This window comes from Bacillus sp. FSL W7-1582, from assembly GCF_038593325.1.
In the GTDB taxonomy this organism is placed as follows: domain Bacteria; phylum Bacillota; class Bacilli; order Bacillales; family Bacillaceae; genus Bacillus; species Bacillus altitudinis.
Window position 1 is genome coordinate 819,967 of the sequence record NZ_CP151987.1, and the last position, 55,720, is coordinate 875,686.

Here is a 55,720-nt window from a genome sequence, read left to right on the forward strand (position 1 = left end):
TAGGTCAAAAAGACTTGATTCAAGTGGAGGCAATCAATCAGCTCAAGAAAGGTTCTGTAGAACTAACTAAAATAGGGGAAGAAAAAGAAAGATTGAAAGGCGCAGAATTTACCCTTTTCAATGACAATGGTAAAGAATTGCTGTCAGGTTTAACAACCAACGAAAAAGGCATCATCACTGTCAACGATTTGAAACCAGGCGCTTACCAATTGGTTGAAACGAAGGCTCCTTTTGGACATAAACTAGATGCAGAACCAGTAGACTTTCAGATTGATTTCAACCCAAATCAACTGGTGAAAGTGACAAAAGAAAATATTCGCACGACAAGTGCTGTGAAGCTTCAGAAAAAAGGGGAGGATGGTCAGTTGCTCGCTGGCGTGACCTTTGACCTGATTGATGCGCATGATCAGCGTGTGAAGAAAGACTTGAAGACAGACAAAAACGGTCAACTGACAGTCGATCAACTGAAGCCAGGAACCTACCAATTTGTCGAAACAGCAAGCATTGCCGGCTATGAATTGGATCAGACACCTGTCTCATTTACGATTCGTTTAGGTCAAGACAAACCAGCAAAAGTAGAAATGATCAACAAACTGACGCCGGGAGCAGTGGAACTGACCAAAGTGGATGCTGAAGGACACACGTTGGAAAACGCAGAGTTTGCTCTTCAGAGTAAAGACGGGAAAACGTTGAAGAAATCACTTGTAACGGATCAAAAAGGAAAGCTTCACATCAACGATCTAAAACCGGGAGAATATCAATTCGTTGAAACGAAAGCGCCTCACGGCTATGAATTAGATGATCAGCCGATCCGGTTTACGATTGAGAAAAATCAGCAGAAGCCTCTTCAAGTAACAGCGAAGAATCACTTGATTTTAGGAAGTCTGCGTATCATAAAGGTAGACCAGCAGACTGATAGAACCTTAAAAGGTGCAGCCTTTGACATTCGTACAAAAGCCGGGAAAATCATCAAATCTGTGACAACAGGAAAAGACGGAGAAGCCATTGTCAAAGGGCTTAAACCTGGTGAATATACACTCACAGAGACGAAAGCTCCAAATGGTTATGTAGCATTAAAAAAACCACTCGCTTTTACAATTCAAATGGGCGAAGTGGAGATCAAGACATTGATTGTGAAAAATGCTCCAATGAAGAATGAAGAGGACCACACGAATCCTCCAGCCTCAGATCAAGGGGATCAACATCCACCTCATGGCTCAAACTCAAACGGGGAGCTGCCAAAGACTGGGGAAGAATGGCTACGTTATTTGATGTATGCAGGGATTTTACTAGTAGTGTCTGGAACTGTTCTTCTTGTAGTCAGAAGAAGGACCATTCAGTAAAAGGAAGGAACGAGTGTATTGATGAAAAAAAGAACCTTATTAGGCAGCTTTTTGGTGGTCGCAGGACTAATGCTTATCTCCGTTCCTTTTCTATATGAGTGGCGAACGTCTCAAGAGGCAGCAGCCATGGAAGAGGCATTGAAAATGATTGAAGAAAATGACAGTGATGCCCTTTCTTCTATTCCACATTTAACTGTGTCAGAAGAAGACCTGCGAGATACGATGGAGCTTGAGATCCCGTCAATTGATTTAAATGAAAAAGTGCTACCTGTTACATCAAAAGAAAATTTAAGTATTGCACTGACTCAAATCAAATCTCATCAAATGCCAGGTGAAGGAAATTTCACGATTGCAGGCCATAGAGGGTATAGAGGCGACCGGCTTTTCCGACAGCTGCCAGAGGTGCCTAAAGGGGAAAAAGTCGTCTTACATCATCAAGCAGAAACATACGAATACAAAATTGTCAGCTCAGCTACGATAGAACCGACGGATGTTGATGTACTAAAGGATCGTGGGAAAAATGAACTGACATTGATCACTTGTACTCTTGATGGCCAGAAACGATTTGTCTTAAAAGGAATACGAATCAATGCTTCAAAGGATAAGCAACCGTCGGATGTATAACACCAACATAATAGATGATGAGTTTGATGGAAAAGCAACGCTCACGACCGACATGTTACACCAACTGTTAGTAGAGCATTATCCCACTTTAAAAAACGAACGTTGGGATGTGGATATAGATACAATTCGGACTTCGCCTATTCTTCATCCTTTATTAAGAAGAAAGATTCCGATAGGTATTGAAAAATTCACATGTGTTTTGTTCACGCAGCAGACAGGGTCCTTTGGAGAGCCTTTGATTGTGTACTTTTTATTGGATGAAAAAGGCGAATCGATTTACGCAATGGATTTCTTGCTTGAGCAGCATAATCCACATTAAACGAGAAATAAAAAAGCAAGATCTTTAATGAACGGGTTCGGTTTTAAGGTGGGAAAATTGTATTAGTCATATAATGAGGACTCTAATTCGTATATGAATTGGAGTTCTTTTATTTGTTTATATGAAAGAGTACAAGCTATCGTCAAGACCTGTGCAGAATATATGGAGTATAGTGAAAGCGAAGTCGTTGATATGTTGTTGCTCCATATTTTAGATGATAAAGATTTTATAAAATGAATTGAAAACAGACGTAATCATCGGCGGATTGTGGTTAAACGGACCAAAGAAGACCATCTAGATTTTATCCCTTTCCCTGTTTCTTCGGAAAAACTCTGATAAAATTCATTTAGATATCCATCATTTGTAGGTGTGGAGGTAAAAGAATGTTAAAAGAAGACCCTGAATATATTTTTCGTCATGATGCACGACCAGAAGCTGTTCATGATTTAGCCGATGTAGATGAAAATGCCACTGAGTTAGTAATCACAGGTAAAATTAAAAATATTGAAAGGTTGAACTCTTTTTCTAACCTGACGAAATTGTGGATTTACAAAGTGAGCCAAAAGGAATTCAATACGATCTTGAGCTTAGTTAATCCCAAAATGCTCTATATGCGTGAACTGAGAGTAGAAGATTTATCAATCATCAGTTCTCTTCAAGATGTTGAGGTATTGGCACTTGAATGGAATACAAAGGCACAAAGTTTATGGGATCTATCAAAAAACACTTTTTTAAAATCTTTATCCTTAACAGATTTTTCAAAGTTGAATGACATAGCTCCTTTGCAAAAAAACACTGGTTTAGAATGGTTGCAATTGTCAGGTGGGATTTGGAACACATTAAATTTAAATACGCTTCAACCTTTAAGATACCTTAAGAATTTAAAATATCTGTGCTTATCAAATATAAAAGTGAAGGACGAGTCTTTAGAGCCAATATCGGCATTAGAGGGACTCAAGGAACTTGACATTTCAAACCAATTCCCGACAGAAGAATACGCTAGATTATCCGTCACCCTTCCAAATACGAAGTGTGATCGTTTTGCACCATACATCTTTTTATCAAGTCCTATTGTAGATAAAGATGTAATGGTAATTGGAAAGCGAAAACCGAAATTAAATTCAAAAGTCGATGGAGAAAAGTTGAAAAAATACGAAAAACAATTTAAAGCGTACCAAGAAAAGTATAAAAATTAACTGGAAAAGCAATGGATAATCTATTCCATTGCTTTTTCTATTACGCAAATAACTTCAGCCCAACGACGCCAATCACAATCAGCAGCAAGCTGAGGATACGAATCATGTTTTTCGGCTCTTTAAATAGAATCATATTAAACAAGACAGAACCCGCTGTTCCAAGTCCAATCCAGACCGTATAGGCAATGGACACTTGGACGGAAGAGAACGAGGCGTACAAAAACAAAAAGGATAAGGCAAATCCGCCGACAAATAACATGCCTGTCGTGAGTTGCTTTTTCTTACTAAACATATTGAGGCCAATGGTTCCGCCAATTTCGCAGGCAGAGGCCAACAGTACAAAAAACCAGCCCATTTATACCGCTTCTCCTTTCTGCTCATGTGCATCTCCATCAGACACCTTCAGTCCAATAATTCCGAGAATTAAAATGCCCATAAATAAGAGCTTTTCTAATGAAAACGAACCGCCGAACAGCGCATAATCCATTAAAGACGTACCAATCGTTCCAACTCCGGCAAACACGGCGTACACAGTCCCTGTCGGCAGCTTCTCGCAAGCTTTCATTAAAAAATAAAAATCAACCGGGATCAGGCAGATAATGATCGCCCACTCCCACACAGCATCTGCTTTATTTAAACCAAACACCCAAAGTAATTCAAATAAACATGTGAGTGCGACATACATCCAGCTTTTTTTCATCGTATTTCCTCCTAAACCTTAAAACTGACGATTCGTCATTTTGAAGCCAAAAAAGAGCGTACAGCAAGTGCTGTACTAAGTTAAGGTGTCTCTATACCGAGTGCGTAAAGGAGAAATTGCTTCACCTCTCGCTTTTGAATCAGAACCTCTTCTGTATCTGTTTCTGTAAATAAGTACATTTGCTCAGCTGATGATTCAAGTAAACCGATAATGAATTTCGCAGCATATTGACAGTTCAAGTTCGCACGTACTCTTTTGTCCTGCTTTGCCTTTTCTAAAAAAGAAGCGACCCATTTGTAAATCGGTTCATAAATATCTTCCCATTCCTTTAAATGCTCGGTGGCAGCTAAACCTGAATACGTCAGGGCAAGAACATCACGGTATTGCCTTGTAAAAGCGAAAATGAATTCAACAAGCGCATCTGCTTGATCGAGGACATCTGCATGCTGAGTTAATTCCTTTTCGATCGCAGGCACCATCTGTGCGATCAGATGTTCAGCGATGGCAGGCATGACAGACAGCTTTGAAGGAAAATATAAATAAAAAGTTCCTTGCGCTACTCCTGCTGTTTTCACAATATCCGATATAGTCGTCTTTTCAATTCCCTTCTCTTTAAAGGCATCTATCGCAGCAAGCATAATTTTTTCTCGTTTTGACACAGGATCACCGACCTTAAAATGACTGAATGTCAGTCAGTTTAGCGGAAAAATGACGATTTGTCAATATCGCATGAATTGTGAGAATAAGTGATGAATAGATACAGGAAAGCTTGAATAACCTGTAATATGGTCAAGCATGGTGTAAGAAAGGGGCAGCTATTTGTATGACATCCAGTGCTATGTTTTCAATGGCTTATTTTCTTCTGCTCGTCCCGTTCTATCTAAATATGAGATATAGGCTGGCAAAAAAACAGCAACGTTTTATCTATTTACGAACAGAAATGGTCCTTGCTTTTCTATTTGTATATACGAATGTTCTCTTTTATTTAACGGTCTTTCCGAATCGCTTTTCAGCACCAAAAGATCAAGTGAGCGTCAATCTGATTCCCTTCCACTCCATTCAACAAAACCTACACGCCTTTCGGCATGGCTATCCAAACCTTGTCTTGTTAAATTTGGCAGGGAACATTCTCTTATTTGTGCCGCTCGGTTTTTTTCTATATCAAGCCTTTCGGACATGTCGCTTTCAAAAGGCGGTGCTGGCTGGGTTGATCTTGTCAGCGATCATCGAAATCCTTCAATGGATATTCTCACAATCTGGTATGATTACAAGAAGCAGCGATATAGATGATATTCTCTTAAATACACTTGGCACAGCGCTAGGTTGTATGTTGTATCGGATGTATCAACGAAGGAAGGAGAAAATCAAGTGAAGCGAGTTTGTATCATTCCATGTGGGGCGAAGAAAATATGGGACGTCCATCCAGAGGCAGGGAGCCAGCCGGCGAACCTCGTTTATTTAAGTCCGCTGCATCAGCGTACGAAAAGCTATGCCCGAACGTTCTTTTCAGACTACCTAATCATTTCAGCGAAGCATGGATTCTTAAAGGCAGATGATATTATTCATGAAAATTATGATGTGGCTTTTGGTACACCGCATACTGATCAGATAACAAGAGAAGCACTAAGTCAGCAATTTCATGAAAAACATCTCACTGCATATGATGAATTAGTGATACTAGGTGGAAAGAAATATCGAAAGGTGATCGATCCGTTATTACTTCCTCATCAGACAGCGATTTATCCGCTGGCTTCATATAAAGGAATTGGCTATATACTTCAGGCGTTGAAGCAAGCCGTTGAGACAAAAGTAGAACTTCCGCCGCATATTTAACGTATTCACATCTACCGGTAAGCAGGGTTTTGATCATTAAAAAGAGAATGAATGAAGTAGCGATGCTGATTGTTTCATATCTTTTCAGCAGCCACTTGGATGTCCGCATCGCTTATTAGAGTGGCTATATGAAAAAGGAGGCGTATGAACATGACAACCATCTATTTAGCTGGTGATTCAACCGTTTCATCTTACCCAGATCGTCCTGTTCAAGGAGGGTGGGGAGAGTTTTTACATCGCTACACAGCGCAGGGTGTGAGCGTCGACAACCGCGCAATCGGTGGAAGAAGCTCAAAAACATTCATTGAAGAAGGACGGCTTGATAAAATATTGGCTGACATTCAGCCTGGGGACTGGCTTTTCACACAAATGGGGCACAATGATGCTTCAACGGAGAAGCCCGAACGGCATACAGATCCTTTCACAACGTATAAAAGCTATTTGTCTCAATATATTCACGGAGCAAGAGCGAAAGGAGCTACACCGCTTTTATTAACGCCAGTCGGCCGCTTTCATGAAAAAGACGGAGAATATATCAATGATTTCCCTGATTACTGTGCCGCTATGAAAGAACTTGCCGATGAAGAAGAAGTTCTTCTCGTTGATTTAAATACAGTTAGTCTCCAGTTTTATCAAATTTCCGGCATAGAGAAAACGACTTCTTACTTTATGCTGTCAACAGGTATAGAGGATCGCACGCACTTTACAAAAGAAGGGGCAGATGCGATTGCAAGACTTGTTTCGCTGGAATTAAAGGACCTTGGATTAACGATTGTGTGATGGATGACAGGACGAGAAAGCGCTCGTCCTGTTCTTTTTTTGCAGAAAGCTATTGATTCCCTTCACCAGAGTAGACTACAATAGGTACATATGATAATGAGAATCAATATCACTTATAAATAGATCAATCGATGAAAAACTGGAGGGACTCAAATGACAGAACAACTTGAATTGTTTGACGTCACCATTATTGGCGGCGGTCCAGCAGGAATGTACACCGCCTTTTATAGTGGGATGCGGGATTTAAAGACGAAGGTACTGGAGTATAACGAAAGCCTTGGCGGGAAAATCCTACTGTATCCTGAAAAGGTCATTTGGGATGTGGGCGGTTTGCCGCCAACAAGAGGTGAACAGCTGATTCAGCAGCTAGAAACGCAGGCGAAAACATTTGAACCAGAGATTGCGTTGAATCAAAAAATCACGCAATTCGAGCGGGATGAGAATGGTCATATCCTGCTGACGGCTGAAAATGGCGATCGTCATTTGACAAAGACCCTCATCTTAGCCATGGGTCACGGAATTCCAGTTCAGCGAAAACTTGAAATCGAGCATGCAGACCGTTATGAAGTAACAAACCTTTATTACACCGTGCAGGAGCTAAAGACGTTTGCAGGAAAGCGGGTGGTCATCTCTGGAGGCGGAGATTCAGCTGTTGATTGGGCCAATGCCCTCGTTCCAATTGCTGAAAGTGTGACCGTTGTGCATCGTCGTGATATGTTTGGTGGACATGAAAAAAACGTCGCCAACATGAAAGCATCTAGTGCTCGCATTCTCACACCGCATGAACTCACAGAGCTTCATGGTCAAGGTGACAAAATTGAAGCCGTCACCATTCAGCACTTAGAAACAGGCGACATCGAACGAATCGAAACCGATGCTGTCATCGTCAATCATGGCATGAAAGGTGATTTAAGCGTTCTATCAGAATGGGGACTCAAGCAAGGTGAGTGGGGACTCATCGAGGTCAATGAAAAGATGGAAACCAATTTACCTGGCGTCTATGCAGTTGGCGACTTATGCACACATAAAAGTAAAGTGCGTTTAATTGCCGGTACGTTTGTTGATGGAGTCAATGCACTCAATAGCGCAAAGCTATACATCGAACCAGAAGCAGAAAAAGTAGCGTACGTGTCTTCACATAATGAACGCTTTAAAGAGAAAAACAAAGAATTACAAACGGCTGGAGCGCGATAATCACCATTCAGTCAGACATTGAAGTGCTAAAATGGTTTATTTTAGCACTTTTTTATATGGAAGGAGAAAGAGAAAATGACCGCCTATACTCATACAATTCTTCGCATGAAAGAAAGCAGTAAACGATCTCTTTCTGTGAAACAAACGGACTCATGGCAAACATCTTCACTGATGTTCTTGACTACGGACGGTGCGGTGAGACTTGACATGGAAGGAATTCGATATGAGCTAAATGCCAAAGACAGTGTGTTGATCCGCTCAGGAATAGATGTCATGGTTGAATCTTTATCCAGCGAGCAAGTAGTGATCTATACTGTCACATTTGACCAATTCACTCTGGCACATGATGCACAAAATGAATTGGTCTATAAGGTGAATCACGATCATCTCCCTGATAACGGGGAAGTGGTGAAAGGCTCTGCCGTCCTTTTTTCTTACATCAAACAAATACAGGCGAGCCAAATCATACAAGAACAGGCGAAATGGCTGGAAGAAATCATGTTCATTTTCCGCAAACAATCCAAGCCATACAACGAAAAAGTGCATTATTCGATTAACATGATCTTGCAGTATATGGCTGAGCATTATGATCAAAAACTAACAAGAAAAGACTTAGCTCATAAGATGGGGTTTCATGAGAGTTACTTTTCTACCTTTTTCAAACAAAGTATGGGGATGAGTGTGACAGAATACATTGCACAAATTCGAATAGACGAAGCCAAAAAACGTCTTCTGCAAACAGACGATCAAATTCAAATCATAGCACGGCAAGTCGGGTATGCAGACAGTTTATATTTCAGCAGGAAGTTCCGTCAAAAAACAGGGAGAACGCCCAGTCAGTTTCGAATGAACCGAAGACCAGAGCGGATTGCTGCTTTTCAATTTGTCGGGTTATTGGTTGCAATAGGCATTGAGCCTGTTTGTATTGACGAAGAAACCTATCTCCATTCAGATATACTGAAAGAACAACTGGCCGGTTCGCTCGTCATAAATGAACATACGCCTGATGACGTTTTTAAATCACTTCAATTAGATGTCATCATCGTCCCTAACTATTATTATTCAAAACCTGCATTGATCAAGCGGTTGGAGCAAATCGCACCAGTTCTTGTTCTGCCATACGTCGGTCATCATGCTGTACCAGAGGTACTGTCTATAGGACGCCTTTTAGGAAGAGAAAATGAGGCAAACGATTGGGTGAAGCGATTTGAACAGCATAGTCAACAGGCAAGAAACACCCTGTCTTCCTTTAGAGAAAAAGGCGAGACCGTTGCAATCTATGAAATGAGAGGACATGACAAAGTGTATATGTGGTCCTATGAGGCAAGAGGGGCCTTCTATCTTTACGAAACGCTTGGCTTAAAACCTCCAAAAGCCATTTTAGAAGAAGTTCTTCTTCCTAATCAACATACAGTCATTCCTTTAGAGAGACTTGGAGAATACGAGGCGGATCATATGTTTTTTATTGTCTCTGACCAATATGGGTGGTATAAGCAAATGGACAAGCGAATGGAAGAAAGTGATGTTCTTCGTCAATTATCGGCTGTGAAAAATGGTACCTTTTATCCAGTAAAACTGGAGGAGTTTCGATTTGATGAAGGAGAGCGTGCACTTCTTTTGATGGACCGGTTTGTCTCTCAATTGACACAGCCAGCCTATCCAACAATTGTCCATATGTAAGTTGCGAGAATCCTCCATAGACCACGACAGATGAGGTTGATAGAATACATGAGACTAGTAATTGATAACTATTCTCATTTGAAGTGGCGAAAATGAAGGAGGAATATGGAGATGAAAAAGACGTATTGGATATGTGCTGTCATTCTTCTAATGATATTGACGGCTTGTGGCAATAAAGAACAAGCCAAAACAGCAGAATCAAAGCAAGAAACGAAAACGGTTGAAACAGTGAAAGGAAAGATAGAGATTCCAGCTGAACCTAAACGAATTCTCGTAGATGGATATTTAGGGAGTGTGATTGCACTTGACGTTCAGCCTGTGGGATCGACCACGCAGGATTTAAAGAACGTACACTTAAAGGACAAGATAAAAGGAATAGAGGACATCAGTGACGAGCGTTCAGCTGAAAAAGCACTTAGCTTAAAGCCTGATCTGATTATCACAGCCGTACAGGATGAAAAAGTCTATGATGTGTACAAAAAAATAGCGCCTACCATCGTGTATCCTTACGGTTCTTTCAAAGATGCACATGAAGAATTAACGACGCTGGCAAAAATTTTAAATAAAGAAGAGGAAGGAAAAGCATTCCTCACCGCCTTCGATCAACGAATCGAGGCTGCTAGGAAAAAAGTGAAGTCTGCTTTAAAAGAGAATGAAACGGTCTCGATCATGGGCGCTTTTAAAAATGATGTCTATGTATATGGTAACGGAATTTATCGAGGCGGGCAGGCATTATATCAGCAATTACAGGTAAACCCACCAAAACAGGTCAGAGATACAATTTTAAAAAGTAAGACAGGGTATGAAGTCATTTCTTATGAAACCCTTCCTGAATATGCAGGAGATTACATTTTCATTGATGAAAGCAACGGCGGAACATTTGATAAAAACAATTCTATTTGGAAGAGTCTAGAATCTGTCAAAAAAGAGCAGACCTATCAAATGGATACAGAGTTCTTCTGGCCTTACGATCCGATTGCAGTAGCCAATCAAGCGGAAGAGTTTGCTGACATATTGACAGAAATGTCTGATCGGTAGGAGGTCTGTCAATTGTTAAAGCGTTTCTTCTCATACTACAAACCATATATGGGGCTGTTTATATTAGATTTTTCCTGTGCGGTACTGGCAGCCTTACTCGAATTATCCTTTCCCCTTGCCATCAGTAAAGTGATGGACGATTTGCTGCCAAATGGTGATTGGGATGCCATTTGGTTTTGGGGCATTCTGCTCCTCAGTTTATACGTGATCAGCTCTACGATGCATTATGTCGTGACCTATTTTGGGCACAAATTAGGCATTAATATAGAAACGGATATGAGGAATCAGCTATTTTCTCATGTACAAAGAATGTCCTTTCGCTTCTTTGACAAAAAGAAAACGGGAAAACTCGTGTCCCGTATGACAAATGATTTAATGGATATTGGTGAAATTGCGCATCATGGCCCGGAGGATTTATTTATCGCGATCATGACACTCACGGGTGCCTTTGGCTTGATGCTGTCGATTAATTGGCAGCTGGCAGTTCTCACATTTATTGTCGTTCCATTCTTGATCGGATTATCCGTCTACTTTACGAAAAAAATGTCTGCTGCTTTTGATAAAATGTTCTCGAGTATTGGTCAATTCCATTCACGTGTGGAAAACAATATTAGTGGCATACGGGTTGTGAAAGCATTCGGAAATGAATCACATGAAATGGACCGATTTATTGAACATAACGAGCAATTTAGAAAGACAAAGCTAACCACATATCAAATGATGGCTGTGCATACCGCTGTCAGTCATTTTCTTATTAAGAGTGTGACAGTGTTTGGCCTTGTATGCGGCGCATGGTTTGTGCTGCAAAAAAATATGACGTATGGGGAATTTGTGTCATTTGTACTTTTAACAGGCATCTTCTTAGGACCCATTCAACAAATCAATGCAGTCATTGAAATGTATCCAAAAGGTGCAGCGGGCTTTAAACGATTTGCATCACTCATCGATCAATCGCCAGATGAAAAGGATGCGGATGATGCCATTGAAGTTGATCAGTTAAAAGGGGATATCGTTTTTGAGCATGTGTCTTTTCAATATGAATCAGATAAACCGGTTCTTCATGACATCAATCTTGAGGTAAAACAAGGAGAGACCATTGCGGTCGTAGGTCCCTCTGGTGCTGGGAAATCGACGCTTTGCAGTTTGCTGCCACGTTTTTACGAATGGCAGGAGGGTACCATTACAATTGATGGCATAGAGACAAGAAAGATGACACTGCCTTCGCTGCGTAGACAAATTGGTGTCGTCCAGCAAGATATTTATTTATTCCATGGGACCATTCGAGAAAACATTTTATACGGAAAACTCGATGCATCTGATGAAGAAGTGTGGCAGGCAGTGGAGAAAGCCCAACTGAAGGATCTTGTAAATAGCTTGCCAAATGGGCTTGATACGATCATCGGTGAACGCGGAATGATGTTATCTGGCGGACAAAAACAGCGTATCTCCATTGCACGTATTTTCCTTAAAAATCCGCCAATTTTTATTTTAGATGAAGCCACATCTTCTCTGGATACGGAGACAGAATCCTTTATTCAGGGCTCACTTGAAGAACTATCTGAAGGACGAACCACGTTTATTATTGCGCATCGCCTAGCGACCATCCAGCATGCTGACCGGATTGTGGTTTTGACAAAAGAGGGCATAAAAGAGCAAGGCAGGCATGAAGACCTTCTGGAAATGGACGGGATGTACCGGCGTTTGTATGAAACACAGTTTAGAATGTAAAAGAGGAAAAGCCGGCATATTGCCGGCTCAGCGTGTAGACAAACCCTCGCATTCGGTGTCAGTCCTGCGCTTCGGTGCTCACGAATGTCAAATTCGCTCCGCGCCGATGCTCGTCCTTCCTAGGGCTGCAAAGGTTTTCTATCACGCTGAAAAGAAGACAAAGGGCTAAAATAAAGTTTATTTTAGCCCTTTGTCAACAATCTGAAGCCGGCATATTGCCGGCTTTTTAGCGTGTGATCATCATCCGACCTTTAACTGCGGGGGGCAAATAACATCACACTGACACCAGCTAAACAGATCAAAGCACCCATCCAGTCATAGAAATCAGGGGTTTTGCGATCGACCCACCAGCCCCAAAACACAGCGAGAACGACAAAAACACCGCCATAGGCCGCATAAACCCGCCCAAAGGTCGGGAACTGCTGGAATGTAGGGATGACGCCGTAAGCGACCAAGATGAGGCTACCTGCGATTCCATAGCTGACGGGTTTTGCTTCACGCAGCCACAGCCAGACAAGATAACCGCCACCTATTTCAGCCAGACCAGCTAATAAAAAAAGAACAATCGTTACAATCATTGACGGACACTCCAGTTCTCCTGTTTCGTTCTATTATGACATGTTGAAAGGGTGCGTTCTACCTGATGTAAATTGAGAGACGAATGAGAGTTTGCTAAAATCAACTGAACAGTGAATGAAACACATGGATTCTTGACTTTCAATGAGGCGGGTGATCCAAATGGTCAATCCATCCGTTGAGTATGTACATTCTCATGAGGAACACATTTCCTTTTTCAGCGCCCTTTTTTTCTTCTTGAAAAAAGAGTAAAGTACAAAGGAGGCTGATCTCAGCAATTTGAGTGATGAGCCATACGTGAAGATTTCATGATGAATGCATAATGCTCTTTCTCATGAAAAAGGAAGGAGATGACCATGGACACACTGAAGGATTTTGAGCTGTATCACAAGATCAAACATGATCGACATAAGCCCTCGCTTGAATTATTGTACGATCGCTATGAACGTGTGTTATATTCGTTTATTTATAAAATGACTGGAAACCGTGAGCTGGCGGAGGAAGTGCTTCAAGAAGTCTTTATCAAGCTCTGGCGCGGCATAGGAGAATACAATACAGATAAAGGGAAATTTTCCTCATGGTTATTTATGATGTCACGAAACACGGCAATCGATCTATTAAGGAAACACCGAAATGAAACAGCTCTTGAAGATGAGCATATTGAATACTTGGCAGATCATCAAGAAGATGTGTCAAAAGAAGTAGAATGGAACGAAGAAAAACAAATCATACGTGAAGCAGTATCAACATTGTCGAAAGAACAGCAAACCATCATCGAAGATGTCTATTTTAAAGGAATGACACAAAAGAGCATTGCGGAAAAACTAGGCATCCCTATTGGAACGGTGAAGGGAAGAGTTCGGTTGTCATTGAAGCATTTACGAACGAAACTGTCTCGCGGAGGAAAGGAGGAAGAGGCATGACTCAGTGTAAACATCAAGTCATTGATTACTTTAACGGGCATTTACAAGGAGAAGAAAAGACGCAGTTTGAAGAACACATCAAACATTGCTCGGATTGCAAAGAAGAGCTTGAAGAACTGACATCGCTCATGTCTGATATTCCGTTTCTAGCAGAGGACGAAACGCCTCCGGCAGGGATGAAAGGCCGCATTTTATCAAGAGTATTTGAAGAAGAGATATCAGAGACAACAATCGCTGCAACATCGAACCCGCCTCAAGATCTCAAAATAGTGCGTGATGCAAATGAGACGAAACCGCCAATGAAGAAGAAAAATCAATGGCTTTTGCCTCTCGTTGCCGCACTACTTCTCATTTCTGCAGCTGGGAACGTGTATTTCTTAACAAATGGAACAGATCAAGCAGAACAACCTGTCAAAGTTGTTGCGACAAAATCACTGGCATCTGCCGAATCGGCAAAAACAACGGGTGCTTTTTCAGTGATTGAGCATCACGGCAAAAAAGAGCTTGTCGTGAGTGCCGACGGATTAAAAGGCCAGCTTGATTCATCAGCTGTTTATCAAGTATGGCTCATTAAAGGAGATCAGCCCGTTCCGGCCGGTGCCTTTAAAACAGATAGCAAAGGGGAGGGCACCGTCACCTATGCGTTATCTGAGAAAGAAGCAAACGAATCATGGGATACGGTGGCTGTCACCCTTGAACCAAAAAAGGATAACAAGCTTCCGCAAGGTCCTGTCGTACTGAGTGCTGCATTTTAAGCTTGATTCATGAAGGATGCCTTTTTCAGGGCATCCTTTTTTGATAGGCAGAAGGAACCTTATGACAAATGAGACGTACTACATATAGAGGTGAGACACATGCAGCGATACATAGAAAAACAACTATTTCTCTTATCAGCTAGACATGCATTTACCGCATTTTATTTTTTGGTGATCCCATTCATTATAAAAGGCCTTTTTAAATCAACTCCTTTATTGATGGTCATGATCGCTCTTTTTATCATTCATCATCTAGTGACAAGTATCGTATGGTTTTATAAATCGAGAAACATTCGAAAGCGCCAATCAGGTGACCTAACCAAACGGGGACATCTCGTTGTCCAGATCGTGCAGAGGCTCGAACAGCTCATGATGCTCGGTTTTGTGATGTTATTGATCAGTGGATGGATGCAGGGAGACATTGTAACGCTATCATTCACAATTTTTCTGTTCATCGTCGTTTTCTTGCAGCACATTCAGTTTTATTATGTTCAGTACTTTTTTAAATCGAGCGGCTGGTTCACCTATGTCCTCTCTTTACAAAAGGCTCGTCCTTCTTACATCGTGAGGGAACGAAGGGCTTTGAAGAAATCCTAAATGTGCAATCACTTGCTGACTGGTCCATCAGCATCAGAAATGTATGATAAAATGTGGAAAAGAAGCATGGAGAAAGGGAGTGCGAGCGAGTGAAAGCAGTTGGACTATTTGAGTATTTGCCAATTGAGCATGAACAAAGCTTGATCGATCAGGAGGTGGCAAAGCCCAAAGCAGCTGGCAGGGATATTTTGGTGAAAGTAGAGGCTGTGTCGGTGAATCCAGTGGATACAAAGGTGAGGTCACCGAAGAATCAGAAAGAAGAAGAACTGAAAATTCTTGGCTACGATGCAAGCGGTACGGTGGTGGAAGTGGGCGAAGCGTGTACGTTGTTTCAGCCGGGTGACCACGTCTATTACGCAGGAGATATCACGCGACAAGGCTCAAATAGTGAATACCAGCTTGTGGATGAGAGAATTGTGGCGAAAAAGCCTGCAAATCTCTCTTTTGCCGAAGCAGCTGCCATGCCTCTTACAACAATTACGGCATATGAAGCGCTATTCGACAGAATGCATATGAAGCGGAATGCAGAAGGCTCGACCCTGCTGATCATCGGTGGAGCAGGCGGAGTGGGCTCTATCGCCATTCAACTCGCCAAATTAGCAAAGGCGACTGTGATCGCCACTGCATCAAGACCTGAAACAAATGAATGGTGTCTCTCATTAGGGGCTGATCATATCATTGACCATCACCAGCCGCTCTTAGCGCAGCTTCAGGAAAAAGGGATTGGCGAAGTGGATTACATTTTATGCTTAAATGATACAGATGGCCATTTCAAAGGGATGGCAGAAGCGATTAAACCTCAAGGGACGATCTGTACCATTGTTGAAAATCAGCAGCATTTAGACATTCAATTACTCAAAAATAAAAGTGCTGCATTTGTATGGGAATTCATGTTCACACGGCCGATGTACAAAACCTCGGATATGATGAAGCAGCACGAGCTTTTAAAAGAAGCGAGTACATTATTTGAAGAGAAGAAGTTAAAACATACATTAACAAAGGTGCTCAGCCCCATCAATGCCGCCAATTTGAAGCAGGCACATCAAACACTTGAGCAAGGGAAGATGATAGGTAAATTTGTTCTAGAAGGATTTTAAGGAGGGGCAGTAGATGACATCATTACAGTATCCGATTGGCTTATATGAACCGGTGGACCAACAAACGAAAAAGCAGCTGGAGGCATGGATTGATGAGCTGGCACTCATTCCTCAAAAGTATGAAGAGGCAGTTGTCCCATTGACAAATGATCAGCTGGATACCCCATATCGGCCAGGAGGATGGACCGTTCGTCAGCTCATTCACCATGTAGCGGACAGCCATCTGAACGCCTACTTGCGATTTAAACTTGCGCTGACAGAAGAAACACCGCACATACGTCCATATGATCAGGAGGCATTTGCTTCACTTCCTGACAGTAAGGCGTCTATCAGCCTATCGCTGCCGTTAATCAGCAGTCTACATCGCCGGTGGGTCACATTACTTCGCGAGATGACAGAGGAAGATTTCAACGCTGCATATTACCATCCAGCCGATCAACAAACGGTGTCCTTATATGATGCAACAGGAATGTACGTCTGGCATTCACAGCATCATCTCGCCCATATCACGGAATTAATCAAAAGAAATCAGTGGAAGTAAAGGAGTCAACACATGTCTAGTAGAAGAATTGTCGGCGCTATGTTTATCTGCACGGCGGCATTGTTTTATATAGCAAAATTCGTTTTGTTTGAGATTCGTTATGGTGGAAATGTAGGCGCAGAAAGAACAATCGAGGAACTGGAAGATATACTCCCAGGCGGTACGTGGATCAGCATCATTTTTCTCATTATCGGTTTAGGTTATCTTTTGTGGGATGACCGGGAAGTCATTCGTCAATATCTTTTCACCCCAGATAAACAAGAAAAAGAAGAAATAAAAAAGACGGACTTCAAGTGACCGTCTTTTTTCCTTTTTTAGCCACGTTCAGGACGAAGTGCTTTTTCTAAAATAGCTAGACCTTCATTGACTTTTTCTTTTTCTTCATCATTGAGCCGTTGCAGGGAATTTTTAATTTTTTCATGCCCTTTTTGATAAATACTTCTGAAAATATTTTTCGCTTCCTCTGTCAATTCTACGACAATAATTCGACGATCACGCTCAGAATGCTTTCGTTCCACAAAGTTCGATTGTTCTAACCGATCAAGCAGCCCTGTCATATTGGACAAAGAAGCCCCCATTTTTTCAGCAATTTCGGACACCTTAAGAGAGCCATGGTTATTGAGCAGCATGAGCACTTTCATTTGAGGCATACTCATATCCAGCTTCATCCATTCAGAAACATCTCCAAGTCCTGCAGCAGTGAGCACTTTCATATACAGCACCCATGTCTTTTTTTCCTCAGGAGATAGGATTTCCTCTTTTAGTACGGTGGTGTCATGAATATTATATTCCACGCTTGTTCACTTCCTTTAAGCGGCTCTTTTCTTTATATTACTGATTTTTACTTCTAATTGAAAGTATCATGAAGCTTTTGAATGTTAAACTGCATGAATTAAGTGGTATTTGTTGTATAATAATGGTCAGTTGAAATTAATGAAGCAACTTAGAAAGTTGGGAAAAACATGTGGAACAAAAAAACGGGTATGACGATCTTAAAAATGCTTTTTCCGATCGTGATCATCCTTGTCTTAATTTTTGTCGCCAAGCAGGAGCTGAGCGGCCTTTCCATTAAAAAGACGTTTTATATTATTGACAGCTTGAATCGAATGGACTTGTTTATTCTTGTCTTTCTTGGACTTGTCGCTGTTTTGTCCATGTCCTTATATGATTTTATTTTAAGAAAAAGCCTTAATATGCCCATCAGCGGCTGGAAAACGATCCGTATTTCTTGGATCGCCAACTCCTTTAACAGTGTACTTGGATTCGGTGGTTTATCAGGAGCAGGGCTTAGAACGCTTCTATACAAGGAATACATAACAGATACGAAAAAACTGCTGAAAGGCATTGCGCTTTTAACATCCTCTGTTCTGCTAGGCTTATCTATTTTCAGTGATTTGATTTTAGTTAGGGTCCTGCCTGTTGAAAGTATTATTAGTCAGGAGCCGTGGTTATGGGCATTTGTCATTATTTTTGCTTGTATTGTGCCCATTTACATCATCATGGCGTCCATTCGAAAAAGCTCGATTGAGAGCGGTGAAAACGGACTGAAGCACCCGATCTATGCTTATATTGGTGCATCGTTTTTAGAGTGGCTGGCAGCTGGTCTTGTCATGTACATGGCTGTTGTCTCTATGGGGATGAACGTTGATGTCCGTATTGTATTAGGCGTCTTTGCGATTGCGTCAATCGGCGGTTTAATCAGTATGGTTCCGGGCGGATTCGGTTCGTTTGATCTGATCTTTTTACTCAGTATGCAATACATTGGGTTTGATAAAGAGATGGTACTGACAGCGCTTGTCTTGTACCGCTTCGTTTACTCCATTTTCCCGTTTATTCTTGGACTTTGTCTAGCGGCATACGATTTAACTGGAACAACACTCAGGCGTCTTGAAGGCAATCCGAGAATGGCGCCTGCTATTGAAACAACAAACGTCTTAATTGTGTTGCACCGTGCTCTGCTTATCCGTTTATTGTACGGATCTTTGTCCATTTTAACGTTTGGAAGCGGTTTGCTCATTATGGCTTCCGTTGTGCTTCCTGTTGATCGTTTAGGTGTGATTACAACCATTCCACGCTTTTTGTTATCAGGATTTAATGGTCTTTCTTTAATGTTCGGGATCATTTTAATGATTTTGTCCATTGAAGTGTATAAAAGAACAAAACGGTCTTATCTATTGACAATGATTGCCCTAGCAGGCGGCTTTGTGTTTACTTTACTAAAAGGGTTTAACCTGAGTTTGATCTTTATATTGCCGGTCATCATGGTGGTATTTTTCTCGCTTCGAAATCAATTTGTGAAGCAGCAGGCGCCTTATTCTTTGAATCAGTTTGTGGCCGCCGCCGCCGGATATTTACTCGTGTTGTTTAACTATAATGTCATTGGGAACTTCATTTGGATGAAAATTGGTCATTTCTTAAGCAAGGACTATTTGGTTCATAATGAACGGCATATCACGATGACCAGTATGATTGCTTTAATTGGCGTCCCTCTTTTCTTTTTCATTAGCAAATTGATTTTTAATAAAAAAGCAGTTCCAATCGGCGAAGAAGCAGATGAAGAAAAGTTAAAAACATTTCTCGAAGAAAAGGGAGGAAATGCTCTTAGTCATCTAGGTTTTTTGGGAGACAAAAAACTGTTTTTCTCAAGTGATGGAGAGGCGATGCTTCAGTTTGGCCGGATTGGCCGCTGCGTTATTGTGCTTGGAGATCCTTCTGGGCGTAGAGCCTCTTATCCGCTTGTACTGGAAGAATTTTTGGAGCAGACAGAAAAAGCAGGCTATCGTGTCGCTTTTTATCAAGTAGAACGTGAAGGAATGGCGCTTTATCATGACCTAGGTTTTCACTTCTTTAAGCTTGGGGAAGAAGCCATGGTCGATTTAGAAACGTTCTCTTTGTCAGGAAAGAAAAAATCAAACTTACGGGCTGTCGCAAATAAATTTGAACGAGAAGGCTATACGTTTGAAATGCTGGAGCCGCCCTTTTCAGAGGAATTGATCTCAACCTTAAAACAAATCTCTGACAGCTGGCTGGGCAAGAAAAAAGAAAAAGGATTTTCATTAGGCTATTTCCATGAAGACTACATTCAAAAAGCACCGATTGCGATTTTAAAGGATGAACAAGGACAGATCATATCTTTTGTGTCCTTAATGCCGATGTATCAAAAAGGAGAGATATCCATCGACCTCATGCGTCATATGCATGATGCACCGAACGGGATGATGGATGCACTCTTTATCCACCTTTTTCAATGGGCGAAAGAAAAAGGCTACACATCCTTTAACATGGGAATGGCGCCATTATCGAATGTAGGCACGTTCCACCAGTCCTTTCTGACAGAACGTTTGGCGAGTGTCATCTTCAATAACGTCAGATATATGTATAGTTTCAGCGGCTTACGGTCGTTTAAACAGAAATATAAACCAGAATGGCGCGGAAAATATTTAGCGTATAAAAAGAATACATCACTGCCTGTCACAATGGTGCTCGTCACTAAGCTGATAGGAATGGACCCAAATCGAAAACGGCGTCCATAAGTCCAAAGAACCTTTACCTTTCACTAGGTGAAGGTTTTTTTAGACAAAAGAATAGCAAAAGTGGTAAAGTTGAAGGGTAAGGGGGATGTTCACATGACACTAAATGAATGGTTTACAAAGGGATTAGCTGAACGTACATATGTACACAACATGGAGAAAAACCGTGAAAACTTACTCACGGTGTACAACCAGTACGCAATTCATCAAAAGGAAAAAGAGCTGCTTCAAAAACTTCAAAAGAAAAAGCTCAGAGCGCTTGTGATCACGGCAGATTGGTGCGGTGATGCGATGGTCAATGTACCTATTTTCATGCGTATTGCAAATGAAGCACTGATTGATGCGCGCTATTTCATTCGGGACGAGCACCTAGACCTGATGGATCAGTATTTAACGAACGGGACCGCAAGATCGATTCCGATTATCGTCATTATTGATCAGGACGGGAAAGAAGTGGGGAAATGGGGACCTCGCTCAGCAGAAGCTCAGTGCTTTGTCGACGAGAAAAAGCCGGATAAAGATGCACCTGATTTTGAGGAAGCATTTAAAGTGTTTGCGAAAGAAGCCGCACATCACTATACGACAGATCGTTACTTATGGAAAGATATTGAGAAAGAAATAGTAGAAGTTTTGGCAAAAATATAAACCAAAAGACTACTTCGCCGCAATGGGAAGTAGTCTTTTTTTATCTTGTTTTTGCGTTTCACCTACAAAACACCGCATAAAGATGTAGAAAAACCGCAGAATTCTATCAAATACCGCAGAAAACCGCAAAGCATCACGATTTTCCCAACCACTTTTAGTTGAAAAACCTCATATATGCCATGAAATCAGCTATTTTGCCCTTATCTAAAGGCTCATATAACGCACGTCGGATGGCTTTTTCCCAATACAAGAGGCCCAGCAACTATAGTAATCTAGTTGTAATCTCCTTTGAACGAACTAAAAAAAATAAATGAAGGAAAAGGGCTGGCGATCAATTTATGAAAAAAATCATCTATCTCGATCAAGAAAAAAAGAAGCTCGCTGAATCAAAGAAAAGAGAACAGCGTTCCATCAAATCACTCAGACTGCTTGTGTTTTATGACGGACAAAGTCCTTCATGTGCAAAAGCGATTGACCTGTTGAAATCACTCGATTGGAAAAACCGAATTCACTTTGAATCATTTAGACACTCACAGCTGCTGAGACTGAATAAAATTAGTGAAGAGAAGGCAGAGAAACGAATCGTGTCTATTTCCTTAGCAAAAAATCAAAAAAACTCAGGGATTTATACTTGGCTGAGAATGGCTTGTCACATCCCTGCATTATGGGGAACGGTCCCATTCATTGTACTCAGCATTTGGCTCGGTTTTGGGCAGCATGCTTACGATTATTTTGCGAGAAAACGGTACATTCAATCTGTCGAACAAGTCACCCGTCCCGATACAGATCAACAAAAGACCATCTAATCATAGAAAAAGCATGACCTTCGATCGGCAGAAGGTCATGCTTTTTTGTAATATGGGATATATGATGCTAAGTGATCAAGTAGCTTCGTTGTGTAAGACATATATGCACGCTTATCAAGCTCAGAAGCCGCATAGGAAAGCAAGGTTCTAAGAGCAAACAAGTACTCATTGTGGAGCTGATTGTGTTCAAAGTAAGGAATCGCTGCTTCTACTAAATAAGTTTTCAAATCATGAGGATTCTCTTCAATCATCAATTTATAGATTTTAATCATATATAAACAGTTTGGTTGAATACGAGGCTGTTTGAGCAGCTCGTGTATGTATGGAAGCGCCTTTTTGCGATCATATTCCGCATACAATGTCGCGATTTCATAGAGCGTTTCACAGTAACGATCTTCTATCTGTTCTTGATTAAAATAATTGAGTGAATCTAGTAAATAAGGCACAGCGGATGAGAAATCGCCTTGGCGTTTTAAGAGAACCCCGTAATAAAAATAAGCTGTCATCTTAATATAAGCATCAGGGTGAAGCGATGTGTGTAAAATCACTTCTTTTAAATATCTTTTAGCTGTTTGAAAGGCCTTTAATTCCAGTGAGATGACCCCATGAATGAGTGTACAATGAATGACCCGCTTGAAATTATTTTTTTGTCTATACAAATCCATTGCTTGATGTGTGGCCTCAAGCGCATCACCGAGATGCCCCATAGCTCCAAGTGCTTTTGCATAGTGATAATACAGGTCGCTCTGTTCAACAGAAGCGTAAGAAAAGCAGCTTTCAAGTCTTTTCAATCCTTCTTCGAGCTGACCGATTTTAATCTGATGGATGCCATCTAGATATTCAAACGTTTCTTTTTCTGTGTCAATAAAGGTTTTTTCAAACTTCTTAAGCACGCGGTGCGTTTTTAAGGCAAGCTGCTGTTTTTCTGTTAATAAATAAAATTGAAATAAGGACAAATGATACTGAATCCCTAAATCTAGCGAAAAGAACTGTTCCTCGTGATGAATGATCATTTCTGCATTTTGCTCTGCTTGATCGAGTGCATAGAAATACATGTTCATTTGAAACTCATCGAGCAATGACAGCAGGTGACGCGCCTTTTGCGACAGCGTTTCTTGACTAATTCCAAGCCGTTCAAGCAAAAGATTGATCGTATCTTGATTGGCCTCTTTTGAGCCATTTTCAATTTTACTTAAATGAGAGACAGAACAAATTCCTTCTGCCAACTCCGATTGGGTCATATTTTGTTTGTAACGATAGAGTTTGATGATTTGCCCAATATTGATTTTCATTCCATCCAGAAGCCTCCCTTCCAATCATGGGTTGAAAGCTTTTTGAAAAAATAGCCGCATGAGACAAAGTGGAAATACCTGAAATCATTTCATCATCTTGGCTTTTTTCTCAAAATTTGTTTAAAACGTAATATGATTGTAACATTACTTGAAAAAGTCAAACAACTTTTTAGCAGAGAGGTGAGGTCCTATTTGCAAACAACACATGATCATGTTTATAATGTGAATGAGAATCAATTTCAATTAAGGTTGATTGAAAGGATGACATATATGCCAGAAACAAAACAACAAACAGAAGCGTTAACGGTTCGAGACGCTGTCAGATATAGACGATCGATTCGAAAATTCAAAGAAACACCGGTGAGGATTGAGCAGCTTCAGCCATTATTAGAGGATGCAGTCTATGCACCCAATCATAAAATCACGGAACCTTGGCGTTTTTTATATGCAGTGACGGATGAAGCAAAAGAGGTATTTGTTGAGCGGTTCATTGCTTTCTTTAAACGCAACAACCCAGACGCAAAAGAAGAAAAGATCAATCAGTACAGAGATTATTTTTCTAAAGTACCAGCACTTTTACTTGTTGTTCTAAAAGAAGACGAAAACCCAGTTGTGAGAAACGATGATTTTGCCGCTGTGAGTGCGCTCATTCAAAACTTCCAGTTGTTGGCTTGGGATCAAGGAATCGGTATGGTATGGAAGAGCGGCCGTATTTTATACGACAAAGGGTTTCAACAGGATATGGGATTAAAGGAAAACGAGCGCTTTGCCGCAATTCTTCACATTGGTTATCCAGAAGAGGTGCCTGAGGAAAAGTCACGTCAGAAGGCATCAAGCCTGCTAACTGAAATCAAATAAAAACAGACCTTTTGATAAGGTCTGTTTCTTTTTACTTATTGTTTTTTGGCACGCTGATCGGCTGCTTTCATACGTGCCATCGCTTTTACGTCATTCGGATCTGCAAGTTCTTTGGAAAATTCAACATATTCGCCATCCGTCTCTTGTGCCGCAAGCTGGTGGTTGGATTTTTTGAGTTGGTCTTTTTTCAAAGCTTTTCCCTCCTTTACAAGATCACTTTAGTTATGTGCTTGTAAAAGAGGAATATCCGTTTTATTTGTTTCTTTTTTCTGCTGCTCTTTCCGCTTTTTTGAATTCCTGCTGATACAGAACTTCCTGGGTTTTCTTCAGTTTTGAAGTCGGCTGGTGTTCTTTTTTCTTCATCAAAATCGCCCCCTCATCTCATTTTTAATAGGATGGGTGTTTTTGACAACATTTATTCCTCTGAATGCAAAATCGCTTCTTTTAGCTCAGGGTGTAAAAACTCATAAGAAGACAGCAGTGCCTTTTTCGGCAGAGCACGTTGGCCTTCTAATACAAGCAATGACATGTCGCCAAGTGCGGTTTTAATGACAAAGGACGGCACCTTCAGCCAGTGAGGGCGATGAAGGACAGATGCAATGGTTTGCCCCAGCTGCTTCATTTGAACAGGATTTGGAGACGTGACATTGAGTGGACCTGATATGTGTTCATGTAGAATGGCATACGCAATGAGATGTGCTACATCCTCCACATGAACCCAAGATACCCATTGCGAGCCAGAGCCAATCGTTCCACCGGCAAACAGCTTGTATGGCAAGGTCATAAGAGGAAGGGTGCCTTTTTCTCCTAGCACTACCCCAAAGCGTGTATAAACCGTGCGAATACCAAGCGCCTCAATTTTTTGCCCTTCAGCTTCCCAAAGCTTTGACGTATGACTTAAAAAGTCTGTATCGGCTGGTGGGGCCTCCTCCGTAAAATCCTCTGTCTTAGAAGTGCCATAGATACCGACAGCACTTGCTTGAATGAGCACAGACGGTTTCGTTTTTTGCGCTTCTATGATGCGTTTTACTTCTTGCGTTGATTGAAGACGGCTGGAGAGAATGCCTTTTTTTGCTTTGTCCGTCCATCGTGTGAAAATGGATTTCCCAGCAAGGTTAATCCATACATCGATGGCAGGCAATTCATGTTCAGGGGCCGCACCATCTGTCAGCCACTGGACGTAATGTAAATGATTTTGTTCGGATTCCTTTGGATTTCTTGTTAAAATATATAGATGATGTCCTTCAGCTGCGAGCACCTTTGTGACATGCTGGCCGATAAACCCGGTTCCTCCGGTAATGGCGATATTCAATTGACATCTTCTCCTCTCATATACATACCTATATCTTTCACGATTTTGAATCAGAAGAAACATCCTGACTGTTGGAAAAAAGGAGTGATCACAGGATGCCCTATATTACGAAAATCTCTGCTCAGAAAAACAATACAGAACGCGTGAACATCTTTCTTGATGAAAAGTACGCTTTTAGCGTTGATCTAGATGTGCTTGTCCAGCATGATTTGAAAAAGGGAAAAGAGCTGGACGAAGCCGATATCATAGAGATTCAATTCGGTGATGCAGTAAAAAAAGGATTTCAGCAGGCCGTCGATTATTTATCGTATCGGATGAGATCAGTGAAAGAAGTCACCGATTATTTGACGAAAAAAGACATACCAGCACCTGCTATTAGTGAAATTATACACAAATTAAAACATTATAAGTATGTAAATGATCTTGAATTTGCAGAAGCATATGTAAGCACCCACCGAAAAACGAATAGCAAAGGCCCGTCAGTGCTAAAAAAAGAATTAAAGCTGAAAGGCATAGACGATGACACCATCGAACAAGCACTATCGCAATATCCGAATGATTTGCAGCTAGAGGAAGCAGTGAAACAAGTGCTAAAGCTGGTTAAGAAAGAGAAAAACCGGTCCGCAAAAGAAATTGAACAGCGTATCAAATTGCAGCTTCAGCGAAAAGGATTTTCATTTGATATCATTGATAAAGCCCTTCAAGAAGCCTATGATGGACAAGAAGAGGAAAAGGAAGAAGAAGCCCTTCACTATATGCTTGAGAAGGCAAAACGCAAGGTAGGTTATGACGGATCATTTGAGAAAAAAATGAAAGTGAAGCAATTCCTTTACCGAAAAGGATTTGATCTTGATACAATTGATCACGTTTTAGACAAAGGGGAATGACAGATGGAAAAACGCTATAGTGAAATGACAGAATACGAATTAAAGCAGGAGATTGCCGCTCTTTCTGAAAAAGCAAGAAAAGCTGAGCAGCTAGGCATTGTGAATGAATATGCCGTGTTGGAGCGGAAAATTGACATGGCGAAAGCCTATTTATTAGATCCAGCTGCTATTCAGACCAAAACGACTTATCACATCAAAGATACAGACGAGCTGTTTTATGTGGAGTATTTAAATGGTGTTTTTGCTTGGGGCTACAGAGTATCAGCGCCAAATAAAGAAGATGCCCTGCCGATTTCAATGCTTACGCAAAAGGACTGATAGATAGCCATTTGCTGAGGTAAGAAGAAAAAGGACTGATCCCTAGAGATCAGTCCTTTTCTTTACTTCGAACGTTGTTTACGGACGTTGTTCTGAAGTACGATGTCGTGCTGCGTTTGCTGCGTTTCTCCGTTGACCTGAGAGGCAGAATGTTTAGCATTCGCCCATGGTTGAGGGTAAGCGGTTGTTCTTAATTGAACAAAGTCTTCCATATACGATTTCCCATTTGAACTCATATCTCAAGCACTCCCTTTGGAAAAATTAGCGTTTCCCTGATGCCCTCATACGTTCCTGTGGACGTGTATTCGTCTCACCGTTCGGCCTTTTAGACGCATAAGCATCTGTGGCCCCTGGTTCGCCTTCAAACTTGTGATTCACTTGATTTGGAAAGCCCTTTGCTTTATTACGCATACTGATTCCCTCCAAACAATACAAATCATTTGCGTCTTTTGAAGACGTAAGGGTAGTATATGAAAAAAGAGATTTTTTTAAAAAGGCACTTTCTGCTAGATGAAGGAGGAACCAGTATGGAACAATATTTTGAGCGATTAACCGAACAACTAATGGAAAAAAACAATATGCTCACATATGAAGAAGCACGTACATGGGTAGAGCTCCTTTGGAGTGATTTTGAAACAACCTATGCAAAGGCTGGCCGCAAGTATAAAGGACAAGAAACGACTGAACGGATTGTCCGAGAATGGATCGAGAGCTACGGCGCTCAGCTGCATTTATTTCAAAATAAACAATCGAAGGCAAATGAGCATCTGCAACAAAACGACAAAGGGCTGCTGCATTAAAAGGGTTGCCCTTTTCACTTCCACTCATTTTTTCAATAAACAGGAAAATATATAATTGACCAAACAATTTTATGAAACAATACCCAGTCTGTGATCAAAATTACAGGCTTTTTACAATGGATAAACTTAAAATTACATTAAATTCATGTTGGTGAAAATCACTGGAAATAAAACTCTGATATAATGTAACGATTAAGGATACATGAAATTTATGGATAATAAAAAAGGGTTTCGTTTTCTGACAAAAAAGGAATAATGAACATAACAGACTATGTGAAAAAAGTGAAGAGAAGGTGCGATATGGAACGGGAACTGCTCTCTGTTATAATTCCTTCTTACAATGAAGGTGAAAACATCAGACGAATCTTTGAGGCACTCGAGGAAGAGTTTCGCGATTTTCATTATGACTTTGAAATCATCTTTGTGAATGATGGAAGCAAAGACAATACGCTTCAATACATGAGAGAGCTCTCTCACAAAAGTGCAAAAGTCAAATACATTTCCTTTTCTCGTAACTTTGGGAAAGAAGCTGCAATTTTAGCAGGTCTTGAGCATGCAAAAGGGGAAGCTGCGATCATTATGGACGCCGACCTGCAGCACCCAACGTATTTGATTCAGGATTTTGTTAGAGGCTACGAAGAAGGTTATCATCAAGTCATTGCCAAACGAAACCGTAAAGGGGACAGCAAGCTTCGTTCTTACCTATCATCGATGTATTATAAAGTGATGAACAAGGTGGTCGAAGTGGACTTGCGTGATGGTGTAGGAGATTTCCGTTTAATTTCCCGTCAAGCGATCGACGCATTGCTTCAACTGAAAGAGGGAAATCGTTTTTCAAAAGGCCTTTTTTGCTGGATTGGCTTTGAAGAAAAGGTCATCTATTATGAAAATGTGGAAAGACAGCATGGTGATACAAAATGGTCACTGAAGAAATTATTTAACTACGGGATTGATGGTGTCATTTCCTTTAACAACCGCCCGCTGCGTATTTGTTTTTATACGGGTATTTTGATCTTATTTCTCTCTTTGATTTACATCGTGGCGACCTTTATTCAAATCGTCAGAACGGGCATCATGGTACCGGGTTATTTCACTTTAATCTCAGCTGTGCTTTTCCTAGGTGGTGTCCAGCTCTTGAGTCTAGGTGTGATTGGAGAATACATTGGCCGAATATACTATGAAACGAAAAAGAGGCCGCATTACTTAATTCAAGAATCAAATGTCATGGAACAAGAGACAAGCTCAAAAAAACAAGACCGAGTGTTAACGCAGTTATTTAAATAACGTGGAGTCAAATAACCGGCAAGCACGAATCGCTTGCTGGGTTGTTTTGTTTCAAAGAACAGTGGATCTTTTGGAGAAAGGATTTAGATGATGAAACGTAGATGGATACTCATTGGAATGTGCCTCATTCTTGCTTTATTAGGACACTCCTTTTTCTTATATGAATATACGCAAGGCCGATATATGACGGGAGATGGAGATGGCATTTCGCAAATGCTCCCGTTTAAAAAGCTGCTGTATGATGAATACGTCAAAGGAAACTTCTTTTATTCCTATCAATTTGGTCTAGGCGGCGGTACATATACGCAATTAGGTTATTATTTTACAACGTCGATGGTCTTTATGGTCACAGTCGCTGTCGTCTGGCTGTTGAATGCGCTTCACCTTATACAGTCAACAGACATTCACTTTTGGGCAAATGCTGTTATTTGGCTTAGTGTGATCAAGCTGACAGTCATTCTGTTCATCGCATATCGTGTGCTCCTTTCGATTGTGCAGCATAGGCTGGGGGCGCTGACAGGTGCCGGTATTTACGGACTGTCTATTGTGTACTTTCGGCATCAAACGTTTTGGGAGTTTTTCACCGACAGCATGATGTGGCTTCCGCTGCTTGTGCTCGGGGTTGAACGGATTTTTAAAACAGGCAAGCCGGCTTGGTTTATTGCGGCTTGCAGTCTCATGCTGATCAATAACTTTTACTTTGCTTACATTCACTTTATCTTTTTAGCCATTTATCTCGTCTTCAGATATATGATTAAGCTCCAAAGCGAGGAGCGAGGCTGGAAGGTGTTCTGGACCCTTGCGATTTCTACGTTGTTATCGTTTGGGATCAGTGCTGCCTTTTTTATCCCGTCTGTTTACGGCTTTCTCAATAATGTAAGACCGCCGTATGAACAGGCAATTCCTTGGTTCGAGCTGCATGATCATCTGCTGTTTACAAGCAGGGTGTACTTATTGCCGGTCATCTTTCTGATTTGTCTGTTCCTCGTTCCGCTTTACCGGAACAGATGGTTTTTCATGTTCACATCGATCAGTGTTCTGCTGATCATTTTTCACTACAGTCCAAAGATGGCGAGCGTGTTTAATGGTTTTTCTGCACCGCAGTACAGATTTGAATATATTCTTGCTTTTACAGTTGGAGCAGCCGTAGCCATCACCATCAAGCATTTCTCGCAAATGGAGTGGAAGTGGAAAACACGTGCGGTTTTAGGCGCTTGGCTTGTATTCCTTCTCGCAGTCGCCCTTTCAGAACGAGCAAAGGGAAATATGGATGTTGTTGTATTTACCGGAATAGGACTGCTTGTGATCAGTTTGTTCTTCCTCTCGATACATGTGGGAAAACGTCTGCACCTTCGACTCTTTTCAGCTGTGCTCATCGTTGTGAGCTTACTGACAGCAGGCGTGTATCAGCAGGGCTACTTATTTGAAAGAAGCAATATTAAGAGCGTATCAGATACGTATCTGAATAGTGAGGCGTATGCTGGACATGAGCAAATGAAGCTCATTCAGCAGATTCAAAGCCGCTCAAAAGAAGATCCGCTTGCCCGGATTGATTGGATGAACGGCGTGCGCAACAACACCCCATTGTTTGAAGGCTTTCAAGGCATGAGTGCGTATTCAAGTATATTGAATCAGCATCTGCTCCATTTCTACTGGAATGACCTGCAAATTGATATGGGACGGGAAAGTGTCAGCCGGTATGCAACAATGGGGGACAGAGCGAATTTATACAGTTTGACCTACGGGAAGTATTATATGAGAGACAAATCGATGTCTTTCTCACCGCCGGTTTATTTTAAGCCCATATTGGAAAGCGAACATTATGAAGTGTATGAAAATACACGTCCGCTCCCATTTGCAAGAACAACGAGTACCGTCTATTCAGAAAAGTCACTAGAGCATGCGTCAGCACTTGATAAAGAACATGCGATGTTGCAAGGTGTGATCTTAAACAAAAAAGGAAATGCTGAAATCGACCAATCGCCTGATCGAATAAAGGATACAAACATTCATACTGAACAAGCGGTATACGAAAATGGCGTGCTTGATGTATACGGGAAAACGGGCGGGCTGAATATCACCCTTCCAGATGATATCGCTCGCGTGGGGGATGTGTATGTGAGCTTTTATGTGAAGCGGACCGACCGTAACGAAGGGTTTCAGTTATCTGTAGATGACTACGTCACATCACGCAAAAGCAATACGTCTATCTACAAAACAGGCGTTAATGACGTGACGATCCGAGTCCCTGCGGGAAAAATCCTTTCCATACGAGTTCCAAAAGGGACGTATGAGCTGAGTCAATTAAAGCTGTATCATGAGCCTTACCGCACCCTTGCGCGGGCATATGAAAAAGAAAAACAGGATGATGGCAGCCAGCAGGTGAAGCTTAAAAATAACCGCTTTACGATTTCTTATGAGAACAAGCGCGGCGATGATTATATGATTCTGCCTGTTCCATATGAAAAAGGCTGGGAGCTCACGGTGAACGGCCATCAAACCGAGATTGAACAAGCCAATTATGCGTTTATTGGTTTTCCAATAGAAAAAGGCAAAAACGAGATCGTGCTAACTTACTATCCGCCTTATATCAGAATTCTCGCATTGATTTCACTCGTCAGTTTGATCGGTGCGATCCTCTATGCACGGAGAAAACACAAGAAACACCACTTTTCAGCATAAGTGGTGTTTTTTTATCTTTCATCTCATACGTAAGTTTCTTCATCCCATTCAATCGTGTATTCGTTCATTTTTTTATCAATATCGTTTTGAATACTCATGTGCTGAAATAGCGCATTCAATTCTTCTGTCCTCTTTCTTCGATCCTTTTCATAATAATAGAACGCATCTCGATAATCATGATCCCTTAGCATCTTTGCTATGAGCATGGCATCTTCTAGACTATACGATGCTCCTTGACCAACAAAAGGGTTCGCCGTATGTACCGCATCACCTACAAGAACAACACGTCCTTTTGACCACACAGGAAAATCCTTTATTTCATAGATACTTCTTGGAAAGAACATGTTTGTATGATCGATGATGTCAGAAAGGTGTTTAGGAATGTTCCAATGTTCCATTTGTTTATATAATAACTGTCGGATGGTTTCTTGATTGGCTTTCTCAAAATGTTTTGTAGGTAACTTCTCAGGACACTGAGAGAAAGCTTGCCATAAAATATTCATTTTATTTGTTGGATGCGCTTTTCCAAAAATGAATTGAAAGTTTCCGTCATTGTAAAAATAACTTGTTGCCTCATCCAATACAAAATCCTTCACAAACGATACTCCTTGTAGTCCCCAAAAACCGCTATAGTCTAATTTAGCATTAAACGCAATAGCCTCTCTTGTTTTAGAAAAAGTTCCATCTGCTCCTATTACGATATCACCTGTTATCACAGTTTCATCTTCAAAAAGAACCTGAACGGAATGAGGCTGCTGTGTGATTGAGATTAACTTTTTGTTGTATTTCACTTCTATTCCTTGGCGGTGAACTTCTTTTAAAAGTGATTTGATGATTTGGTCTCTCATGACGTTCAGTAAAGGGGCATCATAATATTTTTCACTATAATTGTGAAAGATCGCTTCTACTTCATTTTCACTGTTTATTTGCTGGATCTTCTTTATCACGGTTGCATTTGCGATCACTTCATTTTTACACCCGATTCCATCCAAAATCTTTACCCCATTCGGAGACAGTAAAAAACCTGCTCCTGTTTCTAATTCTTCATCTGACCTGCTTTCATAAATCGTACTTTCCATTCCAGCCTTTTTTAAAAATAAAGCAGTAGCCAATCCTGCTACACCACTGCCGATAATGATCACATTTTGAGATTTCATCATTTTTCCTCCCTTTTTATAAACAGACCGGTCGGTTTATTTTAGTGCAAAAAAATAAGCTTTTTCATATAAGACAGCGTATCACAATTCCCCCTTTTCATTTGGTAATTAAAGTATATGATAATATGTTAGAAATGATTTAGCAAGAATGAAACTAACCAATTTCTGATCAACTTCTTTTAAAAACATGAAGGGGATAACAAAACATGAACAAAGACACCGTGATAAAACACTATGAACACACCCTTGAATGGGTACAGTCACTAACGGAAGTAACAGAAGAAGAATGGCGTAGCGCCATCGCTGATGGAAAGTGGAGCATTGCTGAGATCATCGCACATTTCGTTCCATGGGATGAATTTATTTTACACGATCGCCTAAAGGAATTTTGGAACAATAAAGCGTTACCTCAGGCACCTGATGTGCATGAAATGAATCAGCAGTCAGCCGAAAGAGCAAGAAAGGAAGAGAGAAGCGAGACGATCGGGCGATTTATTGTTGTTAGAACAAAATTGCTTCAAGAAATGAAGAAAATCGAAGCATCTCGCTGGACTACACCCTTTCTGATCGGTCAAACTGAGCTGACGTTATCAAGTTATTTTCAAGGTTTGATTAAACATGATCTCCATCATATGGAGCAGGTCAAACAAGCGCTCTCCACAAAAAGACGATAGCGCCTCACGAAGCTTCCTTATCAAACGAAAACGACGCATAATCAAACAAAAAATGAAATAACCAAAGACTTAGCGCAAAGAGAATTTCTTCAGAAGTAGTCAGCAAAATGCCGTCAACCAATTCGTCTGATACATAGACAGCACCCCAAATAAACAAAAGGTGAAATAAAACGGCATAGAAAACGATAGATCGTTTTTTGGACCGACACTTACGAACAAACCGCATGAGCACGTGTTCCAGATGTTCAAAAGAGATCCCAAGTACAACATAGATGCCCATAAACAGAATCAACGATAAAATCGATTGATAAAAAGCACCCGTCAAATGAAAGAACAGCACACAAAACAACAAAAATATGTAACAGACAGCTGATAGCGCCATGAGCCATTTCAGCCCTTGCCATAAAGCGTGAACAGATTGTTGCATGGGTAAACAACACTCCTTTACATGAAGATACCTGCAAAAAGGACAGCCTTTTTGCAGGAAGGTTGGAATTAATCCTCTTTTTTAGGTGCAGCGATGACAGGATGTTTTTCTGTATCAAGCAGTTTTAAGAATTCTTCGCCTTGATCTAAATGATCCAAAACAAGCTGTTTCGGTGTCACCGCAAGCCACTGATTGAGTGAAATGTCTGCATAATGATCGCTCTTAAAGATTTCTAAGAAATAGAGCGGTTCGTCGCCTGTATTTTCTACATAATGCCCCATCGCAAATGGCACATAGCCAACGTCTCCCGCCTGATAGTTGAAGGTTCTCGCATGTCCATCAGAAGCAAATACCGTCATTCGAGCTTTTCCAGAAATGAAATATTGCCATTCATCCGTATTTGGATGCCAGTGCAGCTCACGAATGGCACCTGGATCAACTTTCACAAGAGCGGATGCAATCGTTTTAGACGCTTTGAAATTGGTAGAGTCCGCAATCCACACTTGTCCACCGCTTGACGTAATTGGCTCTTGTTTTAATAGCTCATATTTAAAGGAATTCGGGACTTCTCCTTGCTCTGTTTGCACCTTGTCACATTCAAGGGAACCAGGAATTCCTTTTTGGAAAATATACTTCTCTTTCTCTGGCAGCTTCTTAAATTGCTCCTTTGTCATTCCAAAGTTTTGGAGAACGACTTCCTCTGGGGTATGCGCAAGCCAATCAGTCACTTGGAACGTACTATTTTCAGAGAAGGAACCATCATCAAACACAAGCAAGAACTCAGCTCCTGGTTCAAGTGCTTGAATAGAGTGCGGCAAGCCTGAAGGGAAGTACCATAAATCTCCCTCAGTCACATCCTCTGTAAAATTCCGCCCCTCTGCATCAACCGATGTAATTCTTGCTTCCCCATAAATCATGTACGCCCATTCCGCTTCCTTATGCCAGTGCAGCTCACGAATCGCACCAGGCTTTAGCCGCATGTTCACAGAGGCAAGACTTTTAGAGATAGGCAGTTCACGCACCGTTACCTCGCGGGCATAGCCGCCTTTTTCTAAACGGTTGTGCGTATCAGAAAAAGAATATTTCATGTTGGGAACCGTTCCATGATCGGTTTCTGGTGGCGTGAGCATATCTGGGTTTTGTCTGTCTCGCTCGAGATTACGTGGAATTTTGACCGTTGCTCCTTTTTCTCCTCGAATCGGCTGCGGTACACCATTTTGCTTTTCACTCATGATAAAATCCCCTTTCAACATCGTATTGTGTGAGGTGACAAAAGGCCTTTCATTTCGCCCTCGTTTTCATAAGGTGAAACGAATCAAGAAGATGTCAATCTGATTCATCATTTTTTTGAACAGCGACCAATCGTTGGATGAGTTTGCTTAATTCATCAAACTTTCGTTCAAAACGTGTCAGCAAGTAAACTGTCAAAATGGCAGGAAAGCCAGCCTGACCGAGCTGCTTCAGCCATTCCTCCGAAAAAAAGGTCTCCATTTGTCTCACCTCCCAGCGGATGCTCGTCTTCTCTATAAGTGGTATGAAAGAAGAAATAGGAAATCAAAGGGGGAGAAAATGAACCATTAGACCCGTTTCACAAAGTTTACTTTTTTTAACTTTTGTCCACTTAATGCAAGTAGAGAGAACAAAGGGGAGGATGCACATGGATTATCGGCTGTTATTGAAAGCAAAATGGAAGGAAATCGTTGACCACCCGCTCATTCAGCAATTTTTAAGCAATCCTAAAAACCAGCAACTGCTTAGGCAAGTCATGGAAGAGCCAAACGAAGAAAATGCGAAAAAACTAGATTCCGAGTTCAAGCAGTTTTATCAAAAAATCCGCATCATCAAGTATATTTCCACAATGATCCGCATCTTTTCAGTCGACTTTGACAAACGAGTGAAAAAAAAGCAGCAGCGTTTTCCGCTCATACTCGATCATCCTGATACGCAAGAAGTGAAAGACCCTGTTCAAACAGATACGTATGAAGCTGTGCTCTTTAACCAACAAGACTTAGGGGAGCACCTGCAAGACAAAAGATTGTACAAGGCCTACCAGCAGCTCACAGACAAACAAAAAATGGTCTTAACCCAAATCTATGTCGAAGGCCTAACGATGAAAGAAATAGCCGATCAGTTAGGCGAAACAAGACAAAACATCTCAAACATTCACAAAAAAGCGCTCAACAAACTAAAAGAAGAAACAGGGGGAGATGTCCGTGCCCGAAGACAAAATGACCAATGGAGAAATGGAAGAACTCATTGAAACCTTCACACCCATGATCAAAAAGAAACTACAAAACACGGCATATCAAGAAAGAGAAGACCTCGAACAAGAACTTTATATCAAACTCATCGAAAAAGTAGACTGGCTGATTTACCAAGAAGGACCTGGCTTTTGGGAGTTTATTGTGGAATATATGACGAAGTTGTAAGAGGAACTGATGGTGCGAATGTCAGGTGAACATAAAATCCCTGGAACATTCGCACCTTTTTATTCGACAAAATTGGGTAAAAATGTATATTTCATGAAGGAGAAAACAAAATTCTTTATTGAAAGTTGAGGATTTTACCTATCATTTCCTAAAAAATGTTACAATTAGGGCAGAAATCGCAGTCGCACTCTATATGAGTGCGTGGATTGAAATTTCAAGAAATGCTGTGTAATCTGCCACGCTTGGGTCGCACTCTACATGAGTGTGTGGATTGAAATCAAACGTATTCCATTGTATCTGAATCAACAGAAGTAGTCGCACTCTCCATGAGTGCATAGATCACAGTTTCTGCGTTTTATACAAATTCAAGTACTATCCAGTTCAAAATCTACACATATGAATAATTCAAGCCCTATACAACAAAAAAAGACTCGCTCACACAGAGCCGAGTCTTAATTTTTTTTGCAGTTTTTCTTCACTGAAAATCCAGCCGGTATAGGAATTTTTGATTTGGTGGTCCATGTCGATATGGCAGATCGCGACAAAAGGATAGTGACCTTTGCTGCGGTAGCGCAAATCAATGAACCGTACCTCATAATGATCCTTGTATTTATCCACTTCCCACCGGTAGACAGGGGAGAAGGAGAGAAAGGCTGAAATGTTTTCGTCTTGCTTGGCAATTTTCATAATCTCTGTATCAGGGACCGGCACACGGTTAAAGGTGTCTAAAATGATGATCTCACCATTCATACTGCGTCCAACATGGAAAGAGGATTTACATTTCACGGCAATGCGCCATTGTCTGAACTTCATCGTAGGCGAAATAATAATGTCTTCAATTTCATCGAATCGTGCACGCAGCTGACGTTTAATCTGAAGCTGCATGATGACCCTGACGATATAATAACAGAAAATCACGGCATACAGCGTAATAAACGTATAGCCGGGATGCCCGCCAATCGCCCAAACGACAATGGCGACAAGATGGGTAAAAAAGATAAACGGATCAAACGTGTTAATGATCCCAAGCGCTACCCATTTCTTTGAAAAAGGACGAATGGCCTGTGTGCCGTATGCATTGAATATATCGACAAACACATGAAGCACGACGGCTAATAGTGTCCATAACCAAAGGTGAAGTAAATTCGCCCCCGGCACAAATGGGAAAATCACAGCAGGAATTAGCAATGACCAAAACAGTACAGCCGGAATGGAATGAGTAAATCCCCGGTGATTTCTTATATAAACTGCATTATTTTTTAGTTTTAGCACAGTATCAATGTCTGGTGCTTGGGAGCCGGCGATGGTCGCGATCATCACGGCGTGTGCCATGTGTGGATCTGCGCTGACGGCTGGATCTAAAAGCGCAAGTCCCCCAAGAGAAATGCCCATTACTACATGAGTACCAGTGTCCAATTGATTACCTCCTAGTTGTCATGCTTAGGAACAATCATACAAAGTATACGTTTCTCATCAAGACTATGTGCAAAATCACTTTTGCTTTATCCCGATTTAATGTAACATGTTAACGTATCTACAAACAGTATACAACAAATAAGGTTCTTTTCAGAACGTTAGCTCTCGGTTCGATAAGAAGGAGTATAGAGATGAAAGACATTCAAGAAAAGCTGGACCGCAAAGATATTGCGGGTTTTCAGCATGATTTAATCGATTGGTATGAAAAAGAACAACGAACACTTCCATGGCGTGAAAATCAAGATCCATACCGCGTCTGGGTATCAGAAGTGATGCTCCAGCAAACGAGAGTGGATACGGTCATTCCGTACTTCAACCGGTTTATGGAGCAATTCCCGACGGTGAAAGATCTTGCTTTAGCTGATGAAGAAAAGGTCATGAAAGCATGGGAAGGTCTGGGCTACTACTCAAGAGTGCGTAATTTACAGGCTGCTGTGAAAGAAGTCTATGAATCCTACGAGGGCGTTGTCCCTGATACGAAAGAACAATTTTCAAAGCTGAAAGGTGTAGGTCCGTATACGAGCGGCGCAGTGCTGAGTATCGCTTATAACAAGCCATACCCTGCGGTAGACGGCAACGTGATGAGGGTCATTTCCCGTATCTTGTCCATATGGGATGATATTGCAAAACCAAAAACGAGAAACATTTTCGAATTTGCGGTTGATCAGCTCATTTCCCGGGAAAAGCCGTCAGAATTCAATCAAGGGCTAATGGAGCTAGGTGCACTTATTTGCACCCCAACCTCTCCTGCATGCCTCATTTGTCCTGTAAACATGCATTGCTCAGCACTGGAGGAAGGCGTTCAGCATGAGCTGCCGGTGAAAAGTAAAAAGAAAAAGCCGACTGCGAAATCAATGGCAGCGGTGGTGTTATTTGATGATGCAGGCCACCTCTATATTCATAAGCGTCCAAGTACAGGTCTGCTTGCGAATTTATGGGAGTTCCCAAACATGGAAACAATGAAGGGAAGAAAAACGGAAAAAGAGCAGCTGATTGATTTCTTAAAAGAGGAAGCGGGTGTACAAGCAGAACTTGGTGATTTAGAAGGCACCATTCAACATGTATTTACCCACCTCATCTGGAATATTTCTGTTTTCTTTGGACGTGTGACCTCTGTATCTGATGACACGATGCTGAAAAAAGTCACAACAGAAGAATTTGAGGCATATGCTTTGCCAGTCTCACATCAAAAAATATGGAAGATGGCACTTGAACAGCCTAGTCATATTTAACCGTTGTACCATGGGTATAATCGGCCTCATTTCGGTGCAGACCCCCACGGTTTTCAATTTCAGAAATGATTTCTCGATACTTAGATTGCCCTTCTTCGTTTAAATAAGGTAAAATTTGTTGGAAAGCATGATGAAAAAATGCAAGCTCAGTATCTTTCCATTGATCCTTTGACATCATGCCAAGCTGGCTTAAATCGCGTCCGACATACATGAATGTAACCTCCTAATAGGAACTTTCCTATTAGTGTGAAGCGAATGGACGAAAACTATTCAAATCAGGAGATGAACCATAATGAACAAGCGTAAATGTGCACTAATTACAGGCAGCAGTAGAGGTGTCGGGAAAGAAGTAGCCCTTCGCCTGGCTGAAAAAGGATATGACATTGTCATTAACTATGCAAGAAGCAAAAAAGCAGCACTTGAAACAGCTGAAGAAATTGAAGCGATGGGTGTTAAAACATTAGTTGTCAAAGCCAACGTTGGTCAGCCAGAGAAAATCAAAGACATGTTCCAGCAAATTGACGAAACGTTTGGCCGTTTAGACGTATTTGTGAACAATGCGGCATCTGGCGTTCAGCGCCCAATCATGGATCTTGAAGAAAATCATTGGGACTGGACTATGAATATCAATGCGAAGGCCTTGTTATTCTGCGGACAAGAAGCAGCCAAATTAATGGAGAAAAACGGCGGCGGACATATCGTCAGCATTAGCTCACTAGGCTCTATTCGCTACCTTGAAAACTACACGGTGGTCGGTGTATCTAAAGCAGCACTAGAAGCTTTGACACGCTACCTATCCGTTGAGCTGTCACAAAAAAATATCGTCGTAAATGCCGTATCAGGCGGCGCCATTGATACAGATGCACTCAAGCACTTCCCAAATCGTGAAGAGTTATTAGAAGACGCTAAGAAAAATACACCAGCAGGCCGTATGGTGGAAATTAAAGACATGGTCGACAGTGTAGAATTCCTTGTATCAGGCAAAGCAGATATGATTAGAGGACAGACGATTATCGTCGATGGCGGACGTTCTTTGCTTGTTTAAAAAAATCATGAATAAGATGTACACCTTCTGCACAAATTAATGTGCGTGGAGGTGATAATGATGGATAAACAACAAAACAAAACAAACGCACAACAAGTGAAAAAACAAAACCAAGCTGCTGCACAAGGCGGTCAATATGGCACTGAATTTGCTAGCGAGACTGACGCACAGCACGTAAAAAAATACAACCAAAAAGCTGAGCAAAACAAACAACAAAACAGCTAATCACTGAAACAAAGGGAAGCACTTCATCTACGAATGAAGTGCTTTTCTTTTTGCCTCTTTCCACCATCCGACAAAACCTGTAAAACCTCTACATAAACAGTCAAAGGACTTCTTCCTTCTTTCAAGAAATGGTATAGATACAAAAAGTGGAATCGAAGGAAAGGGAGGAGTTAGATGTCTGATTTCGATCAGCTTGTCAAAGAACAAATGCAGCTTATGGATCAGCTGCTCGATGTACAAGGAGAACTTGATCTGTACTTAGAGACAGAAAAACAATTGCTGCAAGGTGAAAAAAAGGAAGAGCGGCATAAGCTTCATGATCAAATCAAACAGAAACGAGAGGAACTGCAAAAAGTCCAGACACTATTTACAAAACAGACTAAACAAGTCATCAATTCGTATAAACAAATGGAGAAGAGCTCAACCGTGATGTAAAAGAGTGTGCCGTTCAATTGGGTTGAATGGCTTTTTCATTTCATTTTTTAATGATGTAACGGTATAATATAATAGAGACATGTTTAGTTGGGAAATTAGGTCTTTGGACTGTTAGGTTTGTTTGTTATAGAAAGTAGGGGAGAAAATATGGGCTATCCCAAGGAAGGAGAAACCATCCAAATTCAAAGCTATAAACATAATGGCTTGATCCACAGGATTTGGAATGAAACCACCATTCTGAAAGCAACGGAATTGTGTATCATTGGTGCAAACGATCGAACAATGGTGACTGAATCCGATGGCCGAACATGGATGACAAGAGAACCGGCTATTTGCTATTTTCATGCAAAACAATGGTTTAATGTCATTGGGATGCTTCGAGATGATGGGGTGTATTATTACTGCAACATCAGCTCTCCTTTTGCGACAGATGAAGAGGCGATTAAGTATATTGATTACGACTTAGATGTCAAAGTTTTTCCGGACATGACGTATAATATTTTGGATGAGGATGAATATGCAGATCATAAGAGGCAGATGAATTATCCAAAAGAAATCGATAGTATCTTACGAGAGCATCTAAATACATTACTGCATTGGATTCACCAGCGGAAGGGACCGTTTGCTCCAGAATTTGTGGATATGTGGTATGAACGTTTTTTGCGTTATACAAAATAAGTAACAGCAGCTAAAACCTGTTTGGCTTTTCAAAGCCAACAGGTTTTTGACTGCGTACGGATAAGAGGCACTGATAGATTGGGAAGGAGATTTACATGGGGGTCATAAAACGTTACATGGCTTTTGTAACACCGTATAAAAAACAGATTGCATTGACAATGGTGATCGGAATGATTAAGTTCTCGATTCCCTTAACATTGCCTCTGCTTTTAAAGTATGTCATTGATGATGTGATTCAAGGCTCTGGATCGGCTGAAGAAAAAACATCCACTCTCTTTATTATTATGGGAATCATGCTTGTATTATTTTTAGTGATGAGACCGCCTGTTGAGTACTACAGACAATACTATGCGCAGTGGACAGGCAGTAAAGTATTATTTGATATTCGGGAAAAACTGTTCTCGCACATTCAAAAGCTAAGCCTTCGTTATTACGCCAACACGAGAACAGGGGAAATTATTTCAAGGGTTATCAACGATGTGGAGCAAACAAAGGAATTTGTCATCACAGGGCTTATGAACATTTGGCTTGATTTGATGACCGTCCTGATTGTGATCGCCATTATGTGTACACTGGATCTTAAACTCACCATTGTGTCTGTCATTATTTTTCCGCTGTATGCGTTAGCAGTGAAGTATTTTTACGGACGGCTTCGCAAGCTGACAAAAGAGCGGTCGCAGGCACTGGCTGAGGTGCAAGGGCACCTGCATGAGCGAGTACAAGGAATGCCTGTCATTCGCAGCTTTGCGATTGAAGAATACGAACAAGAGAATTTTCACGATGAAAATAAAAATTTCTTAAACAAAGCGATCAATCATACGAATTGGAATGCCAAAACATTCGCCGTCGTCAATACGATCACAGACATTGCGCCGCTGCTCATTATTGCTTTTGCTGGCTATACCGTCATTAACGGGTCGCTTTCAATTGGGACAATGATTGCCTTTGTCGGCTACATTGACCGGATGTACAACCCGATTCGTCGTCTCATTAACTCATCGACGACTTTAACTCAGTCAGTAGCATCAATGGATCGTATTTTTGAGTTTATTGATGAACCGTATGAAGTAACAGACAAGCCCAATGCAAAAGAAGCCAATCACTTAAAAGGAGAGGTAGAATTTAAAGATGTGTCGTTCCGTTACGAACATACACAGGAAGAGATTTTACACAATATCTCCTTGAAAGTAGAAAAAGGTCAAACCGTTGCGCTTGTAGGAATGAGCGGCGGAGGGAAGTCGACACTCGTCAGCTTAATTCCAAGATTTTATGATGTCACAAGCGGATCACTCGAAATTGACGGCATTGATATTAAAGAGTACAAGGCAAGAAGCCTCCGGAATCAAGTCGGAATGGTGCTCCAAGATACATTCTTATTCAGTGACACCATTAAAGAAAATATCGCTGTGGGAGACCCGGAAGCATCCTTTGAGAAAATTGTGTCGGCTGCAAAAGCGGCAAATGCGCATGAGTTCATCATGTCTCTTCCTGAAGGATATGACACGAAAGTAGGAGAACGTGGCGTAAAGCTATCAGGCGGTCAAAAACAACGAATTTCAATTGCAAGGGTATTTCTTAAAAATCCACCGCTGCTTATTTTAGACGAAGCGACGTCTGCACTTGATTTAGAAAGTGAACATTACATTCAAGAAGCGATGCAGAAGCTGGCAAAAGATCGCACAACTTTTATTGTTGCGCACCGTTTATCAACGATTACACATGCGGACCTCATTGTGGTCATGGAACAAGGCCAGATTGTGGAAAAAGGATCACATGAAGAATTAATGAACCGAGACAGCCACTATCGCCATCTATTTACCATTCAAACATTAAATTAGTAGAAGCCTATCCGATTCTAGCGGATAGGCTTTTTTATGCTTGTCAAAAACATGACATATTTCCCAGCTTGTCTCAATACAATTTTAAAAAGTATGACGGGGTGGTGAAGATGTGAAAGAACAAGAAGTATTGCTAGATGTCAAACAGCTGTCCATTGCCTTTCAGCAAAAAAAGCAGAGAGTGCCGATCGTCCATGACATCTCATTCTCTATTCAAAAAGGAGAAACCTTAGGTATTGTGGGCGAATCTGGCTGCGGGAAAAGCATCACATCGATGTCTTTAATGGGGCTGAATCACCAAACAGAAACAACAGGTCACATACAATTTGAAGGTCAAAACCTGCTGTCACTGTCGGAGAAACAATGGCGAGAGGTCAGAGGGAATGACATCTCAATGATTTTTCAGGAACCCATGACTTCTCTCAATCCACTCATGACCATCGGCAAGCAAATGACAGAAGCCCTTTTTACACATCAGACTATCAGCCAAAAAGAAGCAAAAGTGAAGGCGGTAGATTTGCTTCAAACGGTAGGCCTGAAACAAGCAGCGTCATTACTCAAAAAATATCCACATGAACTATCGGGCGGCATGCGTCAGCGTGTGATGATTGCGATGGCGATGCTGTGTCACCCAAAGCTCATGATTGCAGATGAACCAACGACTGCACTTGATGTCACCATCCAAGCACAAATTCTTCGTTTGCTCAAAAAGTTAAATGAAGAGATGGACACCGCTATTTTATTTATTACTCATGATTTAGGCGTCGTGCGGCAAATATGCCAGCGTGTCATGATTATGTATGCCGGTCGAATCGTAGAAGAAGGAACCGTTGACCGTATTTTTCAAAAACCTCTGCATCCCTACACAAAAGGTCTTTTCGCCTCTGTTCCATCATTTAAAGAGAAAAAAGAAAAACTCATGTCTATTTCGGGTCATGTACCTAAGCCAGGAGCTATTCGGTCCGGCTGTCAATTTGCACCACGCTGTCCATATCAAATGACGCAATGTCTTGAAAAAGACCCATCTTTACAATCCATTTCACACAATCACCGCGTCGCATGTTTTCTAATGGAAGGAGGAGAAGACACTGAATCACCCACTGTTGCAAGTGAATCAACTGACGAAGCGTTATGACACATCGGCATTTTTTTCTAAACACAAACAGACGACTATGGCTTTAAATCAAGTGTCCTTTCACGTGAAAGAAGGAGAGACGCTCGGCATTGTGGGCGAATCTGGCTGCGGGAAATCAACCCTTGGCAAAAGCTTAATGAGATTAATCGAACCGACTTCTGGCTCAATCCAAATGAAAGGAAAAGAAGTGATGCTTCTCAAAGAACGAGACATGCGTTCCTTCAGAAAAGACATTCAAATGATTTTCCAAGATCCATACGCTTCCTTAAATCCACGAATGAAAATAAAAGACATTTTAGAAGAACCGCTTATTGTTCATAAACATGGAACAAAAGCAGAAAGACAAAAGCGGGTAAAAGAGATGCTGCACATTGTTGGATTTGACCCATCCTATGGAGACCGTTATGCGCACCAATTTAGCGGCGGTCAGAGGCAGCGTATTGGAATTGCTAGGGCGCTGATTACTCATCCAAGTCTTGTGATTGCCGATGAGCCAGTTTCCGCTTTAGATGTATCGGTTCAAGCGCAAATATTGAATTTAATGCTCGAATTGCAAAAGACGCTTTCTCTGACGTACTTGTTTATTTCTCACGATCTAGGCGTTGTCAAGTATATGAGCGACCGAATTGCAGTGATGTACGCTGGCCGTATTGTAGAAATGGGTCCTGCGGAGGACGTATTTCACAAGCCGCTTCATCCTTATACATCGCTTCTTCTGACATCCATTCCACATATGGATCACGTGCTGGAAACGCAAGATGTGTCAGCGGAAGAATCCACTCTGGTGTCAGAAGATGGCTGTCCTTTCTATAAAAGATGTCCAAAAAGGTGGGCGCAATGCTTGCAAGCTGTTCCGCCTTTGTATGAGGAGGAAACAGGCCATGCAGCTGCGTGCTATTTATATCAAAAGGAGGAACACAATGAAGAAGACATGGTTATTCAGTAGTTTCATTTTTGTGCTGGCACTTGCGTTATTTTTAGGGGGCTGTTCATCTTCATCAACATCAGAAGAAAAAGCCACAAAAGACACTCTCGTATTCGGCAGAGGAGGGGACTCTACGTCACTTGATCCGATTACAACAACAGAAGGCGAAACCTTCAAGGTCACAGAGAATATGTTTGAAAAGCTTTTGAATTACGGTGAAAAAGACACGACCATCCATCCGGGCCTCGCAACAGAATGGGATGTTGCAAAGGACGGAAAATCGTACACGTTCTACTTAAGAGAAGGTGTGAAATTTCACGATGGCACAGACTTTAATGCAGAAGCTGTAAAATTCAACTTTGACCGCTGGATGAATGGAGATGCCGAAAAATTTCCTTACTACGGCATGTTTGGCGGCTATAAAAAAGATAAAGGGCATGTCATTAAAGACATCATCGTCAAAGGAGAGCATGAAATTGAATTTCAACTCAAACGCCCGCAAGCAACATTTCTGAAAAACATCGCCATGTCACCATTTGGTATCGCTAGTCCTGCAGCAGTTGAAAAAAGCGGTGATTCATTTAGAGAAAACCCAGTGGGCACAGGACCATTTAAGTTTAAAGAATGGAAGCAGAACGATCGTATTGTCTTAGAAAAGAACGAAGATTACTGGCAAAAAGATAAACCAAAACTGAAACAAATCATCTTCCGCTCTATTCCTGAAAACTCTGCTCGTTTAAATGCGCTTAAAACAGGCGAAATCGACTTAATGGATGGCGTCAATCCGTCCGATTTAGATGGCATTAAAACAGACAAAGCGCTCCAGTTGATTGAAAGACCATCCATGAACGTAGGTTATATCGGGTTGACAGTGACTAGAAAGCCGCTTGATAACAAGTTGGTTCGTCAGGCACTCAATTATGCAGTTGATAAAGAATCAATCATCGAGTCGTTTTATGGAGGGCTTGCTGAACCAGCAAAAAATCCACTTCCTCCGTCATTAGAAGGCTACAATGACGAGATTGAGCCATATCCATATGATCCGGAAAAAGCAAAAGAACTATTGAAAGAGGCAGGCTTCCCTGACGGTTTTCGCATCAAGCTTTGGGCAATGCCTGTGCCGCGTCCATATATGCCAGACGGGATGAAGGTAGCTGAAGTCATTCAGTCAAACTTTGAAAAAGTTGGTGTCAAAGCCGAAATCGTCACATATGATTGGGCGACTTATTTAGATAAAGCAAGTAAAGGCGAAGCAGATGTGTTCTTATTAGGATGGACAGGGGACAATGGCGATCCTGATAATTTCATCTATACATTATTAGATAAAGACAGTATTGGCGGCAACAACTATACATTCTTCCAAAACGATAAAATGCATGACATCCTCATTGAAGCGCAGACCGATACGGATCAAAAGAAGCGAAATGAATTATATCAAGAAGCTCAAGAAATCATTCATGATGAAGCGCCTTGGATTCCATTAGTCCATTCAATTCCAATGCTTGCTGCATCTAAAGATTTAAAAGGCTACCAGCCGCATCCGACTGGTTCCGAAGCATTGACTGACGTATATTTCGAATAAGCAAATAAGGGAGATCGTTCGATCTCCCTTATCCAAACAATGAAAAGGCGGTGAAAGCTGTTTGTTTGCTTATTGTATGAAGCGAGCAGGAATGCTCATTCCAGTACTGATCGGAATGACCTTAGTTGTATTTTCTATTATTCGGTTTATCCCTGGAAATCCGGCGCAGGTCATCTTAGGACAGCGGGCAACGAAAGAAGCAGTAGAGCAATTGACGATTCAGCTTGGTTTAGACCAGCCGTGGTACGTACAATATGGTCACTACATGCTGGGGCTTTTAAAAGGCGATCTAGGGACTTCCATACGAACAGGAGCGGCTATTGCCCAGGAAATGAAGCCTTACTTATTCGCTACATTAGAATTGACTTTCTTCGCTATGTTGCTGGCGATTATTGTCGGTGTGAATGCCGGAATCATTAGTGCGTGGTTTAAACATTCTTTCTTTGATTATGTGGCCATGTTTATTGCGCTCATTGGGGTGTCCATGCCGATTTTCTGGTTAGGCTTAATGGGACAGTGGCTATTCTCGATTGAATTAGGTATTTTGCCGACTACAGGACGAGAAAACGTCAGAAATCCGGTAGAGTCGATCACCTATATTCATACGCTGGACACGCTTTTGCAAGGACGATTTGATCAATTCTTTGACAGCATCAAGCATTTAATTTTACCAAGTACCGCTCTCGCAACGATTCCTGCTGCGATTATTGCAAGGATTACGAGGGCAAGTATGCTGGAAGTTCTTCATTCAGATTTTATTCGAACAGCAAAAGCAAAAGGGGTACGTTCATTTTTTATCATTTATCAGCATGGGCTGAAAAATGCGCTCATTCCGATTTTAACGATTATTGGTCTTCAAACAGGTCTCTTGCTAGGCGGAGCCATTCTAACAGAAACGATCTTTGCTTGGCCGGGAATTGGGCGATATATTTACGATGCCATTAGCTATCGTGATTATCCTGTCATTCAAACTGGCATTCTTGTTGTTGCGCTCATATTTGTGCTGATCAATTTCATTGTGGATATCTTGTATGCAGTCATTGATCCGAGGATTAAATACTAGAGAAGGGAGAGTGACGACATGGAAGCGCAAAAAGAGCTTCAAGCACCTAAACAAAAGGAAGAACGCTCTCAATCACTGATTCTTGAATCGATGAAACTGTTCTTTCAGCACAAGCTGGCGGTCATTGGCACTGTGATTGTCTTTTTATTTCTGATCCTAGCAATCTTTGCACCGCTCATTGCTCCTTATGGAATCAACGAGCAGTCACTAGGCGAACGATTTAGTGCCCCTTCAGCTGCGCATTGGTTTGGTACGGATGATTTCGGGAGAGACATATTTTCTAGAGTTGTGTATGGAGCTCGGATTTCATTATGGGTGGGTTTCTTCTCCGTTCTCGGGTCGGTTATTTTAGGAACATTGCTTGGATTGATGGCAGGTTACGGCGGTAGATTACTGGATGCTGTCATCTCAAGACTATTTGATATTTTACTCGCTTTTCCTAGCATTCTATTAGCGATTGCGATCGTTTCCATCTTAGGCCCTTCCTTACAAAATGCCCTTATTGCCATAGCGATTATTAACGTCCCGACATTTGGCCGGCTCGTCCGTTCAAAGGTGCTGAGCATTAAGCAAGAAGAATACGTCTTAGCAGCAAAGGCAGTCGGGATGTCACATTGCCGCATCGTTCTTCGTCACATTCTACCAAATAGTATGGTGCCGGTGATCGTTCAGGCGACGCTTGCGATTGGTACAGCCATTATCGAAGCGGCGGCCTTGGGGTTTTTAGGATTAGGTGCACAAGCGCCAAGTCCAGAGTGGGGGAAAATGCTTGCCGATGCGAGACCTTATCTCGTACAAGCGCCATGGACTTTATTTTTCCCGGGGATTGCGATCATGCTGACGGTTCTTGGCTTTAACTTGATGGGAGATGGATTAAGAGACACCCTTGATCCTAAAATGAAGAAAATAAAATAAGACCGATTCCAAGAATCGGTCACAGCGTGTAGACAAACCCCGCATTCTTTGTCAGTCCTGCGTGCTGGTGCTCACGAATATGGCATTCGCTCCGTTCCAGTACTCGCCCTTCCTTGATTTCAAGGGTTTTCAACTACGCTGAAAAGAAGACAAAGGGCTAAAATAAAGATCATTTTAGCCCTTTGTCAAAAATGTAAGCCCGATTCTTAGAATCGGGCTTTTGTATTTAAGCTTCTTTTTCTTCTGTCTCAATCTCACTATCTTTTGGGTGATATGTTTGGAAGCTTGTAATCAAAGTATCTAGATGCTCCAATTCATCACGGTATTCAATAATACTCGACATCACATTCAGCATATTGTAATCCAGCAAGTCGTTTTCTTGATTTTGCTGGTGCTGAATAAATGATTTCGTTAATGCTTCAAGACGAAGAGAGCATTCATTTTGGAAGTCATCGTCCTGCGGTTTCATTTTTCCAACAAATTTCATTAAGGTACGTTCATGCCAATAAAGTAAATAATCAATCTCATCTGTTAAGCTCTCTCTGAAATGCTCTGGCATCAAATGAATTTCATTTTCTAACTTATGAAGCTTTTTCAGCAAGTACAGTGCTCGATTAGACGTCATGATTGCCTGTCTGAATAAAACAAGCTTTCTAGATTTGACATAGGTCGTTTTCTTTAAATAGCTTCGTTCTTCTTTGTATAACAAGTAAATGTGATCTAATTTGATCATACGTTCTTTTATTTGATCGATGTCATCCTTTAAAGTGGAATGATCAGTTGACTGTCTGGAGCTTAGACGGATCCATTTTAAAATCTCCTCCGTATTTTCCATAATGTGATGAACAAGCTTTGTTTCATACTTTGGCGGCAGGAAAATCAAATTCACTAAAAATGAAGAAAGTACGCCTAACACCACAGTTGCTGTTCGAATTAAGGCAAAGGAAAGGAAATGATCCCCTGCACTTTCTAAAATCGCAATGACGGTTACGAGTGCAATCGGAATCGTGTGTTCAATCTTCAGCTTTAAATTAATCGCAATGACCATGACGGCAGTTAAGCCGATGATGACTGGTCCTGTGCCAAAAAGCAGACCGAACGTAATGGCAAGTGCTGCTCCAATAATATTGGCTTGCACTTGATCAACAATCGTTAAAAATGATCGATAAATAGATGGCTGGATAGCAAATACAGCTGCAATTCCCGCGAAGACGGGTGTCGGCAACCCAAGCCATGTTGCCAGGTAAAGCGCGAGTACAATGGCAATACCAGTTTTTAAAATACGGGCTCCAAGTTTCATTGGTTTTGTCCCTGCATTCCTTTCTTTTCGATAATAGATGACCACTTGTCATATATCATAAATATTTTGATGAAACAACTAAGTAATATACAGCGGTCTTCCGAAATATTCAAGTGATTTTTGAAAGTTCATGAAAACATCAAAAGAAGGTATTGAGAAAAAATGTAACAGATTCACTCGCTTTTGACAATCAAGAGCTGGTAAATAAAAAAACAGACGCATGAATTTACGTCTGTTTTTCTCTTCATTATGATTGTTTCAGCTGTTCAAACGCGTGATCTACTGCTTTGAGCGTTTCAGAAATATCATTTTCAGTATGTGCAATGGTTAAGAACCAAGCTTCATATTTAGAAGGAGCGAGGTTAATACCTTGTGCGAGCATGAATTTAAAGAAACGGGCGAACATTTCACCATCCGTATTTTCAGCCTGCTCGTAGTTCACAATCATTTCCTTTGTAAAATAAATGGTGAGAGCACCTTTTAAGCGATTCACTGTAATATCTACTTGATGTTTTTTTGCGAGGGCTAAAATTCCCTCTTCTAACATGGCCCCGAGCTGATCCAGACGTTCGTAGACTCCGTCTTCTTTTAACACTTCCAAGCATGCAATACCAGAAAGGATGGAGGCGGGATTTCCTGCCATCGTACCAGCTTGGTAGGCTGGTCCAAGCGGGGCGACTTGCTCCATAATTTCTTTTTTGCCGCCGTAAGCGCCGATTGGAAGACCGCCGCCGATAATTTTACCTAATGCAGTGAGGTCAGGTTTTACTTGAAGCAAGTCCTGTGCACCACCATACATAAAGCGGAAAGCTGTAATGACTTCATCATAAATGACTAGAGCCCCTTTTTCATGAGTCAGGTCATTAACCTGCTGCAGGAAACCGTCTTTAGGCTCTACGATGCCAAAGTTTCCGACAATGGGCTCAACAAGAACAGCTGCTACTTCATCACCCCAGCGGTCTAATGCTTCTTTGTAGTTGTCTATATCGTTGAATGGAACGGTAATGACTTCATTTGCAATACTTTTAGGCACGCCCGCTGAATCTGGTGTTCCTAAAGTGGAAGGTCCAGAGCCAGCCGCAACTAGCACAAGATCAGAATGACCGTGGTAACATCCGGCAAACTTAATGATCTTTGTTCTACCTGTATAAGCGCGAGCGACACGGATTGTCGTCATCACAGCTTCTGTACCTGAATTGACAAAACGAACTTTATCCAAAGCAGGCATCGCTTCCTTCAGCATCTTAGCAAAAGTGACTTCATGCTTCGTTGGTGTTCCGTAAAGGACACCCGTCTCGGCTGCTTTCGTGATGGCTTTTGTAATATGAGGATGAGCATGTCCCGTAATAATTGGACCATATGCTGCCAAATAGTCGATATAACGGTTTCCGTCAACATCCCAAAAATAAGCGCCTTCGCCTTTTTCCATTGCAACAGGTGACCCGCCGCCCACTGCTTTATATGAACGAGATGGGCTGTTAACCCCTCCAACAATATGCTCCAGCGCCTCTTGATGTAATTTTTCTGATTCGGTGAATTTCATAAATAGCCTCCTATCTCAACGTATCACGTCGTCTATCATTATTTTAACATGCCGATGCAAGCGTCCTTAGTTGAATATCTTCTCGAAATTGGATAGGCTAATGAAAAAATAGGTTGGAGGGATTGTATCATGACAATCGAAGTGGGGCAGCAAGTACCTGATATTGAATTACTCGGTGATAATGGAGAGAAAGTAAAGCTCTCTGATTTTAAAGGGAAACACATTGTCCTTTATTTTTATCCAAAAGATATGACGCCGGGGTGCACAACGGAAGCTTGTGATTTCCGTGACCGCCATCAAAGCTTTGCGGAATTAGATGCTGTGATCATCGGCGTAAGCCCAGACGGTCAAGACAAGCACCAAAAGTTTAAAGAAAAACATGACTTACCTTTCCTGCTTCTTGTAGATGACGAACAAAAATTGTCTGAAGCTTTCGGTGTATGGAAGCTGAAAAAGAACTTTGGTAAGGAATACATGGGAATTGAACGCTCAACGTTTCTTATTAATAAAGAAGGAAAGCTTGTGAAAGAGTGGCGTAAAGTAAAGGTGAAAGATCATGTGGAAGAAGCGCTTGAGGAACTGAAAGCTCACGCTTAATATGTTGACGTGATGAGATCGGCAGTCGTGCCGGTCTTTTTTGTATAGAAGAATAGGTAAAAAAGAGGATTGTAATTGACAAAGTTTCGGCTCTGGGGGTACACTATTTATAAAGATTATAATATAAGAATATTTTTGAAAAGAGAGGTGCATGATGAAATGGCTGCTCACGAACTAAAAGACGCTTTAGATGCTCTAAAAGAAACCGGTGTTCGAATTACTCCGCAGCGCCATGCCATCTTGGAGTTTCTCGTAAATTCTATGACACACCCAACCGCGGACGATATATATAAGGCACTTGAAGGAAAATTTCCTAATATGAGTGTAGCAACGGTTTACAACAATTTACGAGTCTTCCGGGAATCTGGATTAGTAAAAGAGTTAACGTATGGGGATTCCTCAAGCCGATTTGATTTTGCGACATCTGACCATTACCATGCGATTTGTGAAAATTGCGGAAAGATCGTTGACTTTCACTATCCTGGCCTTGATGAAGTAGAACAGCTTGCATCCCATGTGACAGGCTTTACAGTAAGTCATCATCGCTTGGAGATCTATGGCACTTGTCAAGAATGTGCAAAAAAAGAAAATCATTAATGAAAAAGCTGACCAGTTGAATGGTCAGCTTATTTTTATGACTTTTTTCGATTGTAGGATTCATCAAACTCTTTGCCTTCTAATGCTGGATCGAGTGTAAGTGGCTCTCTGCAATGCATGCACATGTCCACCCGCCCAAGCACTTTTGTTTCCTTCTCGCAGCCTGGACATACGACCCGGACTGCCTTCGTAGAAAGCATACCGATCCAAAAGTAAACGGCTGTACTCAATCCAATCGATAACACGCCGAGTAGCATAAAGAAGGTCGACAGCCAGACCGATTCCTTGAAGAACACACCGATATACATGATCAAAAAACCAACAAAAACCAAACTAAGTGCAAATGTTCTGATTTTATTAATCTTACTGGAGTATTTCGCCATCCCTAGTCCCCCTTATCTCCAATATAGCACATTTTACCTTTCTGTTTGAATTAGTTATAGAGTTTTGTGAATAAATTGCTTATAATGATTCAACGATCTTTTTTCATGTATTGAAGGAATTTTGATTCTATGAGGAGAAATACATAGCATTAGAGAAGAACCTTACACCCGAGTATTGGAGGAATCACTATGGAAAATCTTCTCCGTCCTATTTATCAAGAGAGAGCAAGTCATCCAGATACATTAGCTGTGATTATAGTAGAAAGAAGACATAAAGTATCTTCTGAGACGGATAACTTTGATGCAGCGCTTCTAGTCATCGTAAAGGATGCGGAAGAACCGTTATTTATTAAGCACTATGAATCCGGTCACCAAACAGCTTCTTTAAATGTTGTCACAGATGATCAGTTGAAGGAATGGATTACCTTAGGTACCAACAGACGGATTATTGATTGGATTTTAAACGGAAAAGTCCTGTTTGATCGAAATGAATATATTTTCAACTTGATTGATGAACTGAGTACATTCCCGTTTTCTAACCGTAAGCTCAAAATTGGTTTAGAATATGGCAAGCTCATTCGCAGATATATAGAAGGAAAAGCATTTTTTGAATCAAATCAATTCCTCGATGCATATAATTCCATTGTGCATGCCCTGCATCATCTGGCGCGTATTGAAGTGATTGATAAAGGCTTCCACCCAGAAGTGACCGTTTGGAACCAAGTACGTCATATGGAGCCGGAAGTATATAAACTTTATTCAGAGTTGATTGAAAGCCACGAAAGTCTTCATAAGCGGTTAGAACTTTTATTCCTAGCGAATGATTTCTTGATTCATTCAAAAGCAGAAATTGGTGCGGCTCATTTGCGTCATGTCATGGAACAGCAGGATATTTGGCTGTTTGGCGAGCTTCTTGCACATCCTGATCTCAAACATTTCACACCTGATCTTAGTGTGATGATTGATTTCTTTGTGGAAAAAGGAATTGTGCTAGTAGAGCCAATTGAGACGAAGGGGCAAAAAATCTATCATCGAGGATATTTTGTTAAAAAAGATATTGACGTATGAATATTATGATGGTATATTATTAAACGTCGCTAATGAGCAACTGAGTTGCTTTGAAAGAAAAGCGGACAAAAAGAAATTCAGAAAAACACTTGACGCACACGGTGCTCAAATGTTATATTAAGAAAGTCGCCTCTGAGCGATAACGAAGATGATCTTTGAAAACTAAACAAGACAAAACGTACCTGTTAATTCGAGTTTTTATAAAAAAATCCTATGATACATCATAGGTAGTCAGTCAAACGCTGACGAGGCAGGAAATGATCACATGCTAAGTTCGCTACATCGTGTAGCAACGCATGTGTGATATGCATCCTGCATACCTCGGAGAGTTTGATCCTGGCTCAGGACGAACGCTGGCGGCGTGCCTAATACATGCAAGTCGAGCGGACAGAAGGGAGCTTGCTCCCGGATGTTAGCGGCGGACGGGTGAGTAACACGTGGGTAACCTGCCTGTAAGACTGGGATAACTCCGGGAAACCGGAGCTAATACCGGATAGTTCCTTGAACCGCATGGTTCAAGGATGAAAGACGGTTTCGGCTGTCACTTACAGATGGACCCGCGGCGCATTAGCTAGTTGGTGAGGTAACGGCTCACCAAGGCGACGATGCGTAGCCGACCTGAGAGGGTGATCGGCCACACTGGGACTGAGACACGGCCCAGACTCCTACGGGAGGCAGCAGTAGGGAATCTTCCGCAATGGACGAAAGTCTGACGGAGCAACGCCGCGTGAGTGATGAAGGTTTTCGGATCGTAAAGCTCTGTTGTTAGGGAAGAACAAGTGCAAGAGTAACTGCTTGCACCTTGACGGTACCTAACCAGAAAGCCACGGCTAACTACGTGCCAGCAGCCGCGGTAATACGTAGGTGGCAAGCGTTGTCCGGAATTATTGGGCGTAAAGGGCTCGCAGGCGGTTTCTTAAGTCTGATGTGAAAGCCCCCGGCTCAACCGGGGAGGGTCATTGGAAACTGGGAAACTTGAGTGCAGAAGAGGAGAGTGGAATTCCACGTGTAGCGGTGAAATGCGTAGAGATGTGGAGGAACACCAGTGGCGAAGGCGACTCTCTGGTCTGTAACTGACGCTGAGGAGCGAAAGCGTGGGGAGCGAACAGGATTAGATACCCTGGTAGTCCACGCCGTAAACGATGAGTGCTAAGTGTTAGGGGGTTTCCGCCCCTTAGTGCTGCAGCTAACGCATTAAGCACTCCGCCTGGGGAGTACGGTCGCAAGACTGAAACTCAAAGGAATTGACGGGGGCCCGCACAAGCGGTGGAGCATGTGGTTTAATTCGAAGCAACGCGAAGAACCTTACCAGGTCTTGACATCCTCTGACAACCCTAGAGATAGGGCTTTCCCTTCGGGGACAGAGTGACAGGTGGTGCATGGTTGTCGTCAGCTCGTGTCGTGAGATGTTGGGTTAAGTCCCGCAACGAGCGCAACCCTTGATCTTAGTTGCCAGCATTCAGTTGGGCACTCTAAGGTGACTGCCGGTGACAAACCGGAGGAAGGTGGGGATGACGTCAAATCATCATGCCCCTTATGACCTGGGCTACACACGTGCTACAATGGACAGAACAAAGGGCTGCGAGACCGCAAGGTTTAGCCAATCCCACAAATCTGTTCTCAGTTCGGATCGCAGTCTGCAACTCGACTGCGTGAAG

General features: G+C 41.6%; 62 protein-coding genes, 1 rRNA gene and 1 pseudogene (2 of these 64 running past the window's edge). 44 read left to right on the forward strand and 20 right to left on the reverse strand.

Annotated elements, in window-relative coordinates; all coding sequences use genetic code 11:
- From NSQ11_RS04060 to NSQ11_RS04075, 4 genes are all read left to right on the forward strand, one after another.
- Positions 1-1,343 carry the 3' end of a SpaA isopeptide-forming pilin-related protein gene (locus NSQ11_RS04060; protein ID WP_342501277.1) on the forward strand. 4,816 nt of this gene lie to the left of the window's left edge, so only the last 1,343 of its 6,159 coding nucleotides appear in the window; the start codon falls outside the window, past its left edge; the stop codon is at positions 1,341-1,343.
- A 21-nt stretch (positions 1,344-1,364) separates the two neighbouring features.
- The gene (locus NSQ11_RS04065) at positions 1,365-1,967 is read left to right on the forward strand and encodes a class D sortase (protein ID WP_008341713.1); all 603 of its coding nucleotides are present in this window, start codon (positions 1,365-1,367) and stop codon (positions 1,965-1,967) included.
- Entirely contained in the window at positions 1,960-2,286 is a 327-nt protein-coding gene (locus NSQ11_RS04070) for a hypothetical protein (RefSeq protein WP_052320611.1), read from the forward strand. Before NSQ11_RS04065 ends, NSQ11_RS04070 begins: the two co-directional genes overlap by 8 nt.
- Before the next feature lie 383 nt (positions 2,287-2,669).
- Positions 2,670-3,482 carry a hypothetical protein gene (locus NSQ11_RS04075; RefSeq protein WP_035391308.1) on the forward strand — a complete coding sequence of 271 codons (813 nt, stop codon included), beginning with the start codon at positions 2,670-2,672 and terminating at the stop codon, positions 3,480-3,482.
- Positions 3,483-3,522: 40 nt separating this feature from the next.
- Here the strand turns inward: NSQ11_RS04075 and NSQ11_RS04080 are convergent, their stop codons facing one another.
- The 3 genes from NSQ11_RS04080 to NSQ11_RS04090 form a co-directional block, all read right to left on the reverse strand.
- A complete protein-coding gene (locus tag NSQ11_RS04080) occupies positions 3,523-3,837 on the reverse strand; it encodes a multidrug efflux SMR transporter (protein ID WP_035391306.1) in 315 nt (104 codons plus the stop codon).
- Positions 3,838-4,182 carry an SMR family transporter gene (locus tag NSQ11_RS04085; RefSeq protein ID WP_017358819.1) on the reverse strand — a complete coding sequence of 115 codons (345 nt, stop codon included), beginning with the start codon at positions 4,180-4,182 and terminating at the stop codon, positions 3,838-3,840.
- 80 nt (positions 4,183-4,262) lie between these two features.
- On the reverse strand, positions 4,263-4,820 hold the full coding sequence (locus NSQ11_RS04090) for a TetR family transcriptional regulator (RefSeq protein ID WP_034647861.1): 558 nt from the start codon (positions 4,818-4,820) through the stop codon (positions 4,263-4,265).
- Positions 4,821-5,005: 185 nt separating this feature from the next.
- On the opposite strand from NSQ11_RS04090, the gene NSQ11_RS04095 reads away from it, so the two are divergent.
- The 7 genes from NSQ11_RS04095 to NSQ11_RS04125 all read left to right on the forward strand — a co-directional run bounded on the left by NSQ11_RS04095 (position 5,006) and on the right by NSQ11_RS04125 (position 12,435).
- Positions 5,006-5,554 (forward strand): VanZ family protein, encoded by a 549-nt coding sequence (locus NSQ11_RS04095; protein WP_035391304.1) that lies wholly within the window; start codon positions 5,006-5,008, stop codon positions 5,552-5,554.
- Entirely contained in the window at positions 5,551-6,015 is a 465-nt protein-coding gene (locus NSQ11_RS04100; protein WP_035391302.1) for a DUF6884 domain-containing protein, read from the forward strand. The genes NSQ11_RS04095 and NSQ11_RS04100 overlap by 4 nt, the downstream gene beginning before the upstream one ends.
- Before the next feature lie 150 nt (positions 6,016-6,165).
- Positions 6,166-6,795 (forward strand): rhamnogalacturonan acetylesterase, encoded by a 630-nt coding sequence (locus NSQ11_RS04105; protein ID WP_017358823.1) that lies wholly within the window; start codon positions 6,166-6,168, stop codon positions 6,793-6,795.
- A 153-nt stretch (positions 6,796-6,948) separates the two neighbouring features.
- Entirely contained in the window at positions 6,949-7,989 is a 1,041-nt protein-coding gene (locus NSQ11_RS04110) for an NAD(P)/FAD-dependent oxidoreductase (RefSeq protein ID WP_007496663.1), read from the forward strand.
- A 75-nt stretch (positions 7,990-8,064) separates the two neighbouring features.
- The gene (locus NSQ11_RS04115; RefSeq protein ID WP_342501278.1) at positions 8,065-9,669 is read left to right on the forward strand and encodes an AraC family transcriptional regulator; all 1,605 of its coding nucleotides are present in this window, start codon (positions 8,065-8,067) and stop codon (positions 9,667-9,669) included.
- A gap of 111 nt (positions 9,670-9,780) precedes the next feature.
- Positions 9,781-10,707: an ABC transporter substrate-binding protein gene (locus NSQ11_RS04120; protein WP_024720274.1), complete on the forward strand. Its 927-nt coding sequence runs from the start codon at positions 9,781-9,783 to the stop codon at positions 10,705-10,707.
- Between the two features lie 12 nt (positions 10,708-10,719).
- Entirely contained in the window at positions 10,720-12,435 is a 1,716-nt protein-coding gene (locus tag NSQ11_RS04125; protein WP_125590536.1) for an ABC transporter ATP-binding protein, read from the forward strand.
- A 251-nt stretch (positions 12,436-12,686) separates the two neighbouring features.
- Here NSQ11_RS04125 and NSQ11_RS04130 read toward each other — a convergent pair whose 3' ends face one another.
- Entirely contained in the window at positions 12,687-13,013 is a 327-nt protein-coding gene (locus tag NSQ11_RS04130) for a YnfA family protein (protein ID WP_017358827.1), read from the reverse strand.
- Between the two features lie 354 nt (positions 13,014-13,367).
- On the opposite strand from NSQ11_RS04130, the gene NSQ11_RS04135 reads away from it, so the two are divergent.
- From NSQ11_RS04135 to NSQ11_RS04160, 6 genes are all read left to right on the forward strand, one after another.
- Positions 13,368-13,934: a sigma-70 family RNA polymerase sigma factor gene (locus NSQ11_RS04135; protein ID WP_017358828.1), complete on the forward strand. Its 567-nt coding sequence runs from the start codon at positions 13,368-13,370 to the stop codon at positions 13,932-13,934.
- Complete coding sequence (locus NSQ11_RS04140) at positions 13,931-14,689, forward strand: anti-sigma factor (protein ID WP_060780891.1); 759 nt, start codon at positions 13,931-13,933, stop codon at positions 14,687-14,689. Before NSQ11_RS04135 ends, NSQ11_RS04140 begins: the two co-directional genes overlap by 4 nt.
- A 99-nt stretch (positions 14,690-14,788) precedes the next feature.
- Positions 14,789-15,286 carry a hypothetical protein gene (locus tag NSQ11_RS04145; RefSeq protein WP_342501279.1) on the forward strand — a complete coding sequence of 166 codons (498 nt, stop codon included), beginning with the start codon at positions 14,789-14,791 and terminating at the stop codon, positions 15,284-15,286.
- An 89-nt stretch (positions 15,287-15,375) separates the two neighbouring features.
- A complete protein-coding gene (locus NSQ11_RS04150) occupies positions 15,376-16,383 on the forward strand; it encodes a zinc-binding alcohol dehydrogenase family protein (RefSeq protein ID WP_052320912.1) in 1,008 nt (335 codons plus the stop codon).
- A 13-nt stretch (positions 16,384-16,396) separates the two neighbouring features.
- Positions 16,397-16,924, forward strand: coding sequence for a YfiT family bacillithiol transferase (locus NSQ11_RS04155; protein ID WP_007496681.1), 528 nt, complete (start codon positions 16,397-16,399; stop codon positions 16,922-16,924).
- A 12-nt stretch (positions 16,925-16,936) separates the two neighbouring features.
- Positions 16,937-17,221 (forward strand): hypothetical protein, encoded by a 285-nt coding sequence (locus tag NSQ11_RS04160; RefSeq protein ID WP_136945045.1) that lies wholly within the window; start codon positions 16,937-16,939, stop codon positions 17,219-17,221.
- Between the two features lie 17 nt (positions 17,222-17,238).
- Here the strand turns inward: NSQ11_RS04160 and NSQ11_RS04165 are convergent, their stop codons facing one another.
- Positions 17,239-17,718, reverse strand: a complete 480-nt coding sequence (locus NSQ11_RS04165) for a MarR family transcriptional regulator (protein WP_008341672.1) — start codon at positions 17,716-17,718, stop codon at positions 17,239-17,241.
- A gap of 168 nt (positions 17,719-17,886) precedes the next feature.
- On the opposite strand from NSQ11_RS04165, the gene mprF reads away from it, so the two are divergent.
- From mprF to NSQ11_RS04180, 3 genes are all read left to right on the forward strand, one after another.
- Positions 17,887-20,457, forward strand: a complete 2,571-nt coding sequence (gene mprF, locus NSQ11_RS04170; RefSeq protein ID WP_146271651.1) for a bifunctional lysylphosphatidylglycerol flippase/synthetase MprF — start codon at positions 17,887-17,889, stop codon at positions 20,455-20,457.
- Positions 20,458-20,550: 93 nt separating this feature from the next.
- Positions 20,551-21,099: a thioredoxin family protein gene (locus tag NSQ11_RS04175; protein WP_116307659.1), complete on the forward strand. Its 549-nt coding sequence runs from the start codon at positions 20,551-20,553 to the stop codon at positions 21,097-21,099.
- 338 nt (positions 21,100-21,437) lie between these two features.
- A complete protein-coding gene (locus tag NSQ11_RS04180) occupies positions 21,438-21,905 on the forward strand; it encodes a DUF393 domain-containing protein (protein WP_342501280.1) in 468 nt (155 codons plus the stop codon).
- A gap of 35 nt (positions 21,906-21,940) precedes the next feature.
- Here the strand turns inward: NSQ11_RS04180 and NSQ11_RS04185 are convergent, their stop codons facing one another.
- The gene (locus NSQ11_RS04185; protein ID WP_008341668.1) at positions 21,941-23,197 is read right to left on the reverse strand and encodes a transcriptional regulator; all 1,257 of its coding nucleotides are present in this window, start codon (positions 23,195-23,197) and stop codon (positions 21,941-21,943) included.
- 270 nt (positions 23,198-23,467) lie between these two features.
- Here NSQ11_RS04185 and NSQ11_RS04190 point away from each other — a divergent pair, with 270 nt between their 5' ends.
- A complete protein-coding gene (locus NSQ11_RS04190; RefSeq protein WP_236798016.1) occupies positions 23,468-24,055 on the forward strand; it encodes a nitroreductase in 588 nt (195 codons plus the stop codon).
- Positions 24,056-24,090: 35 nt separating this feature from the next.
- Here the strand turns inward: NSQ11_RS04190 and NSQ11_RS04195 are convergent, their stop codons facing one another.
- From NSQ11_RS04195 to NSQ11_RS04205, 3 genes are all read right to left on the reverse strand, one after another.
- Positions 24,091-24,246 (reverse strand): YfhD family protein, encoded by a 156-nt coding sequence (locus tag NSQ11_RS04195; RefSeq protein ID WP_035703748.1) that lies wholly within the window; start codon positions 24,244-24,246, stop codon positions 24,091-24,093.
- 61 nt (positions 24,247-24,307) lie between these two features.
- Positions 24,308-24,418 (reverse strand): YfhE family protein, encoded by a 111-nt coding sequence (locus NSQ11_RS04200; protein ID WP_017358836.1) that lies wholly within the window; start codon positions 24,416-24,418, stop codon positions 24,308-24,310.
- Positions 24,419-24,470: 52 nt separating this feature from the next.
- Positions 24,471-25,367 carry a TIGR01777 family oxidoreductase gene (locus tag NSQ11_RS04205; protein ID WP_342501281.1) on the reverse strand — a complete coding sequence of 299 codons (897 nt, stop codon included), beginning with the start codon at positions 25,365-25,367 and terminating at the stop codon, positions 24,471-24,473.
- Positions 25,368-25,462: 95 nt separating this feature from the next.
- Between NSQ11_RS04205 and recX the strand changes: the two genes are divergently transcribed.
- Together recX and NSQ11_RS04215 are read left to right on the forward strand one after the other, a co-directional pair.
- Complete coding sequence (recX, locus tag NSQ11_RS04210) at positions 25,463-26,254, forward strand: recombination regulator RecX (RefSeq protein ID WP_017358838.1); 792 nt, start codon at positions 25,463-25,465, stop codon at positions 26,252-26,254.
- A 3-nt stretch (positions 26,255-26,257) separates the two neighbouring features.
- Positions 26,258-26,572 carry a YfhH family protein gene (locus tag NSQ11_RS04215; RefSeq protein ID WP_017358839.1) on the forward strand — a complete coding sequence of 105 codons (315 nt, stop codon included), beginning with the start codon at positions 26,258-26,260 and terminating at the stop codon, positions 26,570-26,572.
- 62 nt (positions 26,573-26,634) lie between these two features.
- Here NSQ11_RS04215 and NSQ11_RS04220 read toward each other — a convergent pair whose 3' ends face one another.
- Together NSQ11_RS04220 and NSQ11_RS04225 are read right to left on the reverse strand one after the other, a co-directional pair.
- Positions 26,635-26,808: a YpzG family protein gene (locus NSQ11_RS04220; protein ID WP_003217811.1), complete on the reverse strand. Its 174-nt coding sequence runs from the start codon at positions 26,806-26,808 to the stop codon at positions 26,635-26,637.
- A 25-nt stretch (positions 26,809-26,833) separates the two neighbouring features.
- Positions 26,834-26,983, reverse strand: a complete 150-nt coding sequence (locus tag NSQ11_RS04225; RefSeq protein ID WP_003217849.1) for a small, acid-soluble spore protein K — start codon at positions 26,981-26,983, stop codon at positions 26,834-26,836.
- A gap of 116 nt (positions 26,984-27,099) precedes the next feature.
- Here NSQ11_RS04225 and NSQ11_RS04230 point away from each other — a divergent pair, with 116 nt between their 5' ends.
- The 3 genes from NSQ11_RS04230 to NSQ11_RS04240 all read left to right on the forward strand — a co-directional run bounded on the left by NSQ11_RS04230 (position 27,100) and on the right by NSQ11_RS04240 (position 31,338).
- Positions 27,100-27,372 carry a YfhJ family protein gene (locus tag NSQ11_RS04230; RefSeq protein WP_017366871.1) on the forward strand — a complete coding sequence of 91 codons (273 nt, stop codon included), beginning with the start codon at positions 27,100-27,102 and terminating at the stop codon, positions 27,370-27,372.
- A 300-nt stretch (positions 27,373-27,672) separates the two neighbouring features.
- Positions 27,673-28,656: a glycosyltransferase family 2 protein gene (locus NSQ11_RS04235; RefSeq protein WP_017366872.1), complete on the forward strand. Its 984-nt coding sequence runs from the start codon at positions 27,673-27,675 to the stop codon at positions 28,654-28,656.
- Between the two features lie 87 nt (positions 28,657-28,743).
- Complete coding sequence (locus tag NSQ11_RS04240) at positions 28,744-31,338, forward strand: YfhO family protein (RefSeq protein ID WP_342501282.1); 2,595 nt, start codon at positions 28,744-28,746, stop codon at positions 31,336-31,338.
- 23 nt (positions 31,339-31,361) lie between these two features.
- Here NSQ11_RS04240 and NSQ11_RS04245 read toward each other — a convergent pair whose 3' ends face one another.
- Positions 31,362-32,495 (reverse strand): NAD(P)/FAD-dependent oxidoreductase, encoded by a 1,134-nt coding sequence (locus NSQ11_RS04245; protein ID WP_046527462.1) that lies wholly within the window; start codon positions 32,493-32,495, stop codon positions 31,362-31,364.
- Between the two features lie 206 nt (positions 32,496-32,701).
- Here NSQ11_RS04245 and NSQ11_RS04250 point away from each other — a divergent pair, with 206 nt between their 5' ends.
- Complete coding sequence (locus NSQ11_RS04250) at positions 32,702-33,169, forward strand: DinB family protein (RefSeq protein ID WP_017366875.1); 468 nt, start codon at positions 32,702-32,704, stop codon at positions 33,167-33,169.
- A 4-nt stretch (positions 33,170-33,173) separates the two neighbouring features.
- On the opposite strand, the gene NSQ11_RS04255 is transcribed toward NSQ11_RS04250, so the two are convergent.
- From NSQ11_RS04255 to NSQ11_RS04265, 3 genes are all read right to left on the reverse strand, one after another.
- The gene (locus tag NSQ11_RS04255; protein ID WP_017366876.1) at positions 33,174-33,596 is read right to left on the reverse strand and encodes a regulatory YrvL family protein; all 423 of its coding nucleotides are present in this window, start codon (positions 33,594-33,596) and stop codon (positions 33,174-33,176) included.
- A 68-nt stretch (positions 33,597-33,664) separates the two neighbouring features.
- A complete protein-coding gene (locus NSQ11_RS04260; RefSeq protein WP_017358845.1) occupies positions 33,665-34,828 on the reverse strand; it encodes an oxalate decarboxylase family bicupin in 1,164 nt (387 codons plus the stop codon).
- A 94-nt stretch (positions 34,829-34,922) separates the two neighbouring features.
- Positions 34,923-35,087, reverse strand: coding sequence for a YvrJ family protein (locus NSQ11_RS04265; RefSeq protein WP_003217819.1), 165 nt, complete (start codon positions 35,085-35,087; stop codon positions 34,923-34,925).
- A 166-nt stretch (positions 35,088-35,253) separates the two neighbouring features.
- On the opposite strand from NSQ11_RS04265, the gene NSQ11_RS04270 reads away from it, so the two are divergent.
- Together NSQ11_RS04270 and rsoA are read left to right on the forward strand one after the other, a co-directional pair.
- The gene (locus NSQ11_RS04270) at positions 35,254-35,856 is read left to right on the forward strand and encodes a sigma-70 family RNA polymerase sigma factor (RefSeq protein ID WP_035703760.1); all 603 of its coding nucleotides are present in this window, start codon (positions 35,254-35,256) and stop codon (positions 35,854-35,856) included.
- The gene (gene rsoA, locus NSQ11_RS04275) at positions 35,804-36,025 is read left to right on the forward strand and encodes a sigma-O factor regulator RsoA (RefSeq protein ID WP_035703762.1); all 222 of its coding nucleotides are present in this window, start codon (positions 35,804-35,806) and stop codon (positions 36,023-36,025) included. The genes NSQ11_RS04270 and rsoA overlap by 53 nt, the downstream gene beginning before the upstream one ends.
- Before the next feature lie 435 nt (positions 36,026-36,460).
- On the opposite strand, the gene NSQ11_RS04280 is transcribed toward rsoA, so the two are convergent.
- Positions 36,461-37,441 carry a metal-dependent hydrolase gene (locus NSQ11_RS04280; RefSeq protein WP_008341965.1) on the reverse strand — a complete coding sequence of 327 codons (981 nt, stop codon included), beginning with the start codon at positions 37,439-37,441 and terminating at the stop codon, positions 36,461-36,463.
- A 191-nt stretch (positions 37,442-37,632) separates the two neighbouring features.
- Here NSQ11_RS04280 and mutY point away from each other — a divergent pair, with 191 nt between their 5' ends.
- On the forward strand, positions 37,633-38,733 hold the full coding sequence (gene mutY / locus NSQ11_RS04285; RefSeq protein ID WP_017366880.1) for an A/G-specific adenine glycosylase: 1,101 nt from the start codon (positions 37,633-37,635) through the stop codon (positions 38,731-38,733).
- Here mutY and NSQ11_RS04290 read toward each other — a convergent pair.
- Positions 38,720-38,944, reverse strand: coding sequence for a hypothetical protein (locus NSQ11_RS04290; protein WP_008341962.1), 225 nt, complete (start codon positions 38,942-38,944; stop codon positions 38,720-38,722). The two genes, mutY and NSQ11_RS04290, sit on opposite strands and share 14 nt — an antisense overlap.
- An 81-nt stretch (positions 38,945-39,025) precedes the next feature.
- Here NSQ11_RS04290 and fabL point away from each other — a divergent pair, with 81 nt between their 5' ends.
- The 10 genes and pseudogenes from fabL to NSQ11_RS04340 all read left to right on the forward strand — a co-directional run bounded on the left by fabL (position 39,026) and on the right by NSQ11_RS04340 (position 48,574).
- On the forward strand, positions 39,026-39,778 hold the full coding sequence (gene fabL / locus NSQ11_RS04295; RefSeq protein ID WP_007496726.1) for an enoyl-[acyl-carrier-protein] reductase FabL: 753 nt from the start codon (positions 39,026-39,028) through the stop codon (positions 39,776-39,778).
- A gap of 75 nt (positions 39,779-39,853) precedes the next feature.
- A pseudogene (locus tag NSQ11_RS04300) lies at positions 39,854-40,003 on the forward strand (gamma-type small acid-soluble spore protein); the annotation flags it as partial.
- A gap of 174 nt (positions 40,004-40,177) precedes the next feature.
- Positions 40,178-40,438 carry a YgaB family protein gene (locus NSQ11_RS04305; protein ID WP_035391255.1) on the forward strand — a complete coding sequence of 87 codons (261 nt, stop codon included), beginning with the start codon at positions 40,178-40,180 and terminating at the stop codon, positions 40,436-40,438.
- A gap of 147 nt (positions 40,439-40,585) precedes the next feature.
- The gene (locus NSQ11_RS04310) at positions 40,586-41,116 is read left to right on the forward strand and encodes a DUF402 domain-containing protein (RefSeq protein ID WP_008341956.1); all 531 of its coding nucleotides are present in this window, start codon (positions 40,586-40,588) and stop codon (positions 41,114-41,116) included.
- A 95-nt stretch (positions 41,117-41,211) separates the two neighbouring features.
- Positions 41,212-42,954, forward strand: a complete 1,743-nt coding sequence (locus tag NSQ11_RS04315; protein WP_048002117.1) for an ABC transporter ATP-binding protein — start codon at positions 41,212-41,214, stop codon at positions 42,952-42,954.
- A gap of 112 nt (positions 42,955-43,066) precedes the next feature.
- Positions 43,067-44,089: an ABC transporter ATP-binding protein gene (locus NSQ11_RS04320; protein ID WP_144626205.1), complete on the forward strand. Its 1,023-nt coding sequence runs from the start codon at positions 43,067-43,069 to the stop codon at positions 44,087-44,089.
- Positions 44,058-45,035 carry an ABC transporter ATP-binding protein gene (locus NSQ11_RS04325; RefSeq protein ID WP_079919271.1) on the forward strand — a complete coding sequence of 326 codons (978 nt, stop codon included), beginning with the start codon at positions 44,058-44,060 and terminating at the stop codon, positions 45,033-45,035. Before NSQ11_RS04320 ends, NSQ11_RS04325 begins: the two co-directional genes overlap by 32 nt.
- Positions 45,010-46,596 carry an ABC transporter substrate-binding protein gene (locus NSQ11_RS04330; protein ID WP_017358851.1) on the forward strand — a complete coding sequence of 529 codons (1,587 nt, stop codon included), beginning with the start codon at positions 45,010-45,012 and terminating at the stop codon, positions 46,594-46,596. The genes NSQ11_RS04325 and NSQ11_RS04330 overlap by 26 nt, the downstream gene beginning before the upstream one ends.
- A gap of 61 nt (positions 46,597-46,657) precedes the next feature.
- Positions 46,658-47,659 carry an ABC transporter permease gene (locus tag NSQ11_RS04335; RefSeq protein ID WP_007496737.1) on the forward strand — a complete coding sequence of 334 codons (1,002 nt, stop codon included), beginning with the start codon at positions 46,658-46,660 and terminating at the stop codon, positions 47,657-47,659.
- Positions 47,660-47,677: 18 nt separating this feature from the next.
- On the forward strand, positions 47,678-48,574 hold the full coding sequence (locus NSQ11_RS04340; protein ID WP_025206979.1) for an ABC transporter permease: 897 nt from the start codon (positions 47,678-47,680) through the stop codon (positions 48,572-48,574).
- Positions 48,575-48,800: 226 nt separating this feature from the next.
- Here NSQ11_RS04340 and NSQ11_RS04345 read toward each other — a convergent pair whose 3' ends face one another.
- Both NSQ11_RS04345 and NSQ11_RS04350 read right to left on the reverse strand, forming a co-directional pair.
- Entirely contained in the window at positions 48,801-49,874 is a 1,074-nt protein-coding gene (locus NSQ11_RS04345; RefSeq protein WP_025206980.1) for an aromatic acid exporter family protein, read from the reverse strand.
- Positions 49,875-50,121: 247 nt separating this feature from the next.
- Positions 50,122-51,417 carry a glutamate-1-semialdehyde 2,1-aminomutase gene (locus NSQ11_RS04350; protein ID WP_282900542.1) on the reverse strand — a complete coding sequence of 432 codons (1,296 nt, stop codon included), beginning with the start codon at positions 51,415-51,417 and terminating at the stop codon, positions 50,122-50,124.
- A 129-nt stretch (positions 51,418-51,546) separates the two neighbouring features.
- On the opposite strand from NSQ11_RS04350, the gene bcp reads away from it, so the two are divergent.
- A complete protein-coding gene (gene bcp, locus NSQ11_RS04355) occupies positions 51,547-52,014 on the forward strand; it encodes a thioredoxin-dependent thiol peroxidase (RefSeq protein ID WP_007496746.1) in 468 nt (155 codons plus the stop codon).
- Positions 52,015-52,173: 159 nt separating this feature from the next.
- Entirely contained in the window at positions 52,174-52,611 is a 438-nt protein-coding gene (gene perR, locus NSQ11_RS04360) for a peroxide-responsive transcriptional repressor PerR (RefSeq protein WP_003217782.1), read from the forward strand.
- 35 nt (positions 52,612-52,646) lie between these two features.
- Here the strand turns inward: perR and NSQ11_RS04365 are convergent, their stop codons facing one another.
- Positions 52,647-52,994, reverse strand: coding sequence for a YgzB family protein (locus NSQ11_RS04365; RefSeq protein WP_007496750.1), 348 nt, complete (start codon positions 52,992-52,994; stop codon positions 52,647-52,649).
- Positions 52,995-53,183: 189 nt separating this feature from the next.
- Between NSQ11_RS04365 and NSQ11_RS04370 the strand changes: the two genes are divergently transcribed.
- Positions 53,184-54,062, forward strand: a complete 879-nt coding sequence (locus NSQ11_RS04370) for a nucleotidyltransferase-like protein (RefSeq protein WP_079919190.1) — start codon at positions 53,184-53,186, stop codon at positions 54,060-54,062.
- A gap of 318 nt (positions 54,063-54,380) precedes the next feature.
- A 16S ribosomal RNA gene (locus NSQ11_RS04375) occupies positions 54,381-55,720 on the forward strand; it runs 209 nt beyond the window's last position.

What these genes read in the sequence shown, in the direction of transcription:
- NSQ11_RS04065 (WP_008341713.1), top strand. Translation starts at nt 1,365, where the DNA reads ATGAAAAAAAGAACCTTATTAGGCAGCTTTTTGGTGGTCGCAGGACTA.
- NSQ11_RS04070 (WP_052320611.1), top strand. Translation starts at nt 1,960, where the DNA reads ATGTATAACACCAACATAATAGATGATGAGTTTGATGGAAAAGCAACG.
- NSQ11_RS04075 (WP_035391308.1), top strand. Translation starts at nt 2,670, where the DNA reads ATGTTAAAAGAAGACCCTGAATATATTTTTCGTCATGATGCACGACCA.
- NSQ11_RS04080 (WP_035391306.1), bottom strand. Translation starts at nt 3,837, where the DNA reads ATGGGCTGGTTTTTTGTACTGTTGGCCTCTGCCTGCGAAATTGGCGGA.
- NSQ11_RS04085 (WP_017358819.1), bottom strand. Translation starts at nt 4,182, where the DNA reads ATGAAAAAAAGCTGGATGTATGTCGCACTCACATGTTTATTTGAATTA.
- NSQ11_RS04090 (WP_034647861.1), bottom strand. Translation starts at nt 4,820, where the DNA reads ATGCTTGCTGCGATAGATGCCTTTAAAGAGAAGGGAATTGAAAAGACG.
- NSQ11_RS04095 (WP_035391304.1), top strand. Translation starts at nt 5,006, where the DNA reads ATGACATCCAGTGCTATGTTTTCAATGGCTTATTTTCTTCTGCTCGTC.
- NSQ11_RS04105 (WP_017358823.1), top strand. Translation starts at nt 6,166, where the DNA reads ATGACAACCATCTATTTAGCTGGTGATTCAACCGTTTCATCTTACCCA.
- NSQ11_RS04110 (WP_007496663.1), top strand. Translation starts at nt 6,949, where the DNA reads ATGACAGAACAACTTGAATTGTTTGACGTCACCATTATTGGCGGCGGT.
- NSQ11_RS04115 (WP_342501278.1), top strand. Translation starts at nt 8,065, where the DNA reads ATGACCGCCTATACTCATACAATTCTTCGCATGAAAGAAAGCAGTAAA.
- NSQ11_RS04120 (WP_024720274.1), top strand. Translation starts at nt 9,781, where the DNA reads ATGAAAAAGACGTATTGGATATGTGCTGTCATTCTTCTAATGATATTG.
- NSQ11_RS04130 (WP_017358827.1), bottom strand. Translation starts at nt 13,013, where the DNA reads ATGATTGTAACGATTGTTCTTTTTTTATTAGCTGGTCTGGCTGAAATA.
- NSQ11_RS04135 (WP_017358828.1), top strand. Translation starts at nt 13,368, where the DNA reads ATGGACACACTGAAGGATTTTGAGCTGTATCACAAGATCAAACATGAT.
- NSQ11_RS04140 (WP_060780891.1), top strand. Translation starts at nt 13,931, where the DNA reads ATGACTCAGTGTAAACATCAAGTCATTGATTACTTTAACGGGCATTTA.
- NSQ11_RS04145 (WP_342501279.1), top strand. Translation starts at nt 14,789, where the DNA reads ATGCAGCGATACATAGAAAAACAACTATTTCTCTTATCAGCTAGACAT.
- NSQ11_RS04155 (WP_007496681.1), top strand. Translation starts at nt 16,397, where the DNA reads ATGACATCATTACAGTATCCGATTGGCTTATATGAACCGGTGGACCAA.
- NSQ11_RS04160 (WP_136945045.1), top strand. Translation starts at nt 16,937, where the DNA reads ATGTCTAGTAGAAGAATTGTCGGCGCTATGTTTATCTGCACGGCGGCA.
- mprF (WP_146271651.1), top strand. Translation starts at nt 17,887, where the DNA reads ATGTGGAACAAAAAAACGGGTATGACGATCTTAAAAATGCTTTTTCCG.
- NSQ11_RS04175 (WP_116307659.1), top strand. Translation starts at nt 20,551, where the DNA reads ATGACACTAAATGAATGGTTTACAAAGGGATTAGCTGAACGTACATAT.
- NSQ11_RS04180 (WP_342501280.1), top strand. Translation starts at nt 21,438, where the DNA reads ATGAAAAAAATCATCTATCTCGATCAAGAAAAAAAGAAGCTCGCTGAA.
- NSQ11_RS04185 (WP_008341668.1), bottom strand. Translation starts at nt 23,197, where the DNA reads ATGAAAATCAATATTGGGCAAATCATCAAACTCTATCGTTACAAACAA.
- NSQ11_RS04190 (WP_236798016.1), top strand. Translation starts at nt 23,468, where the DNA reads ATGCCAGAAACAAAACAACAAACAGAAGCGTTAACGGTTCGAGACGCT.
- NSQ11_RS04200 (WP_017358836.1), bottom strand. Translation starts at nt 24,418, where the DNA reads ATGAAGAAAAAAGAACACCAGCCGACTTCAAAACTGAAGAAAACCCAG.
- recX (WP_017358838.1), top strand. Translation starts at nt 25,463, where the DNA reads ATGCCCTATATTACGAAAATCTCTGCTCAGAAAAACAATACAGAACGC.
- NSQ11_RS04215 (WP_017358839.1), top strand. Translation starts at nt 26,258, where the DNA reads ATGGAAAAACGCTATAGTGAAATGACAGAATACGAATTAAAGCAGGAG.
- NSQ11_RS04220 (WP_003217811.1), bottom strand. Translation starts at nt 26,808, where the DNA reads ATGAGTTCAAATGGGAAATCGTATATGGAAGACTTTGTTCAATTAAGA.
- NSQ11_RS04225 (WP_003217849.1), bottom strand. Translation starts at nt 26,983, where the DNA reads ATGCGTAATAAAGCAAAGGGCTTTCCAAATCAAGTGAATCACAAGTTT.
- NSQ11_RS04230 (WP_017366871.1), top strand. Translation starts at nt 27,100, where the DNA reads ATGGAACAATATTTTGAGCGATTAACCGAACAACTAATGGAAAAAAAC.
- NSQ11_RS04235 (WP_017366872.1), top strand. Translation starts at nt 27,673, where the DNA reads ATGGAACGGGAACTGCTCTCTGTTATAATTCCTTCTTACAATGAAGGT.
- NSQ11_RS04240 (WP_342501282.1), top strand. Translation starts at nt 28,744, where the DNA reads ATGATGAAACGTAGATGGATACTCATTGGAATGTGCCTCATTCTTGCT.
- NSQ11_RS04245 (WP_046527462.1), bottom strand. Translation starts at nt 32,495, where the DNA reads ATGAAATCTCAAAATGTGATCATTATCGGCAGTGGTGTAGCAGGATTG.
- NSQ11_RS04250 (WP_017366875.1), top strand. Translation starts at nt 32,702, where the DNA reads ATGAACAAAGACACCGTGATAAAACACTATGAACACACCCTTGAATGG.
- NSQ11_RS04255 (WP_017366876.1), bottom strand. Translation starts at nt 33,596, where the DNA reads ATGCAACAATCTGTTCACGCTTTATGGCAAGGGCTGAAATGGCTCATG.
- NSQ11_RS04260 (WP_017358845.1), bottom strand. Translation starts at nt 34,828, where the DNA reads ATGAGTGAAAAGCAAAATGGTGTACCGCAGCCGATTCGAGGAGAAAAA.
- NSQ11_RS04265 (WP_003217819.1), bottom strand. Translation starts at nt 35,087, where the DNA reads ATGGAGACCTTTTTTTCGGAGGAATGGCTGAAGCAGCTCGGTCAGGCT.
- NSQ11_RS04270 (WP_035703760.1), top strand. Translation starts at nt 35,254, where the DNA reads ATGGATTATCGGCTGTTATTGAAAGCAAAATGGAAGGAAATCGTTGAC.
- rsoA (WP_035703762.1), top strand. Translation starts at nt 35,804, where the DNA reads ATGTCCGTGCCCGAAGACAAAATGACCAATGGAGAAATGGAAGAACTC.
- mutY (WP_017366880.1), top strand. Translation starts at nt 37,633, where the DNA reads ATGAAAGACATTCAAGAAAAGCTGGACCGCAAAGATATTGCGGGTTTT.
- NSQ11_RS04290 (WP_008341962.1), bottom strand. Translation starts at nt 38,944, where the DNA reads ATGTATGTCGGACGCGATTTAAGCCAGCTTGGCATGATGTCAAAGGAT.
- fabL (WP_007496726.1), top strand. Translation starts at nt 39,026, where the DNA reads ATGAACAAGCGTAAATGTGCACTAATTACAGGCAGCAGTAGAGGTGTC.
- NSQ11_RS04305 (WP_035391255.1), top strand. Translation starts at nt 40,178, where the DNA reads ATGTCTGATTTCGATCAGCTTGTCAAAGAACAAATGCAGCTTATGGAT.
- NSQ11_RS04310 (WP_008341956.1), top strand. Translation starts at nt 40,586, where the DNA reads ATGGGCTATCCCAAGGAAGGAGAAACCATCCAAATTCAAAGCTATAAA.
- NSQ11_RS04315 (WP_048002117.1), top strand. Translation starts at nt 41,212, where the DNA reads ATGGGGGTCATAAAACGTTACATGGCTTTTGTAACACCGTATAAAAAA.
- NSQ11_RS04330 (WP_017358851.1), top strand. Translation starts at nt 45,010, where the DNA reads ATGAAGAAGACATGGTTATTCAGTAGTTTCATTTTTGTGCTGGCACTT.
- NSQ11_RS04340 (WP_025206979.1), top strand. Translation starts at nt 47,678, where the DNA reads ATGGAAGCGCAAAAAGAGCTTCAAGCACCTAAACAAAAGGAAGAACGC.
- NSQ11_RS04345 (WP_025206980.1), bottom strand. Translation starts at nt 49,874, where the DNA reads ATGAAACTTGGAGCCCGTATTTTAAAAACTGGTATTGCCATTGTACTC.
- NSQ11_RS04350 (WP_282900542.1), bottom strand. Translation starts at nt 51,417, where the DNA reads ATGAAATTCACCGAATCAGAAAAATTACATCAAGAGGCGCTGGAGCAT.
- bcp (WP_007496746.1), top strand. Translation starts at nt 51,547, where the DNA reads ATGACAATCGAAGTGGGGCAGCAAGTACCTGATATTGAATTACTCGGT.
- perR (WP_003217782.1), top strand. Translation starts at nt 52,174, where the DNA reads ATGGCTGCTCACGAACTAAAAGACGCTTTAGATGCTCTAAAAGAAACC.
- NSQ11_RS04365 (WP_007496750.1), bottom strand. Translation starts at nt 52,994, where the DNA reads ATGGCGAAATACTCCAGTAAGATTAATAAAATCAGAACATTTGCACTT.
- NSQ11_RS04370 (WP_079919190.1), top strand. Translation starts at nt 53,184, where the DNA reads ATGGAAAATCTTCTCCGTCCTATTTATCAAGAGAGAGCAAGTCATCCA.